Source organism: Marinobacter halodurans, from assembly GCF_004327985.1.
GTDB classification, from domain to species: domain Bacteria; phylum Pseudomonadota; class Gammaproteobacteria; order Pseudomonadales; family Oleiphilaceae; genus Marinobacter_A; species Marinobacter_A halodurans.
Genome location: NZ_SJDL01000025.1, coordinates 1 through 57671 on the forward strand (window position 1 = coordinate 1; position 57671 = coordinate 57671).

At 59.8% G+C, this 57671-nt stretch carries 50 protein-coding genes; 26 read left to right on the plus strand and 24 right to left on the minus strand.

Annotated elements, in window-relative coordinates; all coding sequences use genetic code 11:
- A partial coding sequence (locus EZI54_RS24835; protein WP_207389231.1) for a hypothetical protein occupies positions 1-272 on the plus strand: 272 nt, incomplete at its 5' end.
- Here the strand turns inward: EZI54_RS24835 and purT are convergent.
- Genes purT through EZI54_RS15055 form a run of 4 tightly spaced genes read right to left on the minus strand, consistent with a single transcriptional unit; the run spans position 269 to position 2811 of the window.
- Positions 269-1450, minus strand: coding sequence for a formate-dependent phosphoribosylglycinamide formyltransferase (gene purT, locus EZI54_RS15040; protein ID WP_131482708.1), 1182 nt, complete (start codon positions 1448-1450; stop codon positions 269-271). The two genes, EZI54_RS24835 and purT, sit on opposite strands and share 4 nt — an antisense overlap.
- A 56-nt stretch (positions 1451-1506) precedes the next feature.
- A complete protein-coding gene (locus EZI54_RS15045) occupies positions 1507-1689 on the minus strand; it encodes a DUF1289 domain-containing protein (RefSeq protein ID WP_131482709.1) in 183 nt (60 codons plus the stop codon).
- 8 nt (positions 1690-1697) lie between these two features.
- The gene (locus EZI54_RS15050; protein WP_131482710.1) at positions 1698-2222 is read right to left on the minus strand and encodes a gamma carbonic anhydrase family protein; all 525 of its coding nucleotides are present in this window, start codon (positions 2220-2222) and stop codon (positions 1698-1700) included.
- A gap of 7 nt (positions 2223-2229) precedes the next feature.
- On the minus strand, positions 2230-2811 hold the full coding sequence (locus EZI54_RS15055; RefSeq protein WP_131482711.1) for a CoA pyrophosphatase: 582 nt from the start codon (positions 2809-2811) through the stop codon (positions 2230-2232).
- Between the two features lie 122 nt (positions 2812-2933).
- Between EZI54_RS15055 and EZI54_RS15060 the strand changes: the two genes are divergently transcribed.
- Positions 2934-3476 carry an NUDIX hydrolase gene (locus tag EZI54_RS15060; RefSeq protein WP_131482712.1) on the plus strand — a complete coding sequence of 181 codons (543 nt, stop codon included), beginning with the start codon at positions 2934-2936 and terminating at the stop codon, positions 3474-3476.
- 3 nt (positions 3477-3479) lie between these two features.
- On the opposite strand, the gene EZI54_RS15065 is transcribed toward EZI54_RS15060, so the two are convergent.
- Both EZI54_RS15065 and purL read right to left on the minus strand, forming a co-directional pair.
- The gene (locus EZI54_RS15065) at positions 3480-3791 is read right to left on the minus strand and encodes a YqfO family protein (RefSeq protein ID WP_131482713.1); all 312 of its coding nucleotides are present in this window, start codon (positions 3789-3791) and stop codon (positions 3480-3482) included.
- Positions 3792-4550: 759 nt separating this feature from the next.
- Positions 4551-8456 (minus strand): phosphoribosylformylglycinamidine synthase, encoded by a 3906-nt coding sequence (purL, locus tag EZI54_RS15070; RefSeq protein WP_131482714.1) that lies wholly within the window; start codon positions 8454-8456, stop codon positions 4551-4553.
- 543 nt (positions 8457-8999) lie between these two features.
- Between purL and mltF the strand changes: the two genes are divergently transcribed.
- On the plus strand, positions 9000-10460 hold the full coding sequence (mltF, locus tag EZI54_RS15075) for a membrane-bound lytic murein transglycosylase MltF (protein WP_131482776.1): 1461 nt from the start codon (positions 9000-9002) through the stop codon (positions 10458-10460).
- A gap of 1 nt (position 10461) precedes the next feature.
- On the opposite strand, the gene EZI54_RS15080 is transcribed toward mltF, so the two are convergent.
- Complete coding sequence (locus EZI54_RS15080) at positions 10462-10950, minus strand: regulatory protein RecX (protein ID WP_131482715.1); 489 nt, start codon at positions 10948-10950, stop codon at positions 10462-10464.
- A 217-nt stretch (positions 10951-11167) separates the two neighbouring features.
- Here EZI54_RS15080 and EZI54_RS15085 point away from each other — a divergent pair, with 217 nt between their 5' ends.
- On the plus strand, positions 11168-13816 hold the full coding sequence (locus tag EZI54_RS15085; protein WP_165495767.1) for a DUF349 domain-containing protein: 2649 nt from the start codon (positions 11168-11170) through the stop codon (positions 13814-13816).
- 42 nt (positions 13817-13858) lie between these two features.
- Here EZI54_RS15085 and EZI54_RS15090 read toward each other — a convergent pair whose 3' ends face one another.
- Positions 13859-14122 carry a late competence development ComFB family protein gene (locus EZI54_RS15090; protein ID WP_131482717.1) on the minus strand — a complete coding sequence of 88 codons (264 nt, stop codon included), beginning with the start codon at positions 14120-14122 and terminating at the stop codon, positions 13859-13861.
- Positions 14123-14350: 228 nt separating this feature from the next.
- On the opposite strand from EZI54_RS15090, the gene EZI54_RS15095 reads away from it, so the two are divergent.
- From EZI54_RS15095 to EZI54_RS15110, 4 genes are all read left to right on the plus strand, one after another.
- On the plus strand, positions 14351-15559 hold the full coding sequence (locus tag EZI54_RS15095) for an acetyl-CoA C-acetyltransferase (RefSeq protein ID WP_131482718.1): 1209 nt from the start codon (positions 14351-14353) through the stop codon (positions 15557-15559).
- A gap of 24 nt (positions 15560-15583) precedes the next feature.
- Positions 15584-17734: a 3-hydroxyacyl-CoA dehydrogenase NAD-binding domain-containing protein gene (locus tag EZI54_RS15100; RefSeq protein WP_131482719.1), complete on the plus strand. Its 2151-nt coding sequence runs from the start codon at positions 15584-15586 to the stop codon at positions 17732-17734.
- Positions 17735-18094: 360 nt separating this feature from the next.
- Positions 18095-20257, plus strand: a complete 2163-nt coding sequence (locus tag EZI54_RS15105) for a carboxy terminal-processing peptidase (RefSeq protein ID WP_131482720.1) — start codon at positions 18095-18097, stop codon at positions 20255-20257.
- 35 nt (positions 20258-20292) lie between these two features.
- Complete coding sequence (locus EZI54_RS15110; RefSeq protein WP_242674483.1) at positions 20293-21114, plus strand: helix-turn-helix domain-containing protein; 822 nt, start codon at positions 20293-20295, stop codon at positions 21112-21114.
- 106 nt (positions 21115-21220) lie between these two features.
- On the opposite strand, the gene EZI54_RS15115 is transcribed toward EZI54_RS15110, so the two are convergent.
- The 4 genes from EZI54_RS15115 to EZI54_RS15130 are packed head-to-tail and all read right to left on the minus strand — an operon-like array spanning position 21221 to position 25249.
- Positions 21221-22294, minus strand: a complete 1074-nt coding sequence (locus EZI54_RS15115; RefSeq protein ID WP_131482721.1) for an AbrB family transcriptional regulator — start codon at positions 22292-22294, stop codon at positions 21221-21223.
- Positions 22295-22300: 6 nt separating this feature from the next.
- A complete protein-coding gene (locus EZI54_RS15120) occupies positions 22301-23806 on the minus strand; it encodes a tripartite tricarboxylate transporter permease (protein WP_131482722.1) in 1506 nt (501 codons plus the stop codon).
- 10 nt (positions 23807-23816) lie between these two features.
- Positions 23817-24266, minus strand: a complete 450-nt coding sequence (locus EZI54_RS15125) for a tripartite tricarboxylate transporter TctB family protein (RefSeq protein ID WP_131482723.1) — start codon at positions 24264-24266, stop codon at positions 23817-23819.
- Positions 24263-25249, minus strand: coding sequence for a Bug family tripartite tricarboxylate transporter substrate binding protein (locus EZI54_RS15130; RefSeq protein ID WP_131482724.1), 987 nt, complete (start codon positions 25247-25249; stop codon positions 24263-24265). The genes EZI54_RS15125 and EZI54_RS15130 overlap by 4 nt, the downstream gene beginning before the upstream one ends.
- A 155-nt stretch (positions 25250-25404) precedes the next feature.
- Between EZI54_RS15130 and EZI54_RS15135 the strand changes: the two genes are divergently transcribed.
- The 3 genes from EZI54_RS15135 to EZI54_RS15145 are packed head-to-tail and all read left to right on the plus strand — an operon-like array spanning position 25405 to position 28495.
- On the plus strand, positions 25405-26073 hold the full coding sequence (locus EZI54_RS15135) for a response regulator (protein ID WP_131482725.1): 669 nt from the start codon (positions 25405-25407) through the stop codon (positions 26071-26073).
- A complete protein-coding gene (locus EZI54_RS15140; protein WP_131482726.1) occupies positions 26070-27470 on the plus strand; it encodes a sensor histidine kinase in 1401 nt (466 codons plus the stop codon). The genes EZI54_RS15135 and EZI54_RS15140 overlap by 4 nt, the downstream gene beginning before the upstream one ends.
- Positions 27467-28495, plus strand: a complete 1029-nt coding sequence (locus tag EZI54_RS15145; protein WP_242674484.1) for an ABC transporter substrate-binding protein — start codon at positions 27467-27469, stop codon at positions 28493-28495. The genes EZI54_RS15140 and EZI54_RS15145 overlap by 4 nt, the downstream gene beginning before the upstream one ends.
- Before the next feature lies 1 nt (position 28496).
- Here EZI54_RS15145 and EZI54_RS15150 read toward each other — a convergent pair whose 3' ends face one another.
- A complete protein-coding gene (locus EZI54_RS15150) occupies positions 28497-29519 on the minus strand; it encodes a nickel/cobalt transporter (RefSeq protein WP_131482727.1) in 1023 nt (340 codons plus the stop codon).
- The gene (locus EZI54_RS15155; RefSeq protein ID WP_131482728.1) at positions 29504-30187 is read right to left on the minus strand and encodes a DUF1007 family protein; all 684 of its coding nucleotides are present in this window, start codon (positions 30185-30187) and stop codon (positions 29504-29506) included. The genes EZI54_RS15150 and EZI54_RS15155 overlap by 16 nt, the downstream gene beginning before the upstream one ends.
- A 246-nt stretch (positions 30188-30433) precedes the next feature.
- On the opposite strand from EZI54_RS15155, the gene EZI54_RS15160 reads away from it, so the two are divergent.
- Positions 30434-30625, plus strand: a complete 192-nt coding sequence (locus EZI54_RS15160) for a hypothetical protein (protein WP_131482729.1) — start codon at positions 30434-30436, stop codon at positions 30623-30625.
- A 55-nt stretch (positions 30626-30680) separates the two neighbouring features.
- Here EZI54_RS15160 and EZI54_RS15165 read toward each other — a convergent pair whose 3' ends face one another.
- The 3 genes from EZI54_RS15165 to EZI54_RS15175 all read right to left on the minus strand — a co-directional run bounded on the left by EZI54_RS15165 (position 30681) and on the right by EZI54_RS15175 (position 32269).
- Positions 30681-31274: an SCO family protein gene (locus EZI54_RS15165; RefSeq protein WP_131482730.1), complete on the minus strand. Its 594-nt coding sequence runs from the start codon at positions 31272-31274 to the stop codon at positions 30681-30683.
- Positions 31275-31310: 36 nt separating this feature from the next.
- Positions 31311-31754, minus strand: a complete 444-nt coding sequence (locus EZI54_RS15170; RefSeq protein ID WP_242674485.1) for a copper chaperone PCu(A)C — start codon at positions 31752-31754, stop codon at positions 31311-31313.
- Positions 31755-31921: 167 nt separating this feature from the next.
- Positions 31922-32269 carry a hypothetical protein gene (locus EZI54_RS15175; RefSeq protein ID WP_131482732.1) on the minus strand — a complete coding sequence of 116 codons (348 nt, stop codon included), beginning with the start codon at positions 32267-32269 and terminating at the stop codon, positions 31922-31924.
- Positions 32270-32539: 270 nt separating this feature from the next.
- Between EZI54_RS15175 and EZI54_RS15180 the strand changes: the two genes are divergently transcribed.
- The 4 genes from EZI54_RS15180 to EZI54_RS15195 all read left to right on the plus strand — a co-directional run bounded on the left by EZI54_RS15180 (position 32540) and on the right by EZI54_RS15195 (position 37530).
- Complete coding sequence (locus EZI54_RS15180) at positions 32540-33064, plus strand: Chromate resistance protein ChrB (protein ID WP_242674486.1); 525 nt, start codon at positions 32540-32542, stop codon at positions 33062-33064.
- The gene (locus tag EZI54_RS15185; protein ID WP_131482734.1) at positions 33064-34284 is read left to right on the plus strand and encodes an MFS transporter; all 1221 of its coding nucleotides are present in this window, start codon (positions 33064-33066) and stop codon (positions 34282-34284) included. The genes EZI54_RS15180 and EZI54_RS15185 overlap by 1 nt, the downstream gene beginning before the upstream one ends.
- 56 nt (positions 34285-34340) lie before the next feature.
- Positions 34341-34892 (plus strand): phosphatase PAP2 family protein, encoded by a 552-nt coding sequence (locus tag EZI54_RS15190; RefSeq protein ID WP_131482735.1) that lies wholly within the window; start codon positions 34341-34343, stop codon positions 34890-34892.
- Between the two features lie 355 nt (positions 34893-35247).
- A complete protein-coding gene (locus EZI54_RS15195) occupies positions 35248-37530 on the plus strand; it encodes a LamG-like jellyroll fold domain-containing protein (protein ID WP_165495768.1) in 2283 nt (760 codons plus the stop codon).
- Between the two features lie 144 nt (positions 37531-37674).
- On the opposite strand, the gene EZI54_RS15200 is transcribed toward EZI54_RS15195, so the two are convergent.
- From EZI54_RS15200 to EZI54_RS15210, 3 genes are read right to left on the minus strand one after another with little or no spacing between them, the layout of a single operon-like run.
- Complete coding sequence (locus EZI54_RS15200; protein WP_131482737.1) at positions 37675-38289, minus strand: DUF4865 family protein; 615 nt, start codon at positions 38287-38289, stop codon at positions 37675-37677.
- Between the two features lie 25 nt (positions 38290-38314).
- A complete protein-coding gene (locus EZI54_RS15205) occupies positions 38315-38689 on the minus strand; it encodes a tautomerase family protein (protein WP_131482738.1) in 375 nt (124 codons plus the stop codon).
- A 5-nt stretch (positions 38690-38694) separates the two neighbouring features.
- On the minus strand, positions 38695-39021 hold the full coding sequence (locus EZI54_RS15210; RefSeq protein WP_131482739.1) for a carboxymuconolactone decarboxylase family protein: 327 nt from the start codon (positions 39019-39021) through the stop codon (positions 38695-38697).
- Positions 39022-39130: 109 nt separating this feature from the next.
- Here EZI54_RS15210 and EZI54_RS15215 point away from each other — a divergent pair, with 109 nt between their 5' ends.
- The 3 genes from EZI54_RS15215 to EZI54_RS15225 all read left to right on the plus strand — a co-directional run bounded on the left by EZI54_RS15215 (position 39131) and on the right by EZI54_RS15225 (position 42257).
- On the plus strand, positions 39131-40072 hold the full coding sequence (locus EZI54_RS15215) for a LysR substrate-binding domain-containing protein (RefSeq protein WP_131482740.1): 942 nt from the start codon (positions 39131-39133) through the stop codon (positions 40070-40072).
- Between the two features lie 266 nt (positions 40073-40338).
- The gene (locus EZI54_RS15220) at positions 40339-41565 is read left to right on the plus strand and encodes a helix-turn-helix domain-containing protein (RefSeq protein ID WP_131482778.1); all 1227 of its coding nucleotides are present in this window, start codon (positions 40339-40341) and stop codon (positions 41563-41565) included.
- A 41-nt stretch (positions 41566-41606) separates the two neighbouring features.
- A complete protein-coding gene (locus EZI54_RS15225; RefSeq protein ID WP_131482741.1) occupies positions 41607-42257 on the plus strand; it encodes a Vgb family protein in 651 nt (216 codons plus the stop codon).
- A 142-nt stretch (positions 42258-42399) separates the two neighbouring features.
- On the opposite strand, the gene EZI54_RS15230 is transcribed toward EZI54_RS15225, so the two are convergent.
- On the minus strand, positions 42400-43278 hold the full coding sequence (locus EZI54_RS15230) for a hypothetical protein (protein ID WP_131482742.1): 879 nt from the start codon (positions 43276-43278) through the stop codon (positions 42400-42402).
- 373 nt (positions 43279-43651) lie between these two features.
- Here EZI54_RS15230 and EZI54_RS15235 point away from each other — a divergent pair, with 373 nt between their 5' ends.
- Complete coding sequence (locus EZI54_RS15235) at positions 43652-45760, plus strand: dehydrogenase (protein WP_131482743.1); 2109 nt, start codon at positions 43652-43654, stop codon at positions 45758-45760.
- Between the two features lie 27 nt (positions 45761-45787).
- Here EZI54_RS15235 and EZI54_RS15240 read toward each other — a convergent pair whose 3' ends face one another.
- The gene (locus tag EZI54_RS15240) at positions 45788-46654 is read right to left on the minus strand and encodes a LysR family transcriptional regulator (RefSeq protein WP_131482744.1); all 867 of its coding nucleotides are present in this window, start codon (positions 46652-46654) and stop codon (positions 45788-45790) included.
- A 5-nt stretch (positions 46655-46659) separates the two neighbouring features.
- Between EZI54_RS15240 and EZI54_RS15245 the strand changes: the two genes are divergently transcribed.
- A complete protein-coding gene (locus EZI54_RS15245; protein ID WP_242674487.1) occupies positions 46660-47418 on the plus strand; it encodes an FMN-dependent NADH-azoreductase in 759 nt (252 codons plus the stop codon).
- A gap of 59 nt (positions 47419-47477) precedes the next feature.
- Here the strand turns inward: EZI54_RS15245 and EZI54_RS15250 are convergent, their stop codons facing one another.
- Positions 47478-48392: a LysR family transcriptional regulator gene (locus EZI54_RS15250; protein WP_131482745.1), complete on the minus strand. Its 915-nt coding sequence runs from the start codon at positions 48390-48392 to the stop codon at positions 47478-47480.
- A gap of 118 nt (positions 48393-48510) precedes the next feature.
- On the opposite strand from EZI54_RS15250, the gene EZI54_RS15255 reads away from it, so the two are divergent.
- The 5 genes from EZI54_RS15255 to EZI54_RS24840 all read left to right on the plus strand — a co-directional run bounded on the left by EZI54_RS15255 (position 48511) and on the right by EZI54_RS24840 (position 56821).
- On the plus strand, positions 48511-49317 hold the full coding sequence (locus EZI54_RS15255) for an NAD(P)H-dependent oxidoreductase (RefSeq protein WP_131482746.1): 807 nt from the start codon (positions 48511-48513) through the stop codon (positions 49315-49317).
- 447 nt (positions 49318-49764) lie between these two features.
- Positions 49765-51576, plus strand: a complete 1812-nt coding sequence (locus EZI54_RS15260) for a putative bifunctional diguanylate cyclase/phosphodiesterase (protein WP_131482747.1) — start codon at positions 49765-49767, stop codon at positions 51574-51576.
- 389 nt (positions 51577-51965) lie between these two features.
- Positions 51966-52925 carry an ABC transporter substrate-binding protein gene (locus tag EZI54_RS15265; RefSeq protein ID WP_131482748.1) on the plus strand — a complete coding sequence of 320 codons (960 nt, stop codon included), beginning with the start codon at positions 51966-51968 and terminating at the stop codon, positions 52923-52925.
- Between the two features lie 9 nt (positions 52926-52934).
- On the plus strand, positions 52935-53891 hold the full coding sequence (locus tag EZI54_RS15270; protein WP_131482749.1) for an ABC transporter substrate-binding protein: 957 nt from the start codon (positions 52935-52937) through the stop codon (positions 53889-53891).
- Positions 53892-53989: 98 nt separating this feature from the next.
- Positions 53990-56821 (plus strand): ATP-binding protein, encoded by a 2832-nt coding sequence (locus tag EZI54_RS24840; protein ID WP_207389232.1) that lies wholly within the window; start codon positions 53990-53992, stop codon positions 56819-56821.
- A 48-nt stretch (positions 56822-56869) separates the two neighbouring features.
- On the opposite strand, the gene EZI54_RS15280 is transcribed toward EZI54_RS24840, so the two are convergent.
- A complete protein-coding gene (locus EZI54_RS15280) occupies positions 56870-57484 on the minus strand; it encodes a LysE family translocator (protein ID WP_131482751.1) in 615 nt (204 codons plus the stop codon).
- Between the last annotated feature and the right edge of the window lie 187 nt (positions 57485-57671).

The window sequence follows — 57671 nt, forward strand, 5'->3', positions numbered from 1 at the left end:
GTCAACCGTTATTTTTCAGCGCTTTCCGCTACTTCCGAAAACCGCCGAACCGGGCCGGCTGCCCGTTCAAGGTGGCGCGCATTCTACACGGCTTTGCCACCCTGTCAACCGTTGCCCTGAAGAATCCTGAAACTCGAAATCCCAAACCAAAACAATCGGTTGCCTTTCGATTTCGGCCCCGCCTCTGTGGCGTGCCCCTCGAAAGAGATGCGCATTTTACCGACCTCCTCAGAGGTGTCAACGCGTTTTTCCGAAAAACCCAAATTTTCTAGAACTCAACCTTTACAGCAGCTGCCGCTTCCCGCGCCAATGCACGTGCATGCTCCACATCCTCACCCTTCGCCAGAGCAACCCCCATGCGCCGGCGCCCCGCAATTTCAGGCTTGCCAAAAAGACGCAACTGGGTATCGGGGACTTTCAACGCCTCTTCTATATGAGTGAACGTCGGCTGACGAGACTCGCCCGTCGGCAGGATAACGGCGGACGCACTTGGCCCCAGTTGGCGGATCGCCGGTATCGGCAACCCGAGAATAGCCCGGGCATGCAGCGCGAACTCGGAAAGATCCTGGGAAATGAGCGTGACCAGCCCCGTGTCATGAGGGCGCGGCGACACTTCAGAGAAGTAGACGTCGTCGCCCTTAACAAACAGCTCAACACCAAAGATGCCGTATCCGCCCAGGTCCCCGGTTACCTTGTCCGCAATCTCCTGGGCCCGATCCAACGCCTTCCGGCTCATCGGATGCGGCTGCCACGATTCCCGATAATCGCCATCCTCCTGAATATGCCCCACCGGCTCACAGAAGGACACGCCGCCCGCATGCCGCACGGTCAACAGCGTTATCTCGTAATCAAAATCCACGAACCCTTCGACGATCACACGCCCCTGGCCGGCACGACCGCCCTGCTGGGAATAGTCCCAGGCAGCATCAATATCGGAATCACTCCGGACTGTACTCTGCCCTTTACCACTGGAACTCATCACCGGCTTCACCACGCATGGCATGCCGATCTCCGCCACGGCCTTACGGTAGTTCTCCAGCGAATCCGCAAACCGATACGGCGATGTTGGCAGGGACAGGGTTTCGGCGGCAAGGCGGCGAATACCCTCACGGTTCATGGTCAGGTTCACCGCCCGGGCCGTCGGAATAACCCGCACCCCTTCCTCTTCCAACTTAACCAGCTCGGGCGTGGCGATCGCCTCAATTTCCGGCACGACCAGATCCGGCTTCTCCAGCTCAATCACTCGACGCAGCTCGATGGGATCCAGCATGTTGATGACATGGCTGCGATGAGCCACCTGCATCGCGGGCGCATGGGCGTAACGGTCAACAGCAATGACTTCGACGCCGAGACGCTGAAGCTCGATGACGACCTCCTTCCCCAACTCACCGGATCCACAAAAAAGCACCCGGAAAGCCGTCCCCGTCAACGGCGTACCAATGCTGACCATGCCTTTATCCTCTCTTTATACTTTGTACAGAAGCCTTTCAATACCAAGCGCCGAAATCACAGGGCGACCTTTTCTTCCCGTTCCGCCACCAACTTCATAACGGCACGTCGCTCGGCGTCGGTCATCAGGCTCCAACGGGCAATCTCATCAGCGGACCGCTGGCAGCCCACGCAAATGTCGTTTTCATCCAGCGCGCAGATACTGACGCAAGGAGAGCGCACGGGTCCTGAATTATCCATCACCGCTATCAATCCACTGCCTTGAACGAGTCCACGTAGCGCTGGGCGTTCTGAACGTAGTGGGCGGCGCTCAGCTCCAGCATCTTGCGCTGATCCTCGCTTAACTCTCGCTTGACCTTGCCGGGAGAGCCCACGACCAGCGAACCGTCCGGCACTTCCATGCCTTCCGGAACCAGCGTATTGGCACCGATCAGGCAATGCTTGCCGATCCTGGCACCATTGAGTACCACAGCATTAATACCGACCAGCGAGTAATCGCCAATCTCGCAACCATGCAGCATGGCCTTGTGGCCGACCGTGACACCGCGTCCCAACGTCAGCGGAATGCCGGCGTCAGTATGCATCACCGTCCCGTCCTGGACATTGGATTCCGGGCCGATGGTAATCAGGTCATTGTCACCGCGAATCACGACGTTGAACCACACACTGGCCTTGTCCTGAAGAAGAACGTTACCAATGACCGTGGCATTCCGGGCAATAAAGTGCCCGCTACCTTCGAGTTTCGGGCGCCACTCGCCCAATGCGTATTTCATAGACACCTCATTCCGGCGCTTCAAGCAAATCGATGCCCGCATCGTACACGGCATTCAGGAAGTCAACCAGCACGACAGCCGACAGCCCCCAGATGTGGTAATCCTCCCACTGGTAACACGGCACGTAGAGTGTGTGCCCCTGAAAACCCAGGGCATCCGTCCGTATACGACGGTCCTCGAGGAAGAAGGATACCGGAACCCGGAAAATCGCATCGATTTCATCCGGACTGGGCGTCAGCGACACGCCATGCGGCACAATACCAACATAAGGGGTGACAAGAATACGATGCCGGGAAACCACTTGGCTCAGCCGCCCAACCAATTGGACCTGCGCAGGCGGCAGACCGATCTCCTCATGGGCTTCCCGAAGGGCCGTGTGCTCCAACGAGTGATCGCTCAGGTCGCGCTTACCACCGGGGAAAGCAACCTGACCACGATGGGTCTTGAGGTGGGCCGCCCGCTGGGTGAGGATCAGCTCGGGATCCGATACCCTGTCCGTGACCGGCACCAGCACGCCCGCTTCCGGATAATCCAGGGCGATCTGCTGCGGCGTATGGCGATCCAGGCGTTCCTTGAAATGATCGAACAACTTATTTTCCTGTTTGGGTTGTGCTCTGGCGACACTTGCCGGCCTTGAAAGAATCTGGCCAACATGGGTCGACGATGACGAAAGCCACAGTATACTGGGATGATACAGAATTGAGGTGGCGAATGAATTACTGCAGTCATTGTGGAAACCCGGTGACCCATCGCATCCCTGAAGGCGACAACCGTCATCGATATGTGTGCGACCATTGCAACAGCATCCACTACGAAAACCCGCGCATCGTGGCAGGGACCGTGCCGGTCTGGAATGGCCAGGTGCTGTTATGCCGTCGCGCTATCGAGCCCCGCCACGGCTACTGGACGCTGCCGGCCGGCTTCATGGAGAACACCGAAACCACTGTCGAAGCCGCCATACGCGAAACCCGGGAAGAAGCCCTGGCGGAAGTCGAGGTGGACGGCCTCTACACGATGCTGCACGTTCCCCATATCGACCAGGTCCACATGTTCTTCCGCGCACGGCTCAAGGACGGCACCTTTGGCGTTGGCGAGGAATCCCTGGACGCACAGCTCTTCCCGCTCGCGGACATTCCCTGGCAAGAGCTGGCTTTCCCGACCATCCGCGAAACGCTCGAACGCTTTGTGCGCGACACCGAGACAGGCGAGTTCCCTCTCCATATCGGCGATATCCGCTACCGTATGGGGAAATAGCCCTTAGAGAACCTCCATCCGGAAAACCTCATACGCCGGTTCCTCATAGGGATGGGCGGATTTGAGTGCCTGGATGGCGTCCCCGATCAGGTCATCCTCACAAACCAGCTCCACCTTGTACTCATCCACCTTTTCAACCTTCCCAGTCTGGCCCAGGAAGGGCTGACTGCCGTCCAGCGGACGAAACTGCCCCTGGCCACGACACTGCCAGGCACAGGAATCGTAGTCACCGATACGCCCCGCCCCCACTTCAAACAGGGCGGTCTTGGTGACGTCCAGATGGGATTCCGGCACGAAGTAGCACAACTTATACATAAGACACTCTCCTTAATTCCTGGCTGGCATCCATCGAATGAAGCTACGAACAAATTCTCGCCCCACGCATCTGACCCGATCAAGCATCGCGGAAGCCGCCCCGGACGAACCGCCAAACCCAGTCCAAAGAATGATCAATTTGATCACTAACCAATCAAAACGAACAAAAAAGCATCCATTCAAATGCTTGCACCACTTACCCACAGAATCTGTGGATAACTCTGGGGAAAGTTTTTGGGAACAGAGCTCCAGGCCCCGTGGTTGCGCCCTTCCCCTCAAATTGGCGACTATTTCGCCTAAGGCATTTTATCCTTTATTTTCAAATAGTTAAAAACATTGACTGGATTGCAGGCAAGGTGACGGAGTTTTATACAGTCGCCAGCGAAGACTATGGAACGGATGTGCATAAACGAGCGAAGTCAAGCCGAAATTTCAGTTATAAATGGCACTGGAAGACATATTTCTGACGAGGTAATTAAAAAATACCGCCAATCATTTGCCCAACCTTAAAAAGCTGTCACCCGTGGGGATAAAACTGTAACGGCACGTAACAAACGCCGTTACCGCCGGAAGCAAACCGAAACGAGACACAGGGGTGTAAAATCCACTGAACACCCGGGATCAACTTGACGGCCTGAGAAGCAAACAGGATGGGAAAGAAAAAGGGTTCGACAGTCATCCGGATGGGAAAACCATCGGTACCGAGGCCACTCCCGGGCAAGAAGGTCCCGGGAGTGGCCTCAGGGCAGGCGTGGCAGTTTACCCGATCACCTTCCGCGCGTTGCGGAACATGCGCAGCCAGGGAGCATCTTCCCCCCAGTTGTCCGGATGCCACGAGTGCTGAACCGTACGGAACACGCGCTCTGGATGCGGCATCATGATGGTCACGCGGCCATCCGCCGAACTCAGCCCGGTAATACCGGCTTGCGAGCCATTCGGGTTGAACGGATAGCGCTCGGTCGCGTGCCCGTCATTACTGATGTAGCGCAGTGAGACGAGCCCTTCGGACTGCAGGGCGGCGGCGGCATCCGTATTGGCAAACTCCACGCGTCCTTCGCCGTGGGCAACGGCGATCGGCAGGCGGGAGCCCTCCATCCCCTGCAGGAACAGCGACGGTGATTTCTGGACTTCCACCATCACCAGGCGCGCCTCGAACTGCTCCGATTCGTTACGCACAAAACGGGGCCAGTGGGTGGTCCCCGGAATCAGCTCATGCAGGTTCGACAGCATCTGGCAACCGTTGCACACGCCCAGGGCCAAGGTGTCGGTCCGGGTAAAGAATCCCGCGAACTGCTCACGGACGCGCTCGTTGAACAGGATGGACTTGGCCCAGCCTTCGCCCGCACCCAGCACGTCCCCGTAAGAGAACCCACCACAGGCCACCAGCGCGCGGAAGCTCTCCAGGGTAATCCGTCCGGACAGCAGGTCACTCATATGCACGTCCACGGCATCGAACCCGGCCCGGTCAAACGCGGCAGCCATCTCCACCTGGCCGTTGACGCCCTGCTCTCTCAGGACGGCCATCTTTGGACGTGCGCCGCTGTTGATATACGGCGCCGCGACATCCTCCTCGGGGTCAAACGTCAACTGGGCGCTCAGACCCGGATCGGCCGGCGACAACAGATTGTCGAACTCCTGCTTGGCGCAATCGGCATTATCTCGCAGGGACTGGATACGATAACTGGTTTCCGACCAGAGACGCTGGTATTCCTCCCGTGAGGTGTCGATCACGGCGTCGTCGCCAAAGGTGAACCGGATCCGGTCACTGTCGTTCAGGGTTCCGACGACGGCCGTGTGCTCGCCCAGCCCGGCACCGGTGAATTGCTGCAGGACAAACGGCGTGTCCTCACGACGCACCTGGATCACCGCACCCAGTTCCTCGTTGAAGAGTTCGCGGGCGAACTGACTCGCTTCCTCGGCCAGTCCGTCCAGCTTGATATCGATACCGGTATGGCCGGCAAAGGCCATCTCCACCAGCGTGGCGAACATGCCGCCGTCGGAGCGGTCATGGTAGGCCAGCAGCTTACCGTCGCCGTTGAGGCCCTGGATCACGGCGAAAAATGCCTTGATGTCCTCAGGATCATCCAGGTCCGGCGCTACGGCGCCCACCTGGTTGTACACCTGCGCCAAAGCCGAGCCACCCAGACGATTCTGGCCGGCCGCGAGGTCGATCAGGATCAGGTCGGTCTCACCGGCATCGGTCCGCAGTTGCGGCGTCAGCGTGTTGCGAACATTGGTCACTGGTGCGAAGCCACTGATGATCAGAGACAGAGGCGCCGTGACACTCTTCTGCTCGCCGTTGTCCTCTTCCCAGACGGTCTTCATGGACATGGAGTCCTTGCCCACCGGGATGGTGACTCCCAGGGCCGGGCACAGCTCCATACCCACGGCACGAACCGTCTCGTACAGGTTTTCATCTTCACCCGGATGACCGGCTGCAGCCATCCAGTTCGCCGACAGACGAATATCGGACAGCTTCGCGATCGACGCCGCCGCCAGGTTGGTGATCACCTCGCCGACGGCCATACGGCCGGAGGCCGGGGCGTCGATCACGGCGACCGGCGTGCGCTCGCCCATGGCCATCGCTTCGCCCACCAGGCTGTCGAAGGAAGACGCCGTGACCGCCACATCGCTGACCGGGACCTGCCAGGGGCCAACCATCTGATCGCGCGCCACCAGCCCGGTGATCGTGCGGTCACCGATGGTGATCAGGAAGCTCTTGCTGCCGACAGACGGCAGGCGCAGGATGCGGCGCGCCGCCTCGTTCACATCAATGTCACGGGAGTTGAAGATCTCCTTGGTGAAGGAAGCGCGCTCGACACTGCGGTGCATCCGCGGCGGCTTGCCGAACAGCACATCCATCGGCAGGTCCACGGGCTTATCGTCGAAATAGGCGTCCGCCACTTCCAGGTGATGTTCTTCGGTCGCTTCGCCAATGACCGCGTAGGGGCAGCGCTCGCGGCGACAGATGGCGTCGAAACGCTCCAGCTCATCAGCCGCCACCGCCAGGACATAACGCTCCTGGGATTCGTTGCACCAGATTTCCAACGGCGACATCCCCGGTTCATCGCTGGGAATATCGCGCAATTCGAAGCGGCCGCCTCGACCGCCGTCTTTCACCAGCTCGGGCATGGCGTTGGACAGACCACCCGCGCCGACATCATGAATGAAGCTGATCGGGTTCTCGTCCCCCAGTTGCCAACAGCGGTCGATGACCTCCTGACAGCGTCGCTCCATTTCCGGATTACCCCGCTGTACCGACGCAAAGTCCAGGTCTTCGTGGCTGCTGCCGGAATCCATGGAAGAGGCCGCACCACCACCCAGCCCAATCAACATCGCCGGCCCGCCAAGAACGATCAGCTTCGCGCCAATCGGAATATCCCCTTTCTCGACGTGATCGGCGCGGATGTTGCCCAGACCACCGGCAATCATGATGGGCTTGTGGTAACCGCGAACTTCATCGCCGGCGGCGCCCGGCGCCCTCTGTTCGAACGTCCGGAAATAGCCGGCCAGGTTGGGCCGACCGAACTCATTGTTGAAAGAGGCCCCACCGATCGGCCCCTCGATCATGATATCCAGCGGCGACGCAATGCGCTCCGGCTTGCCGTACTCCGCCTCCCAGGGCTGAACGTCACCCGGCAGGTTCAGGTTGGAAACGGTGAACCCCGTCAGGCCGGCCTTCGGCTTGGAACCGCGGCCGGTGGCCCCTTCGTCACGGATCTCACCGCCCGCACCGGTCGCCGACCCCGGGTTCGGGGAAATGGCCGTCGGGTGGTTATGGGTTTCCACCTTCATCAGGATGTGGATGTCTTCCTCGTGGTAGCGATACATCCCGGAATCCGCATCCGGGAAGAAACGCCCGGCCCGGGCACCCCGGATGACGGCGGCATTGTCCTTGTATGCCGAGAGCACCCCTTCGCTGTTCATTTCGAAGGTGTTCTTGATCATGGCGAACAGGGATTTGTCCTGCGCCTCGCCGTCGATGTCCCAGGACGCGTTGAAAATCTTGTGACGGCAATGCTCGGAGTTGGCCTGGGCGAACATCATCAGCTCCACATCGGCCGGATCCCGCTCCAGCCGCGTGAACGAATCCACCAGGTAATCGATCTCGTCATCGGCCAGCGCCAGTCCCAGCTCCAGGTTGGCTTCGACCAGTGCCGGACGACCGCCGCTGAGCACCGGAATACGATCCGGCGTGCGGGGCTCTTCGCGATGGAACAGCAGCTCGGCACCGCCCATTTCGTGGAATACCCGCTGGGTCATGCGGTCGTGCAGCAGTGCTGCAATCACCTCGCGCTGCTCCAGCTTCAATTTGCAGCCGGCGTGAATATAGTAGGCCGTGCCCCGCTCAATACGGCGAATCTGGCGCAGACCACAGATACGCGCGATGTCGGTCGCCTTGGTGGACCAGGGTGAAATCGTGCCGGGGCGCGGCACCACGAGGAACAGCACGCCCTCGGCCGCTTGCGGATCGGCGGTCGGCCCGTAGGTCAACAGACGATCGAGCACCTGCTGCTCCTCGTCCGCCAGCGCCTCGGGCACATCGACGAAATGCATGAACTCCGCGTAGATTCGGGAGACTTCCGGAACCACAGCCTGAATCTGGGACAGAAGCTTGTCGGAGCGGAAAGACGAAAGTGCGGGGGCACCGCGGAGTTCCAGCATGGCAAAAAACCTGTATCGTGCTGATCTGGGATAAAACAGGAGCCCTCATTCCGGGAGCCCCGTGCGAGACGGCCGCAATGATACTGGAAAGCGACCGCCGGATACAGATTTGCCGACGCCGGAAATCCCGCAATACGGCAATTACCCAGTCCCTCGCCCCGTGCCGGCCGGTCTGACCATGACCGTCGCCCGACCATTACCGCTGGATTAAAATTTACAGGCTTTTGCAGTCTACGACCGACAGTTGATTGACCCGCTTCCGGCTTTTGGGGATTATCGAATTAATGCTGAACAACAATTGGGTCTCTGCGCCCCGCCAATTTTACATTGTCAGGGACTGTCCAACAGGCACGGACCCCTTTCACGCCAACAGATCCAGGGAACGGGATCGCAACTGTCGCACGTCTCCGGGCAGTCATCCTTGCAGATCAGCGCTGGCTGACCTGCGGACGATCAGGAATGCGCCCGTCGCAGATTCGCAGTAAGGAGAGCAGGGACTTGTCAGTGGTTTCCATCCTGAGAAACAAACGCCGTCCTGTGGGCATGGCCCTGGTACTGGGTCTCGCCGGTGCCCTGACGGCCTGTTCGCGCCCGTCGACTCTCGACGAGCTGCGCCAGGAAGGCGTGCTGCACGTCATCGCCCGCCCCTCTCCTTCGGTGTACTACGATGGCCGCGACGGCCCGACCGGCTATGAGTATGAACTGGCCAAAGAGTTTGCGGACGAGTTGGGCGTGGAACTGCGCGTTCGTGAAGCCGAAGGCAACGGACAGATCCTGTCGGTACTTGAAAAAGGCTATACCCACATCGGCCTGGCCGGACTGGCCAGCACGCTCCCGAGCACCCAGGAGTTCAAGGCGGTGCCGATCAACCTGAGCGTGCAGTCGACCCTGATCTACAACCGGGATGCAGATTCAGCGAGCGACGTCGAGGACATTGGCGGCCGCACCATCCATGCCGTTGCCAACAGCAACCACCTGGCGCCGCTGCGGGCACTGGCCAGGGAACATCCCGACATCCACTGGGAACTGCACACCGATCTGGATACCGCAGGCATCCTGGAGCGGGTCGAGTCCGGTGAATTCCAGGTCGCGGTGGTCGATTCGACCGAGTTGGCCCTCAACCAGGTCTTTTTCCCCAACGTCAAGAAGGGCTTCGACCTGAACCAGCCGCAGCCCATTGCCTGGCTGTTCCCATCCCAGCAGGACGATACGCTGGTCACAGCCGCCCGCAAGTTCCTCAACAAGATGAAAGCGGACGGCCGTCTCGCCCAGCTACGGGAGCGTTTCTACGGTCACCTGGACCGGCTCAACTACGTCGGCGCCCGTACCTTCGTCTATCACGTCCGTCACCGGTTGCCCAACTACGAGCTGGCGTTCCAGGCCGCTGCCGAGAAATACCACATGGACTGGCGCCTGCTGGCTGCGATCGGCTACCAGGAATCGCACTGGCGCCCCAATGCCGTGTCGCCGACCGGTGTCCGCGGGATGATGATGCTGACGCGGAACACGGCCCAGTACGTCGGGATCGACAATCGCCTGGATCCGGACGAGAGCATCGACGGCGGCGCCCGCTACTTCCAGATGGTCCATGACCAGATTCCTGCCGATATCCCCGAGCCGGACCGGTCCTGGTTCGCGCTGGCGTCGTACAACGTCGGATTCGGCCACCTGGAAGACGCCCGTCGACTCGCCGAAGGCGCCGGCAAGGATCCCGACCGCTGGATTGACGTCAAGGAATTCCTGCCGCTGCTGGCGCAGAAAAAGTGGTATTCGAAAACCCGCTATGGGTATGCCCGGGGCCACGAGCCGGTGATCTACGTGCAGAATATCCGGCGCTACTACGATGTACTGGCGTGGATGAAAGACCCCATGAGCCCGGGTGAACAGCTGGCACAGAGCCCCGAGCTCCCCGAACTGGACGCCGCGGCGCCGTCGACCGACGTCCTGCCCGACGGGTCCGAGCGTATTCCCACAGACCTGTCCATCGCGCCGCCAACCCTGTAACTCAGTCCGCAGCATCCTCACGGGCGTCCAGAGCCCGCTCCGCCTGCTCGCCGGTATAGCCGCGCTGGGCAAGGAAGCGGGCCTGGCGCACCTTGTCCGACCACTCCAGCGCAGACGCCGACAGACCGAACCGACGGCGCCTCGCCTCGATGGCCCGCTCCGCCCATTGCTGATCGGTCGTGGCCTGGAGGCAATCCGGTCGCTGGAAGACCCCGCGCTGCTGCAATTCACTTTCGATGCGCAACGGCCCGTACCCCAGATCCATCCGCTGACGGGCATAGACATCGGCAAAACGGGCATCGTCCAGCCAACCTTCCTGTTCGTAGTCGTCCAGCACCGGGTCGATGACATCCGGCGCCAGCTTGCGCTGCATCAGCTTCAGCCGCAGCTCCTGGCGACTGTGCTCGCGTCGGGCCAACAACTTCAGAGCCACGGAACGGGCCTTGTACTCCGGGTCCTGATGTTCGGATTTGCTGTTTTTCGGGGCCATGGATTGTCTTCGGATCCAGCGTGTTCCAAACCACCACACAGCCCTGTGCAGCGGGTCTCCAAAACGATTAGACTAACCCACCATGCAAGCGGGCGTCGACGTCGCCCGATGCTCTGCCGGCGGCCCGGAGGGTCTTTGCCCCCTTCCCTGGCTGCCTGATTCTGGCCGGCATTCCGGATCCGGCCAGCAACTTGCCTTACCGTGTGGGGATTTTGTTATGGCGGCATTTATCAAGAAGTTGTTCAAGAACCGCAAATCCGACAACGCCCAACCGCAAACCGATATCGGCGCGCTGAATCCGGACAAACCGGACGATCTCAACGCCCTGGTCGAGCTGGCCCGCTCGGCGGAGACCAACAGCCAGCGGGGTGTCGCCATCGACCGCATCCCCCACATCAAGCATCTGATCCCGCTGTACGGCGACGCCTCGGCTACCGTGCGTAACCGTCTGGCCGGGCGGATCAGTGCACTGGCCAGCCAGCATCCGGAACAGGTCGAGCAGGCACTCAGCGCATTGACGGATCCCCAGCAACAGACACTGGTGCGCCAGCTTTGCGAGAGCACAGACCTGGATGCCGAACAGGTCTCCGCGGACACGGATCCTCAAAAGCTCGTGACCCTGGCAATCGAGGGCAAGACCGCCGCTGTTCGCCTCGCCGCGGCCGAGCGGATCGAGGGTGAAGAGAATTTGATGGCGGTTCAGCGGGCCGCCAAAGGTCGCGATAAAGGCGTTTTCCAACTGACCAGGAAACGCCTGCAGCAACTGCGCCAGGAAAAGGAACGGGAAAAGGCCGTCCAGAAAGCCATCAATGACCTGATCCATCAGGCCGAAGAGCACGCCAAGACGGATAACCTGCAACTCTACGCGGCCCGCGTGGAGAGCCTGCAGTCCCAGTGGAAGAACCTGTCCTCGGCCGCCTCCAACGAGCAGCACACCGCTTTCCTGACGGCGCTGGAGGTCTGCAACCGCCGGGTCCGCGACGTCGAGGAAGCCTCCGCTCTGGAAGCCGAGTCCCACCAGAAACAGGAAGAGCGCAAGGCGACATTGGATCTGCTGCGTGACACGCTGGACAGCCTGCGCAATGCCATGCCGGAGCGTGGCCCATCCCTGTCGTCACTCGACGCCTTGCAAAAAACCCAGGAAAACCGCTGGATGGAAGCCACCCGCGACAGCGACGTGGCCAAGGCGGAGCAGAAGGACTACCAGGCCCTGATGCTGGAACTGCGCCACTACATCGGCTCGGTCCAGCGCCTGCAACAGCAGCAGGACACCCTGAAATCACTGGTCGACTCGGAGTCACCGGACAGCGCCGAGCTGCGTCAGCTGCTGGAAACCATCGACTGGCCTGCCGGCTACGCCCAGCCGCCGGAACTGGAAGCCGCCGCCCGCAAACTCGGCCATGCACGCGAAGTGCGCAAAACCCAGGCCAGCGACCACAAAACCCAGGCCAAGGCGCTGGACGACCTCCTCGAGAAGCTGGAGCAGGCGCTGGAGCAGGATCAGTACACCGAGTCCCGCCACCTGCACAAACAGGCCCAGCACGCTTTCAATGCACTCGACCACAAGCACGCCAGCCCACGCCAGGCCCGCCTGACCCTGCTGGGTCGCCAATTGCAGGACCTGCAGGACTGGCGGGGCTTTGCCACCCGCCCCAAGCAGGAAGAACTGTGCGAAGCCATGGAATACCTGGCGACCCAGCACATGGAGCCGGAAGCCAAGGCAACGCACATCAAGGAACTGCAACAGGAGTGGCGGGACCTGGGCGGGTCGTCAGACCAGTCCCTGTGGCAGCGCTTCAAGAAGGCGTCGGATATTGCGTATGAACCCTGCCAGGAGTATTTCGCCGCCAAATCCGAGCTGAAGCACGTCAATATCGACAAACGTCAGGCGATCTGCGACCAGTTGGCCGATTTCGTCGAAAACGCCGACTGGCAGAATGCCGACTGGAAAGCCGTGGAACGGATTCACCGGGTCGCCCGCCAGGAATGGCGCGAGGCCTGGCCCGTGGATTTCAAGGCGAACCGGCCCCTGCAGAAACGGTTTGACCAGTTGCTGAAGCAGGTGGAAGCGCCGCTGAACGAAGAGCGACAGAAGAACGAAGCCCGCAAGCAGGCGATCGTTGAACGCGCCCAGGCACTGGTCGACCATGAGCCCCTGAGCGATGCCATGGAGCAGGCCAAGGCCCTGCAGAAGGAATGGCAAGGCATCGGCATCACCCGCCACAAGGAAGACCGCAAGCTCTGGCAGGATTTCCGCGCCGCCTGCGATGCCATTTTCGCCCGTCGCGATGCCAAGCGGGCAGAACAGGCCGCCGAAGACACGGCGGCCCTCGGTACGCTCAAGCAGGCCATTGCCAGCAGCCGCGAACAGCGCGAAGCGGCGGCGGGAGATCTCGCCGCACTGCGGCAGGCACAACGGGCGCTTCGCGACGCACCCACGCCACGCCGTATTCCGGCGGCCGTGTCCGACGAGCTTGCCACGGAAAAGGCGGCCCTGAATCAGGCGATCCAGCAGGTAGAGCGCAGCCAGCAGGTGGCGGACTGGGACGCCCGCCTGACGGCCGGACACGCCCCTCAGGATCATGACAATGAGCTGCCGGAGCCGCTGCCGTCACCCCGGGAAATCGCCATTCGCCTGGAAATCGCCACGGGGATGCCGTCACCGGCCGAGGATCAGGACCTGCGCATGAAGCAGCAGGTGGAGCGCCTGGCCGCCGGTCTGGCCGGCGGCACCGAAAGCAAGGGGTCAACGGAGGACGAAATCAACCGGCTGATCGACTGCTGGTGTGCCCAGTCAATCAATCCGGGCGAAGCCGAAAACCTGATGCCCCGCCTGCGCGGCGCCCTCGAGCACTGGCGGGGATGAATCGCCCGTACCCGGGTGCCGCCCGATCGATCGGGCGGCACCTCATTCCCTCTGGTGCTTGAGCACGAAATTCCTCGATTCCGACACCGCCGCCCGTACCCGCTCCCGCATCTCCTGCATTTCCGGGTCGGCGAGATAGAACCGCATGTCGATGGAATGCCGGTAATAGCGCGTCGGCAGCCGGTTCAACGCCACACACATCACATCCGCCAGGAAATCCTCGTCCTCATCCGGTTTGCGCGTTTCCTCGATGGCCTCTGCCACCAGACCTTCATAAAAGTTATCGATCATATCGAGCAGGGACATAAGAACTACACCTTGTTCGGATTCCAGTGGGTCTGACTGTAGATTAGATGGCTGCCCGCGGATTGCCACCTGAGCACTTTCGCCAATTCAAATGGCATCGCCGGTCATTACCTCTGCGGAAACCGGCCGCTAAGGTGGCTGTCTATCCTGAAAAACGGTGCTATCCGATCGTCCGGCCCGACACCACTGACGAACCACGACTCCGCCCCAGAGCGCAGAGGAACAATAATGACCACAGAAGCCTATATCTTCGATGCGGTACGTACACCGCGAGGCCGCGGCAAGAAAGACGGCTCGCTGCACAGCGTCAAACCCATCACCCTGCTGACGACCATCCTCAAAGCCCTTCAGGCACGCAATGATCTGGACACCCGCCAGGTGGACGACATCGTCATGGGATGCGTCACCGCGGTGGGCGACCAGGGCGCGGACATCGCCAAGACCGCCGCCCTCGCCGCGCAGTGGGATGAAGTCGTTGCCGGCGTCACGCTCAACCGCTTCTGCGCCTCCGGCCTGGAAGCCGTCAACCTCGCGGCCATGAAAGTCCGCTCCGGATGGGAGGATCTGGTCGTGGCAGGCGGTGTGGAAGCCATGTCCCGGGTCCCCATGGGCTCAGACGGCGGCGCCTGGGCCAGCGACCCGGAAACCAACCTGAATACCGGTTTCATGCCCCAGGGGATCGGCGCCGACCTGATTGCCACCATCGAAGGCTTCAGTCGGGAAGACGTGGATCGGTTTGCCGTGAATTCCCAGAAAAAGGCGGCCGCCGCCTGGGAAAATGGCCACTTCAGGAACTCCATCGTCCCGGTCACCGACCAGAACGGCGTGCTGATCCTGGACCGTGACGAGCACGTCCGCGCCGGCACCACGCTGGAATCCCTGAGCCAACTCAAACCCTCGTTCCAGATGATGGGCGAGATGGGCTTTGACGGTGTGGCCCGGGAGAAATACCACGACGTGGAGCGCATCAACCACGTGCACCACGCCGGTAACTCCTCCGGCATCGTCGATGGCGCCACCGCCCTGCTGATCGGCAGCGAAGCCAAGGGTCGTGAGCTGGGCCTGAAACCCCGCGCCCGCATCCTATCCACGGCCGTCACCGGCACCGATCCCACCATCATGCTGACCGGCCCCGCGCCGGCAACCCGCAAGGCCCTCGCCAAGGCGGGACTGACCGCGGACCAGATCGACCTGTTCGAAGTGAACGAGGCGTTTGCATCCGTCGTCATGCGCTTCCAGCGGGAGCTGGACGTGCCCGACGAGAAGGTCAACGTCAACGGCGGTGCGATCGCCATGGGCCACCCGCTGGGCGCCACCGGCGCCATGATCCTCGGCACCCTGCTGGACGAGCTGGAGCGTCGGGAACAGTGCTACGGCCTCGCCACCCTGTGTGTGGGCGGCGGCATGGGCATCGCCACCGTTATTGAACGCTGCTGAGCCGGGACAGAGAAGGACCCAATAATGAATGCAATCCGTTACGACATCGACGACCAGAACACCCTCACCCTGACCATCGACATGCCCGGCCAGTCCGCCAACACCATGAATGCGGCTTTCCGGGAAGCGATGACCGAGACCATCAGCCGCGTCGAGCAGGATCTGGAGACCATCAAGGGCATCATCCTGACCTCCGGCAAGACCACCTTCTTCGCCGGCGGCGACCTGAACGAACTGTTTAAAGTGACCAGGGAACAGGCCGGCGAGTTCGAAGCCATGATCAACGACCTCAAGCGCCAGATGCGGGCGCTGGAGACCTGCGGCAAGCCGGTGGTCGCCGCCATCAACGGCAGCGCCCTGGGCGGCGGGCTCGAGCTGTGCCTGGCCTGCCATCACCGGGTCGTGCTGGACGATGACCGCATCCAGCTCGGCCTGCCGGAAGTCACCCTGGGCCTGCTGCCCGGTGGCGGTGGTACACAGCGCCTGCCCCGCATGCTGGGGCTGGAAGCCTCCTTCCCCTATCTGATGGAAGGCCGGAAATCGAACCCAAAAGCGGCCCTCAAGGCGGGTATCGTCGATGCCCTGGCCACCGATAACGATGACCTGATCGCCCAGGCCCGCGCCTTTATCGGGGCCAATCCGGGCTGCCAGCAGCCGTGGGACAGGAAGGGGTTCAAGATCCCGGGTGGTGCGCCGCAGCATCCGGCCATGGCCCAGAAGCTGGCGATCGCCCCGGCCATGCTGAAGCAGAAGACCAAGGGCTGCTATCCGGCGCCGGAAGCCATCCTGTCCGCCGCCGTGGAAGGCGCCCAGGTGGATTTCGACAACGGCCAGCTCATCGAAACCCGCTACTTTGCGCAACTGGTCTGCGGCCAGGTCGCCAAGAACATGACCGGCACCTTCTGGTTCCAGCTCAATGCCATCAAGGCCGGCGAAAGCCGCCCGCAGGGTATCGAGAAAGCCCGCTTCCAGAAGGTCGGCATCCTGGGTGCCGGAATGATGGGAGCCGGCATCGCCTACTCAACAGCCACCCGCGGGCTGGACGTGGTGCTCAAGGATGTTTCCGTCGAGAACGCCGAGAAAGGCAAGGCGTATTCGCAGAAGCTGCTGGACAGGAAGGTCAGCCGGGGCCGTACGACCGCCGAAGAGCGGGACGCGGTTCTGGCCCGTATCCAGGCCACCGATACCGCCGCCGACCTGGCGGGCTGCGACCTGATCATCGAGGCCGTATTCGAGGACAGCGACCTGAAAGCCAAAGTCACCCGGGAAGCCGAGCAGCAACTGGCAGACGGCGGCATTTTCGCCTCCAATACCTCGACGATTCCCATTACCCAGTTGGCCAAGGCCTCCAGCGATCCCGATAAATTCATCGGCCTGCATTTCTTCTCGCCGGTGGACAAGATGCAACTGGTGGAAATCATCGTCGGCGAAAAGACGTCCGATGACACTCTCGCCCGGGCCTTCGACTACGTGCAGCAGATCGGCAAGATTCCCATCGTGGTCAATGACAGCCGCGGCTTTTTCACCTCACGGGTATTCGGCACGTTCGTCAACGAAGGTGTGGCCATGGTGAAGGAAGGCATCCACCCCGCCAGTATCGAGAATGCGGGCGTGCTCTCCGGCATGCCGGTCGGCCCGCTGGCCATTTGCGACGAGGTCAGCCTCACCCTGATCCAGCATGTGCGCAATCAGAGCCGCAAGGATATGGAGGCCGCCGGCAAGAGCTGGACGCCCCATCCGGCCGAAGCGGTCATTGATGCCATGGTCAACGAGCATGATCGCAAGGGAAAAGCCGCCGGCGCCGGCTTCTACGACTACCCTGCATCCGGCAGGAAACACCTCTGGCCCGGCCTGGCCGAACACTACACCGACCAGGCCAAGGCGTCGGAGGTCGACCTGCAAACGCTGAAGGACCGGCTGCTGTTCATCCAGGCCATCGAAACCGTGCGCTGCCTTGAAGAGAATGTCCTGCGCACCGTGGAAGATGCCAATGTCGGCAGTATTTTCGGCATCGGTTTCGCGCCCTGGTCCGGAGGTGCCATCCAGTTCATCAACCAGTACGGTGTGCGCAGGTTCGCAGAACGGGCAAGAGAGCTGGCCGACGTCTTCGGCGAGCGCTTTACCCCGCCCCGGCTGCTGCTGGAGAAAGCGGAAGGCGATACCCCGTTCGAATAACCCGGGGATCGCACGGGTTCCGGCGGCCTACGCCGGAACCCGATCTGCGCGTCCGCCAACGATACGGGTGCCGCACGGACGGTTGCCCTAACAAATTCCTCCGGACTTGTCCTCAATATGGACAGATTGTCATGACCTCGTAGCACATGGCCGGTAGCAACGGCCCTGCCGCTTGCCTACAATGAGCTGAGGATCCTCTAAATATTCCGGAACGCAATCAATTTTCGGGAGTCATAGTGGAGGCTCCGGCGTCTGCCGGTTATCCGGGGACATTGAGTCCTCACGAAACCCGGCCAGCCTGGAAGCCTGACGGTAGGTTCCGTTCGGCTTACAATCTTCACCTGCAAAGACAGTAATGACATGCCATCAACGATCCGCAAGCTGAGACTACCCCGCCTCCGTTCTTCCGCAGTCGCCCTGGCCTTCGGCCTGGCGATAACCTCCATGGCCGGTTTCGCCGCCCAGGACAAGGACGGTGCCCAGACATTCCAGCCCGTTTCGCCGACCATTGATCAGGCCCGCGCCAACATCCTGATCGCCCGGCAATTGCAGTTCACGCATTTCCTGGATCAGCGGATCGACTCTGACCTGTCCAAGCGGGTTTTCGACGCCTATCTGGACCACCTGGACGGTCAGCATGTCTATTTCCTGCAGAGCGACATCGACCGGTTCTCGCCCTGGCGCACCAAGCTCGATTCGGCCCTGAAGACCGGGCAGCTCGAACCGGCTTTCCAGATCTACAACCTGTTTGAAAAACGCGTCATCGAGCGTCTGGATTACGCACTGAAGCTGATCGACGACGGCGTCGACCAGTTCGATTTCAGCAAGGACGAAGAACTCAAGCTGGATCGCTCCAACAATCCCTGGGCCAAGAGCGAGGACGAGCTGGACGCCATCTGGAAGCGTCGCATCAAGAACGCCGTGCTCGCCCAGCGCCTGAATGGCAAGAGCGACAAGGAAATCACAACGTCCCTGAAGCGCCGCTACGAGAGCCAGCGCTCCCGCACCCTGCAGGTGCGCAGCGAGGATGCGTTCCAAACCTACATGAATGCCTTTACCAGCCTGTGGGATCCGCATACCTCCTACTTTTCACCGCGCACCTCCGAGAACTTCAACATCAATATGAGTCTCTCGCTGGAAGGCATCGGCGCGGTGCTGCAGTCCGACAACGAATACACCAAGGTCGTTCGCCTGGTGCCGGGTGGCCCGGCCTCCAAGCAGGGCCAACTGAAGCCGGCCGACCGCATCGTGGGTGTTGCCCAGGGTAAGGACGGCGAAATGAAGAACGTCGTGGGCTGGCGCCTGGATGAAGTCGTCGACCTGATTCGCGGCCCGCGTTCCTCCGTCGTGCGCCTGGAAGTCATCCCGGCCAGCGCCTCGGATGAAACCATCACCCGCACCATCGACATCACCCGTGACAAGGTGAAGCTGGAAGAGCAGTCCGCCAAGAGCGACATGATCGACCTGAAGCGGGACGGCAAAAACTACAAGGTTGGTGTGATCGATATTCCCACCTTCTATGCCGATTTCCAGGCCATGCAGGCCGGCGATCCAAACTACAAGAGCACCACCCGCGATGTCCGCAAGCTGATCGACAAGCTCAAGGAGCAGGGCATGCAGGGTCTGGTGATTGACCTGCGCAACAACGGTGGGGGCGCCCTCCAGGAAGCCAACGACCTGATCGGCCTGTTCATCGATGAAGGCCCGACGGTCCAGATCCGCAGCGCGGACAACGACGTCAGCGTGCTGACCGACGACGACCCGTCCGTGGCCTACTCCGGCCCTCTGGTGGTCCTGGTCAACCGTATGAGCGCCTCGGCTTCCGAGATCTTCGCCGGTGCCATCCAGGATTACGGCCGCGGCCTGATCGTGGGCTCCCAGACCTTCGGCAAAGGTACCGTGCAGGCGGTTCGCCCGCTCAACCATGGCCAGTTGAAGATCACCCAGTCCAAGTTCTACCGGGTTTCCGGCGGTTCCACCCAGCACAAGGGCGTGATCCCGGACATCAACATCCCCACCCGGATCAACAAGGAAGAGATCGGCGAGGACGCGCTGGACAACGCCCTGCCCTGGGACCAGATCGAAGCGGTGCCCCATGCCCGCTATTTCGATTTCAGCAGCGTGATCGGCAAGCTGCGCGAGCGCCACGAAGCCCGGTTTGCCAAGAACCCGGAATTCCAACTGCTTGAAGAGGAGATCAACCTGCTCAAGAGCCAGCGTAATCGCGAATACGTCAGTCTCAACTACAAAGAGCGTGAAACCTACCAGGACGACCTTGAATCCCGCCAGTTGAAGATCGCCAACGCGCGCCGCCAGCTCAAGGGCAAGGAGCCGTTCAAGAACTGGGAAGCACTGGAAAACTACGAAGAAGAGGAAGCGGCCAAGCCGGAAGATCAGGATGATGACGATTTCATCGTCCGCGAGGGTGGCTACATCATGTCCGACATGATCGAACTGGACTCCCGGATGGCCTCCATCGACCCACCGGAGCGCATCACCGCCCAAGCGGACGAGCATCTGTAAGAGAACGATACGAAGGGCCGGGCAAGGAACGCTGGATGAGTAACGAGAGCGACCGCAAACGCGCCCTGGCCCTGGAAAGCCTGCTCATGGACACGCTGCATGCCATACAGTCCATGCAGCAGGCTGAAAAACTCGGCATCCCGCCCCTCACCGGCCAGCAAATGGCCGGGGGCAAGGAACGGAAACCCGCCGCCGAAGACGAGGATTCCCTGGTCGACCGGCTGGCCGACTTCACCGGCTCCGCCTTCCGTTTTGCCCTGAGAACCACCGACACGTCCATCAAGGCCGGGCGCGCCCTGCTCAACTCGCAGGATAAACTGCGCATGATGCTTGCCGCCGGCGATTCCCTGAAAGATATCCGGGAAGTGGCCGGCCTCACCCTCAGTGAGATGAGCGAGGCCCTGGACCTGCGGGACAAAAGCTTGCTGGAAGCCATCGAGAACGGCACCGCCACCCTCTCCTTCGAGCTGATCCTGCGTCTGGCCGCGCTGGTGGCCCGCAACGACCCGATTCCCTTCATCCTCCGTTTTACCCGCAACTACAATCCGGAGGCCTGGCAGATCCTCACTGACTGGGGCGTCGGCAAATTGCCGCTGCAGTTCGAACGGGAACGGGAGTTTCTCAACATTTTCCGGGGGCACGACGAGGCTCGCGAGCTATCCGACGAGGGCTTCCGCAAGGTGCTGGATTTCACCCGCCAGAGCTTTGAGATGTCGCTGCATTTCGTCGCCGAACAGGAGGCGGAAGTGGCCCGGGTTCGCGCCGAGGTGGAGCATCCAGCCAACGAATCCAGGGCAGACAGCCCCCAACCCTCACCTCCGCGCAGGAAAGCCCGGCCCCGGCGCAACTCTCACTGATTTCCCGTGGAGTGTGTCCTGTGATCAATATCAGGGTCGGGAAGGGAGAAACGGCCATCCGTGAATCCGGCGCGCCGCCAGTCATTGACGCCGGCCGACAGCGTAGTCAACCCTGCGGGAACCGGCGTTTGAGGAAGGAAAGCAGAAGCGGCATAAGCAGGATCAGGACCGTCAGCCGCAGCAGGTGGTGCGAGGTCACAAACGCTGGTTCGATGCCCAGTGACAACGCCACCAGACTGAGTTCAGGCGCTCCGCCCGGCATATAGGCGAGCAGTGCCGCAGCCGGCGAGTAACCGGTGACGGCATGACCCAGCCAGGCAGCGGCCACGGCAATCAGCATCAGCAGTAAGGCCTGTATCACGGAGATCAGCAAACCCACTCCCAGTGACGCCAGGGGGGTGCCCACAAACCGGACCCCGACCGATACCCCGATGACGATCTGTGCGAAGGCCACCACCACCGGCGGAATCGTGGCTTCGCAAATACCGGTCACATGCAGCAGGCCGGAAACCAGCACCGGCCCGAACAGCAATGGGTTGGGCAATCGCTGCAAGCGCCCCAACCAGGCACCGGCAATACCGGCGCCCACCAGCATCAGGGCATCGCCCCAGGCGGGCATGGCCAGCCACTGTGACAGCGTCACGTTGCGCGCCTGCAGATTCACATGACCGATCAGCTGCAACACCGGTGGAATGGCCAGGAGCAGGACCAATACACGGACCGCGTGGGCCAGCCCCACGGCCCGCAGGTCCGCTTCGGAGTCCGCCGCCATCAGCGTCACGGCAGACAAGCCGCCGGGCATGCCGGCGTAGATCGCGGTATCCAGCGAGTTGCCCGCAATCCGGCGGCTCATCCACACCGAAACCACCATCATCACCGCCGTGCTGACCAGCATGATCGCCAGGCTCGCACCCCAGCGGCCGATATCGCCGGCCATATCCGGTGTGAACGCCGCACCCAGCATCACGCCGATGACGGCGAGCACGGCCTTGCGGGACGCGGTCGGGGACGGCAGTCGCACACCGGCCAGGCTGAGTGCGGTGGTGACGATCAACGCTCCCAGCAGCCACGGCAGCGGCATCCGGACCGCATAGGCCAGGCCGCTGCCACACGCGCCAATCAACAATGTGGGCAGCAGTCTGCCACCGTCAGCCACCCGGGCCTTGAGGATATGAATCAACGCTCGTCAGGCCCGGGCCGGGGATTTGCCGGGCAATAGCCTGGGCAGCAACCAGGGCAGGACCAGCAGCAGAACCGCCGCAATCCACAGGCCGATGGAAATACCGGACTGCCAGAGGATACCCATATCACCGCCGCTGATCGACAGCGCCCGCCGCAGGTTGTCTTCCATCAGGCCACCCAGGACGTAGCCCAGGATCACCGGCGCCAGCGAGAAGCCCAGCTTGCGCAACAGGTACCCGAAGATGCCGATAACCAGCATCAGGTAGATGGCCATCAGATCCGAGTGCAGTTGATAGACCCCCACGAAGGCCAGAATCGCGATGGCTGGCACCAGCACCCAGCGCGGGATGGTCAGCACTTTCGCAAAGAACCCGGCCAGCGGCAGGTTGAGTGCCAGCAGCATGATGTTGCCGATATACAGCGACGCAATCAGGCCACCCGCCACTTCGGGACGCTCCGAGAAGAGCATCGGGCCGGGGGTGATGTTATAGAGCATCAGCGCACCCAGCAGGACAGCCGTGGTGCCGGATCCCGGGATGCCCAGCGTCAGCATCGGCACGAACGAGCCCGCCGCCGAGGCGTTGTTGCCGGCCTCCGGTGCCGCCAGACCGCGCATGTCGCCGGTACCGAAGGTGTTTTCCTTATCGGACAGGCGCTTCTCGGTCGTGTAGCTGACGGCCCCCGCCACGGACGCGCCGGTTCCCGGCAATACGCCGACGATGAAACCGATCACGCCGCTTCGCAGCATGGCCCACTTGCAGTACAGCACCTCTTTCAGGCTCACCATCACCCGGCCCACCGGCGGCATGGCATCGCCGGCATCCTGTCGGTTGGCGTGCTCCAGCATCAGCAGGATCTCGCTGATAGCAAACAGGCCGATGATCATCACCACGAAATCGATGCCATCATAGAGCTCCGCCAGGCCAAAGGTGTAACGCATCACCCCGGTGCCGGAATCCACGCCGATCATGGCGATCATCACGCCGAGTACCGCACCAATACCGGTCTTGACCGGATCCTTGCCCATCATCACGGCCATCGACGAGAACGCGAACACCATCAGCGCAAAGAACTCGGCCGGACCGAACATGACCGCCACCCGGGCCAGCAACGGTGCAAACAGCGTAAGCCCGATGATGGCGATGGTCGCGCCGACAAACGAACTGACCGCCGACAGCCCCAGGGCCGGACCGGCGAGCCCTTTCTTCGCCAGCGGATGGCCATCCAGGGTGGACATCACCGCACCGGCATCACCGGGTACGTTGAGCAGGATACTGGACATACGCCCGCCGTATTCGGCACCGGTGTAGACACCCGCCAGCAGTATCAGCGCGGACTCCGCCGGGAGGCCCAGGGTGTAAGCCAGGGGCATCAGGATCGCGATGCCGTTGATCGGGCCAATGCCCGGCAAGGCGCCAAATAGGGTGCCCAGCAACGCACCGAGGAAAGCCAGTCCCAGGTTCAGGGGGGTCAGCGCAACATCAAAACCATGAATCAGAAAATCGAACATGCCAGGCACCTCAGTTGAAGTCGGGCAGCCAGTGGCCGCCTGGCAGTGAAATACCCAGCCCCAGGGTAAAGAGGTAGTTACTGCCCAGGGCCATCAATACGCCCGCCAGCAACGCCTTGGGCCAGCCCGCCCCGAACAGGCGGGCCAGGGACAGCACCGCGAAGAACGTCGTGACCAGGAAGCCCAGCCGGGTAAACAGCAGCGCGTAGACCAGCAGGACGACCAATACGGCCGCCAGCTTCAGGGCCACACGCTTGTCCGGCCAGGCGCCGTCTTCACCAGGGCGGAAGACCAGCACCAGCGACAGGGCCGCCAGCACGACCGACAGCAGTATCGGGAACGCCTTGGGACCGACGGGCTCGTAGCTGAAGGTGACCTGGAACTGGGTGGCCTTGAAGGCGGCGAACGCCGCCAGACCGATCAAGGCAATCCCCAGGATACGGTCGGCGGCGATTCTCATTGCGACAGCCCTACTTCTTTCGCCAGTTGCTTGAACTGCGCAACCTGCTTCTTCACATAGCCGTCGAAGTCATCGCCGAAGCGGGCCATCGGGAACAGGCCACGGGCCTCGCGCATCTTCGCGAACTGCTCGTTGTCGGCCAGCTTCTCCAGACGATCCTCCCAGGCGTTGTAAGCCTTGTCGCTGACATCCGGCCCCATGTAGTAACCGCGCCAGATCGGCCATTCCACGTCGTACCCCTGCTCCGCGGCGGTGGGAATATCCGCATAGGGGCCACCCACACGCTCCTCGGCCAGTGCAGCCAGCACGCGAACCTTGCCGCTTTCCAGGTGCGGGCGCAGTTCGGACAGGTCACCGGTGAACACCTGGATGTGATCGCCCAGCAGTGCGGCCAGCGATTCACCGCCGCCTTCGAAGGCCACATAACGCAGCTTGCGCGGTGAAATGCCCGCGGCCTTGGCGGTCAATGCGGCTTTCATCCAGTCCTGGCTGCCGACGGTACCGCCGGCGCCGAACACGATCCCGCCGGGGCGTTTCTTCAGGTCTTGCATCAGGTCGTCGAGGGTCTGCCAGGGCGCATCCGCCTTGACCACGATCGCGCCGTAGTCCACGCCCAACGCGCCCAGCCAGCGCACTTCGCTGGCGTCGTACTGGCCGAACTTGCCCAGTGCCAGGTTTACGGCGGCGCCGGTGGAAGCGGCCACGATCAGGTTGGGATCATCGTTGCGCACGCCGTTGACGTGGTTGTACGCCACCGCACCGATGCCACCGGGCATGTAGGTGACCATCATCGGCTTGTCGATCAGGCCGGTTTCCTGCAGACCGTTGGCGGCCAGGCGACAGGTCAGGTCGTAACCACCGCCGGGCTTGGCGGGGGCGATGCACTCGGTGCCGTCGGCTTGGGCGTGAGCGGTGCCGGTCATCAGTGCGGCGCCCATAACGAGCGGAGCAGACCAGCGAAGGAATGCGGAGTTGAATTTCATGTTGGACTCCTGTTGTATTTGTTTTCCGCAGGGGCTTGGGCCGGCCCCTGATCCGTTCATCGTGTCGATGACCCGATTCATTCTAGGGACGCAACCTGTCATCAACCTGTCAGGTTCCTGTCGTCGTCATCCCACCGCTGCGAGATCCAGAGTCCATGCGTCTGCTTATCGTTGAAGATGATCCGTTGATCGCCGACTCCCTGACCCAGGGGCTGGGGCCGCTGGGGAACACAGTGGAAGTCTTCACCGTGCTCAGCGAGGCACGGGCGGCACTGGCGCACAGCCATTTCGATCTGGTGGTGCTTGATCTCGGACTGCCGGACGGCAATGGCCTCACGCTGCTGGCCGAAATCCGCAGGCGGGGCGATGCCACGCCGGTGTTGATCCTCACCGCCCGGGATGGCGTCGCGGAGCGGGTCCAGGGACTCGATCTCGGTGCCGACGATTACCTGGCCAAGCCCTTTTCGCTGCCGGAACTCCAGGCGCGGGTCCGCGCCCTGCTCCGACGCAGCCAGCAGCGCACCGACAATCGCCTGCGATTCGGCCCGCTGTGTTTTGATCCGGCCTCCGGCGAGGTCACACTGCATGACGAGCGGCTGGACCTGCCGCCACGGGAGCTCGGGCTGATGGAGGGACTGCTGCTCCACGCCGGGCGCATTGTGCCCCGGGAGCAACTGATCGATCGGCTGTTCGGCTTCGGTGAGGCCGGTCCCAATGCCCTGGACCTATACATCAGCCGCCTGCGCAAGCGCCTGCAGGGAAGCGGCGTGCGAATACGCACATTGCGGGGCCTGGGGTATCGGCTGGAGGACGACCCGACGTGATCGTTGTCGACGGCACCCTCAAGCGACGGCTGGGTGCCTGGCTGCTGGCCGCCGTGGCGGTGTTGGGGACCTTCCTGCTGGTGGAGGCTTACACCAGCGCCCAGCGGGCGGCGGATCGGGCCTTCGACAGCCAGCTCGAAGCCGCCAGCCTGACCATCGCCGAAGCCATCCAGTGGCAGGACGGCCAGCCGGTGGTGGAGATCCCCGCCGCCGCCTTCCAGATCCTGGCCACCGACCAGCAGGAGCGGGTGTTCTACACCATCCTCGACACCGGCGGGCGCGAAGTCACCGGCAATCTCGACGGCGTGATCACCGACGACCTGCGACAGGCAGCTCAGAGCGCAGCGGTCTGGAAGTTTGCCACCTACCACGGCACGCCGATCCGACTCTACGGGCGGGAGTTGAAATCCGCCGGCTGGGAATCCGTGGAGCCGGTACAGATCTGGGTGGGCCATACCCTGTCCGGCCGGGACGCCCTGGCCCGCGACCTGTTTTTCCGCGCCCTCTCCCGTTTTGTGGCCATGGTCATCCTGACCGGTCTGTTGATGTGGCTGGCCATCCGCACCGCCCTGCGCCCGGTGCGCCGGCTGCGCCAGCTCATCCGCCAGCGGGATGCGGACGATGTCAGCCCCCTGAACGCGCAGGTGCCCGGGGAACTCTATGACATGGCCGAAACCCTCAACGCCCTGTTCGAGCGCCAGCGCGAAGGACGCGGCGCCCTGCTGCGCTTTACCGCCGATGCCAGCCACCAGCTCAAGACCCCGCTCACCGGCCTGCAGAGCACCAGCGAGCTGGCGCTGCAAAGCGACCGGCCGGAGGACTGGCGGCGGGCCCTGCAAATCGTCCACGACAGCTCCGCCCGCACCAGCCGCCTGGCCGGGCAACTGCTGAGCCTGGCCCGTCTGCGCCACGCCGATGAAGGCACGCCCGGCCGCATCGACCTGGCCGCCGTCCTGAGGGACACGGTCATGGAATGGGCGGAGCGGGACGCCGCCCAGCACCACGATCTCGGTCTGGCCCCGCTGCCGGACACGCCGCTGTTCGTGCAGGGTGAACCCTGGTCACTGCGGGAAATGATCGGCAACCTGATCGACAATGCCCTGCGCTACACGCCCGCCGGCAGCGTGATCACGCTGGACCTGGAACGGGCGGCGGATACCGTCACGCTGACCATCGAGGACAATGGCCCCGGTGTCAGCCGCGACCTGCTGGATCGCCTGCACCAGCCCTTCGAACGGGCCGGCCGGCAGGACACCGAAGGCTCCGGCCTGGGCCTGGCCATCGTCGACTCCATCGCCCGCCGCCATCAGGCAACGCTGACCGTCCACAGCGAGCCCGGGCACGGCCTGCGGGTGACGGTGCGTTTTCCCCTGTTACCCGAGGAGGACCCGGCATGATGCGCGCCCTGTTGCTGCTTTTGCTGAGCCTGATGCCTTCCGTCCTGTGGGCCCAGGCCCCCACGCCCCTGCATGTGGAAGCCGCCCTGGACCGGCAGGTCGTGGCGCCGTTGCTGGCAAGATTCCAGCAACTGCATCCGGATATCGACCTCCGGTACCACGACAACTCCACCCTCAACGTGGACAAACAGGCGCGGGACGCCGATCCCGCACCGGATGTGGTGATCAGCTCCGCCATGCCCTGGCAGATGGCCCGGGTCAATGAAGGGCTGGCCCAGCGACTGGACAGTGCCGCAGCCCGCAACTGGCCGGACTGGGCCAAGTGGCGCAACGAAGTCTTCGGATTCACCTTCGAACCCATCGTCACCGTCTACCGGCTGGACCTGGCGCGCCACATGATGCCGCCCACCACCCACGCCGACCTGCATACCCTGCTCAAGACCCACCAGGACCTGCTGCGCGGACGGGTGACCACCTACTCCCCCACAGGCAGCGGCGTGGGCTATACCCTGTTCCAGCAGGACGCCCGGTATTCGCCGCGCTTCTGGGATCTGGTGGCCGCGATGGGGGCAGCGCAGGTCAGCCTGGAGAACACCACCCGGAATATGCTGAAAGGGCTGACCGACGGGACCTACTGGGTGGGTTACAACCTGCTGGGTTCCTACGCCATGCACTGGGCCCGCAGCCACCCGGACATCATCGTGCAGATTCCCCAGGACTACGCACTGGTGATGATGCGCATGGCCTTCATCCACCGTGACGCGCCCCACCCCGCCGCCGCCCGGGCCTTTATGGATTTCCTGCTGAGCGAAGCCGGCCAGAAGACGCTCGCCGGCAGCACTCCGCTGTTCAGCGTGCTACCGGATGTCGTCGGCCCCTACACCGCGCAGCGACTGCGGGACCAGGTGGGCGAACGGCTCTACCCGATCCCGATCAACGCGTCGCTGCTGGCCTTCGTCGACCCAATGCGCCGGGATGCCTTCATGAAACGATGGAACCGGGAGATCCGGATTCTCAACCCCTGAGTTACAGGATCGGAGCCGCCGGCGCCGTGGCATTCATCAGCAGCGCCATCCCCAGGACTGCAATCACCAGGCCGCCGCACAGCGCCAGGCCCTGCCCGAGCAACGCCTGCCACTGCGAGGGCGTGCGCCTGGCCAGGCGGCCGGCCTGACGCCGTGCCAGTACCGTAAAGGCCGCCAGGGCCGACGTGGTCAGCGCGGTGCCCAGGGACATGGCGAGTACCGCGGCGACACCAATCCACCAGTGACCCAGCATGACGGCGACGCCCAGGATCATGATTGCACCGCTGCAGGGGCGCATGCCGATGGAGAACACCACGCCGAGACTTTCCCGCCAGTCGTGGCCGACCTGTCCCGGATGTACATGGTGGTCCTGGCCACAATGGCAGTTCGGGCCATGATGATGCCCGCCGGACTCGACCGGGTGACGTTCGAGCAGCGCACCGCTGGAGGCCTGCGGTGCCACGGGCGTCAATGGCTGGATCGGCATGGGAGTCGTTAAGGCTACCGGGGGCTTCAACAGGCGACGCAGGCGCATCAGGGCCCGCAGGCTGAGCCAGCCACCCAGCAAGGCAACCAGTGCATAGCTGACCCGCTCCATGATCACCGTTTCCGCCATGGCGTGACGCGTCAGCATACCCAGCCCGATGACCAGTACACCGACCAGGGCAATCGCCACGATGCCCTGCAGGAACGCCGCGGCCACCGTCAGGCGAATGCCCCGTATCAGCTCCGCCCGATGGACCAGCAGGTAGGTCGAAATCACCGCCTTGCCGTGACCGGGCCCCACGGCGTGAAACACGCCATAGCCCAGACTCAACCCCACCAGCGTCAGCAGGGTACCGGGATCGGTGTGTTGCGAGAACGCCATCATATTCAGCGACAATCCCCGCTGCAGGGTGCGCTGCCATTCCAGCATCTGCCCCAGCAGCCACAGGCCCGCCGACTCCCCACCGGGCGTCAGGGCCACCACCACCAGGACAAGCAAGGGGATGAACGCAATCAGAAGACTTATCGGGCGGGACATTGCAGCTTTCCGGTATCGGCGAACATTTTCCCCATGCCGTCCGGCGCCTGGCCGGTGACATCAATGGCGGCCGCCTTGGCCACCAGCCTGGGATCGGGTTTGAAGTGGACGATGCTGGCCATGCAGCCGGGCGGGGCGTGACTCAGTGTCAGGGGCTCATCGATTTCATTGTCGTACAGGAATTCGATGAAATAGGTGGGATCATAGACCTTCCAGATCAGGTCGTTACCCTCTGGCGCCTGCGGCGTCGCCAGGGGCAGAACGAACATGAACTCAACCCGCTGCCCACTCAGCATCGTGGTGTACTCGGTGACCTTGCCAAAGTCGAGCTCCTTTCCTCCCCGGTACACGTGGGTCAGGTAGTGTTCCCTGGCGATGTTCCTGACGATGTCGCCGCCCAGGGCATCGAGTTGCTGCTGTTGGCTGCCGCCGTCCTTATTGAGGTCTTCCGTCAACGTCAGGCTGTACATCGGGTCCATCTTCCAGCGCTGCTGCAAGGCCGTGACCTGGCTCTGGTCGTTGAACAGCACGCGCACCGTGTAATCCACCCAACCATGCGGATGGGCCTGGGCCGTCGACGCGGCCAGCCACAGGATCAATGACGGCAAAGACAGGATGCCGGGATAGCGCTGGCACCGCCTGCCAATGCGCGATGGGAGTATCGACATAGATGCATGACCGGATTGGATGACTGAACCGCGAGGCGGGCTCATAAGCGACGGGACCACTCCAGCGGACGGCCTCCCGTACGGCGGATGAATTATGCAACATTATAACATTCCCAATCCAGACGCCAGACGCTTCAAATCAACACGGGTCAGCCGGGCAATGGGCACCGCCCCGAAGGATTGGCATGCCTTCGCGATGCGCACTAACCTTTAAGTAGCGTTCAACCAACAAGGGGGGACGGACCGATGAACTCAGCGATGAATGGACACTTCAAGAGCCCGGACCAGGCCAAGAATGTCTGGGATGACCTGATCGCTACGGGCATCCCGCGGGACAATATCTACATCGACGAAGACCAGCAGGTGATCAAGGTGATGATTCCCGAGGAGGAACGCCGGGAAATCCAGGAAATCTTCGATCGCCACAGACTGTCCTGATCTCCCGTCGGAACCGGTGGCCGGGGGCCCGTGCCACCGGACCCAGTGGGGTTGGTTACCCCTGTCCCTTCTCGATCAGGCGGGTCAGGTCCCCTTTCAGGGCCACATCCGGATCGCTCTGGAGCACCATGAAAGCCGGCTTGCCCTGGCTGTCGAAGGCCAACACGGCGGAGGAATGGGTTACGGTGTAATTGCCGTCCTTGTCCGGCTCATCATAGCTGTAGGCAATGCGGTAGCGGTTGGTGATCTCGTCCAGTTCGGCCTTGTCACCGGTCATGCCGATAAACTCGGGACCAAAGGCCGACGTATAGGTCGCCATGGCTTCCGGCGTGTCCCGGGCCGGATCGACGGACACGAAAAGCACCTGCAGCTTGTCGCGGAGGTCCTTGTCCAGCGCATTGGTCACCTTTGCCAATCGCGCCAGCGTCGTCGGGCAAACGTCCGGGCAATGGGTGTAGCCGAAGAACAGGAGCGTGGCCTTGCCGTCCTTTTCGTAATCCTCTTCGGTGACCGTCCTGCCGTCCTCGTTGACCAGCTTGAAGTCCAGCGGCGGCATGATCGTGGAGATATCCGTTGTCCGCCAGTTCTCCCCCGAACAGCCCGCCAGGAAGATCGTGATTAACAGCGGAAGAACAACACGCGTGAGCATAACGATTCCGATAGATCCGATGAATGGAGACAGGGCTTACATGGCCGCCGGCGAGACGACCTTGAAGTTCACGGGCACGTCCTTTCGGTCGGCAAACTTCAGGATCACCGTCACCTTGTCGCCGTACTGCAGGAGCGCGGAGCGCTTCATGAACATCAGGTGATAGCCGGACGGCGCAAACTCGAAGTCCTCACCCGGAGCAATATCAACCTCGGGAACGGCGTGCATTTCCGCCATGCCATCCTTTTCCATGCTCAGGTGCATCATGACTTTCCTGTAGGCTCCGGTATGGGCACCGATCAGCTTGATCGCCTCGTCGGTGCCGTTGTGCAGCCTGAAGTAACCGGCAGCCGGTACGTCTCCTGGCAGCAATCTCAGGCGCGCATCGGAGACATCGACTTTCCCTTCGGCAAAAGCAAGGCCCGCTGAAAGCACGAAGGCGGAGAGACCCATTACCACAGAACTGACAAGATTGCGCACGGAAGACTCCTCGAGTCGACAATAATGATGGAAGGACATGCCGGAAGCGGCCTGAACCGGACACTAGCGCCCCGGGCGCCCAAAGCAAAGACCGTGCGACATTTTGTCCGGGTCGCATGCGGGGACAGGAGACCACGGAAAGCTCCCGCGAGGAACGGGACGAACGGTCAGATCGTGTCGCAGAGGGTTGCGAGTCCGCAGTTGGACTCGAATTTCCGGGACTGCACGTCCAGAACGACTTTCTTGTTGATCGCGTCGTAGTAGAACGATGAGTAGCCCTTGTCGCCGTCGGCCACGCGATAGATGCCGCACACGCCAAACCCGTTCTGGACCCGCTCCAGATTGGCCAACTCCACCGCCCCCCTGGCGTGAACCGCCTTGGCGACCGTGTTTTGGATGGCCTTGTTTTCCTGCTTTTCGGAATAGGCCTGGTAGCCAAAGATCACGGCACCCAGCCCCCCGAAGACCACCAGCGGGAGCAGAAAGACAAGAAAAAATGCGCACTTTGATTTCATGGCCGACAGTCTATTGCGCGCCCGCGTGAGGGGCAATAAGGGTGAGTCATTATGACGCGACCAGCATGACCTGGGGCACCCGATTGGCAGTCAACGCATCACGATCGACAGGGTCGCGGTTAAAACCCGGGCCGCCAAGCCGGCCAGAAGCGCACCTACGAACCACAGCGGCGACTCCGCCAAACCGCTCACTTCGCCCACGTCATACGGATACATTTACAATGAAACGATCGTTACATTAAATTTGATTCCATGACGACAGAAAAATGGTTGACACTAATCTACAAAATCCCGCCGGAGCCCTCCTCCAAGCGGGTCGCCCTGTGGCGCAAGCTGAAGGGCCTGGGTGCGATCTACCTTCAGAACGGCGTCTGCCTGCTGCCCCGGACGGACCGTCTGATCCGGCAGGCCAAGCTGATCGAGAACGACATCATCGGTATGCAGGGCGAGATCGTGGTGCTGGATTCCGTCGGCCTGGACCAGGCACAGGAAGAACGGGTGCTGGCCCGCTTCAACGACGAACGCAACGACCAGTACCGGGAATTTATCGGCCAGTGCGAAGCCTATGAGGCGGAAATCGCCAAGGAGTTCGCGAAAAACAAATTCACCTACGCCGAACTCGAGGAAGAAGAGGCCGAACTCCAGAAACTCCAGCGCTGGCTGGACAAGATACGCGCCCTCGATTTCTACACCGCGCCGCTTGCAGAGGAAGCCGGTGCCTGGCTCTCTCGCTGCGAAGCGCTCCTCGACGGCTACGCCCACCGTGTTTTTGCAGAACAGAACCCCGACAGCTGATGGCCCACTCTCCCTTTCCGGATCCACCGCCCGACTCATCCCGCCGTATCCCGCGAAGCATCTGGGCACTGGGCCTGGTCAGCCTGTTCATGGACGTCTCGTCGGAGATGATTCACGCCCTGTTGCCGGTTTACCTGGTGACGGTGCTGGGAGCCTCGGCGCTCACGGTTGGCATTCTTGAAGGCATCGCGGAAGCGACCGCCTCGGTCACCAAGGTCTTCTCCGGAGCGCTGAGCGACTGGCTGGGCCGTCGCAAGCTTCTTGCGATCGTCGGCTATGGCCTGGCGGCCCTGGTCAAGCCGTTGTTCCCACTGGCGACCTCCGTGAGCTGGGTGTTCGCGGCCCGCTTCATCGACCGGATCGGCAAGGGCATCCGGGGCGCCCCCCGGGATGCCCTGATTGCCGATCTGGCCCCGGCGGACATGCGCGGCGCCAGCTATGGGCTGCGACAATCCCTGGATACGGTCGGTGCCTTCCTCGGGCCCTTGCTGGCCATCGGCCTGATGTGGCTCACCGCCGACCATTTCAGGGCCGTCTTCTGGATAGCGGTCATTCCGGCCGTTGTCTCCGTTCTGGTGCTGCTGGTGATGGTGAAGGAACCCCGCCACGACACCCGTCACCGGGAGCCCCGCATGCCGTTGCGGCGGCGTGAGTTGCGCAAGCTGGGATCGAACTACTGGTGGATCGTGGTCATCGCCACGGTGTTCACGCTGGCGCGCTTCAGCGAGGCGTTCCTGGTCCTGAGGGCGCAGGATGCGGGCCTGGCGGTCATGTTTATTCCGCTGGTCCTGGTCATCATGAGTTTCACTTTCTCCCTGTCTGCCTACCCGGTGGGCATTCTCGCGGATCGTACCGATCGGCCGACGTTGCTGGCCATCGGCCTCATACTGCTGGTCGTGGCCGACCTGGTGCTGGCTCACGCTACAACCGTTGTGGGCGTGGGCATCGGGGTCGCTCTCTGGGGGCTCCATATGGGGTTCACCCAGGGCCTGCTGGCGACGCTCGTCTCCGACACCGCACCGCCGGAATTGCGCGGAACGGCGTTCGGGCTGTTCAACCTGGTCATCGGGCTCGCCCTGCTCGCTGCCAGCACGGTTGCCGGTGCACTGTGGGACATCACCGGGCCACAGAACACCTTCCTTGCAGGCGCCCTTTTCGCAACGATTGCACTCGCCTTTGTGGTGGGCCAGCGCCGAAGGCTGCGTGAGCGCCACTACTAGCCCCCCGTTCCCGAAACGACTCCCTGCTCCCCCTTGCGAAAGAGGATGATCAATCGATGTATGGCCTGGACGATCTGGCAACCCGCACACTGAACCACCTCAGCGGCCACAGTCCAATAATGGATGGGTTCATGATCCTGCTGTCCGAGGTGGGCATACCGCTGATGGTAGCGCTAGTGGTGGCCCAGTGGTGGGTCAGGACATCCCGTGAACACACCCGCCACGTCCTGGTATCGAGCGGACTGACTTTTCTGCTGGGTCTGGCGCTGAACCAGGTCATTCTCCTGTTCGTGCATCGCATGCGGCCCTACGATGCCGGGCTGACACACCTGCTGGTCGCCCCCAATCCGGACTATTCGTTCCCGTCGGATCACGCCACCGCCAGCTTTGCCATCGCCGCCGCCTTCCTGGTACACCGTTTCTATCGGCGCGGTCTCGCGTTCCTGATCGTGGCGTTCCTGATCGCCTTTTCGCGGGTTTACATCGGTATCCATTACCTGACGGACGTCATCGGCGGGGCCACCACCGGCCTACTGGCGGCATACCTGGTTCGCAAGTTCTATCGGGAAGGCAATTGGCTGGATCAGCGGCTGACGCGTATCGGGTAATCGGCGGGCGCCTTGTCACGACGCCGACACATCCTATCGCTATGCAGCCAGCGCCACGACTGAACCAGTTTGTCCGGCAGTTGCCTGGAATGCGACATCGGCATGCCGTCACTGATCAGTTCATTCCCGGGACGGCATCACGGCGACCCATGGCAGTGGCTGCAGGTGACTCAATGCGGGTGAAGCCGTTAGCCAAACAATTGATACAAAAAGTCACATTTATTTTACATTATTTGTCCTTTGGTACGGGTACCTTACAAAACAATGCCGAGCGGGAGGCTAGGATTGACGAGCCGCCACCGTGCCCCCCAGACAACAATCAATCCAGGGACACAGGATGACCCACTCTAACCCCTTGCCTGAAGTCGACTCCGATCCGTTCCGGTTGAATCGCCGCCAGTTCATGAATCACACGCTGGCATTCCTGTCGATGGCGCTGACCGGCTGCGTTGACATCGAAGACTCTGATTCACAGGCGTCTGCTTCAGGCGCATCGGCCCTCGCCTCATCGACGCCGGAGTGCAGACTCGCTGATACCGCATCAGACGAGATTGCCCCCCGCACCCGGTTTGCCCATCCCGGCCTGCTCAATACCAGCGCCGATTTCGAGCGTATGCGTACCAAGGTCGCAAACGCGGTGGAACCCTGGATAAGCGGCTGGAAGGCGTTGACGTCGAGCTATGCCTACTCACTGGATGAACCACTACGTCCCACGGTGGAAATTGAGCGACCCGGCAACTACGGGAATATGATCATCGACATGCAGCAGGCCTATGCCCTGGCGCTGGTCTGGCAGGTATCCGGGGACACCCGCTACGCCGATCGAGCGGTCGAGTACCTTGACGCATGGTCTTCTACGGTAACCTCGGTGACCGGCAGCCAGGACCGCTTCCTCGCATCCGGACTCGCCGGGTACCAGTGGGCCTGTACCGGCGAAATCATGCGGACATACGAAGGCTGGACGACCGAAGGCCTGGCCCGCTTCCAAAGCATGTTGAGTGACTACTTCCTGCCACTGTGCCGCCAGTTCCTGACCGAGCATAATGGCCTTGAGTGGACCAAAATCACCAACTACTGGGCCAACTGGGATCTCTGCAACATGTGCGGGATGCTAGCCATTGGCGTTTTCTGCGACGATCCCGATACCTATAACGAAGCCATCCAATACTTCAAGCATGGACGGGGCAACGGAGCGATCGGCCACGCCGTCCAACACGTTCATCCAGGCCATCTCGGTCAGTGGCAGGAAAGCTCTCGCGACCAGGGACACTCCACACTGGGGATCGCGCTCATCGGTAGTTTCTGCGAAATGGCCTGGAACCAGGGGGATGATCTCTACGGCTACCGTAATAACCGCGTGTTGGCAGGGGCGGAATATGTGGCGGCCAGTAACCATGTGCTTCCCTCCGGCGATTTTGTCGAGTTGCCATTTACCAGGTTCCGCAACATTCACGGCTTGCAGACCGGTATCTCCAACAAAGCTCGCCCCCATAGCCGGGCGTTCTGGGAAATCATCTATAACCACTACGTTAACCGTCGCGGGCTGTCGGCCCCCTGGGTATCCCGCATGGTGGAAAAGTTTCGCCCTGAGGGGATCGCTCGCGGTTACGGCGATCAGCCCGCGTTTGGAACCCTGACCTTCGCCCAGGAAGCGACGCCTGTCACGACGCCATCAAGTGGCGTCACTGTCCGGATCGTCGATGGTGCCGCACGGCTCGACTGGTGGGGCTGCGCCAATGCCCAGCACTACGAGGTCCAGCGTTCCCTGTCAGCTTGCGAAGGCTACCGGACCATCGCCACGATAGGCGCAGACAAGACTCGCACCTATACCGACAACCCGGGCGATGGCACCTGGTACTACCGGATCAATGCCCAAACGCCCCAGGGTATGCTGGTGAGTAATGAACCCGTCATGGTGAGTATGCCAGGTGAACTCATTTTCCACCTTCGACTGGATGAAGGGAGCGGCACACACGCTTCGGACGCCACCGGACGCACAGAAGGGGGCATCCTCCAGGGCGATGCAAGCTGGAGTGCCGGCCATAATGGGCTGCCATGCGTGGAGCTTTCGGGAGCCAGTGGCAGCTGTGTTGAATTGCCGCCGAACCTGCTGAAAGATGTTGCTGACTGTACCATCGCCGTGTGGGCTTGGGTTCCGGAAAATCCGCCCCGTGACTGCTGGATTTTTTCCTTCGGCCACAATGATGTCAGCTATTTTGGTTGCCGGGCCCGTTTCCAATACAACCCCTGGTCGGACCGTATGCGTTGCGAAATCACGAAGAACAGCAGCGGCAACCACAACGCGGTCGATCTCATCCATTCCCTGAATTTTCACCCACAGAACTGGCTGGGTAATCCCGACGGCAGCTTCGACCCCGATGCCGCCAAAATCCGACAGTGGGTGCACATTGCAATGACCCTCAAGGGTCAGACGGGGGTGCTCTACATCGATGGCGAGCCGATGAATTCCGGCGAAACGTTCTTAATGGCCCCATTCCAGTTGGACGACACACCGCAGAACTGGCTGGGACGAGCCACCAACACCTGGAATCCCATGTTTGCGGGGCGCTTGCAGGATTTTCGAATCTATAACCGGGCACTGAGCATCACCGAGATTCAAGCGCTGGCATCCAGTTGAACCAGGTTCGGCTGCTCGTGCAGCCGGCCTCGACTCCGGCTTTTCACACCGGGAACTCGCGGGACGGAGTGGCGTCCCGCCCCGCGATTCAAACGCCGTTCATGGCCGGAAACACGGATACCGGCGCCGGGCCTTTGGGCTCACTTATTCCGGACCGGGTCGATCCAATGCCAACGGCGCCCTTTCCAGCCCATCAACCCCGGGCCGGGACACATGCCCCACCCGATATCTACGCCGACCGGCAGCCGGCTCCGGCCCCTCATCCTCCCACAGTCGAAACCGAACGACGGACCAGGCGGTCGGATCGTAGGCGGCCACAGCGGCGAGCGCGCCTGCCCGCGACAGATCCCTCCCGGCTCTCTCGATTTCCGCCGACCGCAGCGCGGACAAATCACTGAACGGCTCGACCGCAAGCGTCTCCCGCGTTGCCGTCACTGCATTGGCCACATCCCCGGACCCCAGGGCCTGCCAGACCGACCATGTCTGCACTGACGGCCACCCGAATGACCGGGTGAGTCCGACAAAGCCGGCCGAAGCGAGGAAGGCGTTCATGCCATCACTATTGCGCCACACGTAGAACGGCGCGTAGAGATTCTCGAAACCAGCGGTGACGCGGTCTGCCCGGTCAGCGTAAAGGTAGGCCTTGAACACCAGATTGGGGAACGTATCCAGCAGATGGCCCTTGCTGGCAATGCGATGGCGGATGAGGCCCATGTCGTAATCCGCCGGCAGCGTGAAGCTGTATTGCATGGCGATCATGACGCAGCCTCCTGTGCGGCGTCCATCATCGACATACGCCCCCACCGAACGACCAGTCCTCGCTCCCGGTGGTGCTGATCACCACCATCACATCCTCAGGATTGATTCCCGGCGCATCGGCGAGCAACGCGGTCAACCGACGGTAGAGTGCCTGCCTGGTCGCCCGACTCCGCGGCTTGCCGGCCGTGACATGAATCAGCACGAAATCGTTGGAGCGCGGACCACCGAGATAGTCCCGGTTATAGATCAACTCACCGGGCTCAAGCTGGTGGATAATCTGGAAGCGGTCATCCCGCGGCACCACGAAAGCCTCCACCAGGGCCCGATGGACATTGTCGGCCAGGATCGCGAGGTCGTCCGGAGACCGTCCCCGAAGCAGGGATATACGAACGAACGGCATAGGACCTACTCCCCTTTCCCGGATTGCAGGTTGCGCAGAGCGCCCACGGCGGAGGCCGCCACCGGCCAGCCGCCGTAGAACGCCAGGTGGGTCACCAGTTCAGCCAGCTCACTGTGGCTGACACCGTTCTCCAGCGCCCGCGCCAGGTGAAACGACAACTGCTCCGAACGGTTGAGCACGATCAGAGCGGACACCGTGGCGATGCTGCGTTCACGCTTGCCGAGAGCATCGCGATACCAGATATCCGCGAACAGCAGATCGTCGGTGATCTCCGCCAGCTTGGGGGCCACGTCGCCGAAGGCTTGTCGGGCAATACCGGGTGAGTTGCTCATAACCAGTCTCCGTGTATGAATGCTTGACCTCACCCAAGTTAGCGGCGCACATTAATACAGTAAACTTGAAAGTTATGGACGGATTGTCCAATTTTTCGGGATGGTTTCCATGCGCCGCGTGACCTTCGATCTGGATGTGCTGAGAACCTACGTGCTGGGCGTCGAGCTGGGCAGCTTCGCCCGTGCCGCCGACCGGCTTGGTCGCTCCACCTCGGCGGTCAGTGCCCAATTGAAGAAATTGGAGGATCAGGCGGGCACGCCGTTACTGCACAAAGCCGGCCGGGGCCTGGCGATGACCGACGCCGGCGAGACCCTGCTCGGTTACGCCCGTCGGATGCTGGAACTGAACGACGAAGCCGCCACGGCTATCCGCGGTGCCGACCTGGAAGGCTGGGTGCGACTGGGTCTGCAGGAGGACTTTGGCGAGGGGTTGCTGCAGGAAGTCCTGGGACAGTTTGCCCGTGCCCACCCAAAGGTTCGGGTCGAAGTGCGCATCGCCCGCAACCCGGAGTTGCTGGAACGGGTCACATCGGGGCGACTGGATCTGGCGCTGGCCTGGGCAGGCAACCAGGGAACCCCGCACGCCGAGCGCCTGGGCGAAGTGCCCATGTGCTGGATCGGTGCCGAGCACCGGGATCCGCCCTTGCCCACTGGCGAGCCTTTGCCACTGATCGCCCTGGAAGCCCCATGCCTCTTGCGTACAGCCGCCACCAACGCCCTGGATGGCGCCGGTATCCCCTGGCGGGTGGCGATCACCAGCCCGAGCCTGGCGGGTATCTGGGCCGGTGTCTCGGCTGGTCTCGGCGTCACCGTTCGCACGCCCATCGGCCTGCCGCCCGGTTTGCGGGTACTGGATGCCGATTCATCGAGTCTGCCGCCGCTGCCCTCACTGGCCCTGATGCTGCATCGATCCGACGAAGCACTGTCCAGCGTAGCAGCAAGGCTGGCAGAAATACTTCGGGGGCAAGTGGGTGCCCTGATTGATGCCGGCAGCCTACCACATGGGCAGAATAGAATGCATAAGGGTACAACCGTCCGCGAGCCGGCATGATCCTCATCCCGTGACATGCCAGATTGATCGGGATTGAAGCGGCATGGCGGCGTACCCACTCCATTTCGCGATCTATTGTATGAATACGGTCAGTGCAACCCATCGACGGGCGCGGGTAACAGGTCGGTCACGGATGAAAGCGTGACGGAGCGCAGCAGTCGGCATGGCTGGTCAGGCGGACCTTCACTGCACGTACCCGGCAGCCCACGATTCATAATGAACTCGTTGCCTGCGAATTTAAGAGTGATAACGGCGGATCAATCATGGTGGATGTTTTAATTGCCGAGGCGGCACAAGCACTTGCGCGGGGTGATTCCCTTGAGGCACTGAAGCGCGTCGCGCTGCGCCATGATCCGCCCGCGCTGGCATTGCGCGGCATAGCCATGGCGCGAATTGGCGACCTGAAAAGGGCCGAAGAGCTCCTGCAGGATGCGGCACGAGCCTTCGGCCCGGAGGAGGTTGTCGCCCGTGCGAGGTGCGTGGTCGCGGGAGCGGAGATCGCTCTGGTCTCGCGCGATCTGAACCGGGCCGAAAAGGCACTCGATGCGGCACGGATAACCCTCGATACCTGCGGTGATCACATCAATGCCGCCTATGCCCGACACCTGGAAATACGGCTCCTGGTGCTGACAGGACAGATCGACGAAGCCGAGCGCCTGCTGGAGGACATTGATCCTGCTCCCCTGCCACCATTGTTGCAGGCCGCCTACCAACTGGTCGCAGCGGGAGTCGCGACACGGGGGTTGAAGACATCAACGGCGCGCGCAGCCATAGCCAGGGCAAAGTCCATCGCCCATGACAACAACCTTCCTGTACTGTTGGCGGAGATCGAGCAGGCGTCAGCCATCCTCGATAAGCCCGCAGCGCTGCTCATCGCCGGAGGGGAAAGGCGGCAACTGGTCCTGGAGGAAATCGAAGCGCTGTTGGCGTCGGGTGTACTGGTTATCGACGCCTGCCGATATACCCTGTACTGCGGGGAAACGGTTGTTCCCCTGGCAACGCGCCCGGTGCTCTTTACCCTCGCCCGTGCCCTGGCCGAGGTTTGGCCGCATGATGTGTCCCGGGAAAAACTCCTGCTGAAGGCGTTTCGGGCCAGGGCCAGGGACATCGACGAGTCGCATCGGGCCCGGCTGCGCGTCGAAATCGGACGCCTCCGCAGGTTGCTTGGCCCCCTGGCCACCATAGGGGCAACGAAGCGCGGCTTTGCGCTGAAACCTCTTCGCGCGGAAAACGTCGTCGTGCTGGCCCCTCCCGTGGACGATGAACATGGCGCCGTGCTTGCCCTGCTTGCCGACGGCGAACTCTGGTCCAGCTCAGCCCTTGCGCTGGCTCTCGGTGTCAGCGCACGAACGGTCCAGAGGGCTCTCGAACAACTGGCGGCCCGGGACAAGGTGCAGGCGTTCGGGCGCGGACGCGCCCGCCGCTGGACAACACCGCCACCTCCCGGTTTCACGACAACCTTGTTACTCCCAGGTCCGCTGCCAGGTCGCTAAATTAATGTGAACAGCCCCAACACACGAGCGAGGATAGAACCATGGAAAAACGGACGGCTGAAATTCTTCACGAGTTTGGCCCCTACCCCGAGGTCGAGTGCGTTCACGGAGTAACCTATGACGGCAGCCATGTCTGGCTGGCCGCAGGAAAGGCGATGCATGCCATCGCACCTTCAAGCGGGGAAGTCACCCGCACCGTCGATGTGTCCGCAGACGCCGGCACTGCCTTCGACGGCCGTTACCTCTACCAGATTGCCGAAGGGCGTATCCATAAGATTGATCCGGCCTCGGGGCATGTCGTCGAGACCATTCCGGCTCCGGGCGAAGGCGATGATTCGGGGCTCGCCTGGTCCGAGGGAAGCCTGTGGGTCGGCCAGCACCACAGCCGTAAGATCCATCAGGTCGATCCTGAGACAGGAGCAATACTGCAAACCCTCGAATCCGACCGAATGGTTACCGGGGTCACCTGGGTTGATGGCGAGTTCTGGCATGGAACCTGGGAGAACGATAAAAGCGATGTGCGACAGATCGATCCACGGACGGGCCAGGTTCTGATGCAGATCGAAATGCCCGAGGGCTCGGGTGTGTCAGGGCTTGAGTCCAACGGCAGCGATCAGTTCTATTGCGGAGGAGGACGCAGCGGTACCATTCGCGTCATCCGTCGGCCGCGGCTTGCCCCTGACAGTCGCTGAAACAACATGAAAGCCGGAACGAATGCCGGCTCCGGGCCAGGCGGCCGAAACGGCCTTTCCGGTTTCCTGTAATCTGCTATAAGCCATGAAGCCGCCCGTTTACCGGGCGGCTTCATGGCCGTTCTTCACGGAACCTGACGGTTCACTCGGCCGTAGCGGCCTGTTGCGCTGAAGCCGGCAGGAGGACGTCCCTGAAGGATAGGTAGTATGCGCCGTTGATCACCAGCCCGAACAACCACGAGGCGAGACCCATCACGACACCAAAAACAATCAGTGAAGTGCTGAGCGCACCGCCGATCATCGGGACAATCATCACCAGGAAATAGATGGCGGCCATGTTCATTCCGAAGATGCACAGCACAAACAGATTCTTGAAGCTGGCCCGAAAGCTGTTGCTCATGGCCGAGATAACGCCTTCATCCGCTATGATGATGAGCGGCATCGCATAGCAAAAGAGCGCCATCACCACGGCCGTCCCCAGAAGTACGAAGCCAAGGACCAGACTGCTGCCGCCCATCAGCGCACCCATCGTATAGCCATAGCTCTCCCGTGGGCTGAAGAGTCCCGACATGGCGTCGCCGGCTCCGAAGAGACGAACCAGGAGGTAGGTCACCAGGCCAAAGGCCAGCGCCACCAGGATCATGGCGACGAGCAGCAGAATCATGCTCAGCACACTTCTTCCCCGAAAGCCCCTGAACACGTCCTGGATACGCGGCTGCTTTTCAGCAGCACCGTGAAAGACCGCCGCCATACCGGCTTGCAGCACAATGGCCACAAACACGCCGACCAGCACCAGCACGAACAACCCGAAACCGGGCCGTTGCGCTCCCAGTGATGCGATACCAACCTGAATCAGGACGGATGCCACCGTCACGATCAGGTACGCGAGCAGGATCGTCTTCCAGTGACGGCGAATCAACCTGAAAGAATCGACGACCCAGCTCAGCGGCGGGCCCGCCTTGATCTTGCGTACTTCAACGGAAGTCGACGTATCGGAAAAAGCCTCTGACTGCGTATTCATCCTTGAAATTCCTTGGGTTTCTGGACAGTGGTCATAAACAGCGCGGAAACAGGCCACGCCGTTGGATCAGGCACGCAACCCTAACAGAAAGTTAACCTTCGGGAATACGCCATCGCCGCCTATCCGTGTAGGAAATGGCTTACCAGAGAAACACACAACCTCATGGTGGAACGGTTTCCAGACTTGCAGGAACCGGGACCCGTTAGATCTGATGCGGGCGCGGGCAAAGCACTCATGTGCTGGATCAGCCCCTCCCCCGCCAGTGCCCCCCTTGGAGGTGGGCACGATGATGTAGCCGGTTCCATACCCCGAGCCAAGGCCCTAACATTAGCTTATTCTTAAGAAGGCAACCTGCGCCGGATTGAGGACCGTCATGAAATCCATCGCCAGCATCAGCCTCGGATCGTCCGAAGACGACTACACCCTCGAGACCCACTTTCTCGGCGAGCCTGTCAAAGTGATGCGCCTCGGAGCCAACGGGGATCTGGAGAATGCCGGGCGGTTGCTGGAAAGCGTTCGGTTCCAGGTGGATGCCATCGGCCTCAGTTTTCCGGACACCGCCAGCGGCACGCTTCCCGCCAGCAAAGCAGCCAAGGTCGCCTACCTGAAACAACGGGCGCCGGATGCCTGCATTGGCACCGGAGAAGGCCTGCGGGGCCTGTTGCAGGAATGGGCGGTTCGTCACGTACAGACCACGCTGGGGCACTTCTTCGATAACGCCCGGGTGCTCATCCTGGATGGCCGCAGTCATTACCCCATCGCCCGGGCGCTTAAAGAACACACCGACAACCTGGCCTTCGCCAACCCGTCCCTGGATTTTGGGATTCCCCGCCTGCTGACATCGCTCGACCAGATGGACACCTATTCCACAATGGCCGACAAGCTTCTCGAACGCCCCGCTACCCGGTGGCTGCGCCGCACGATCTCGCACAATCCGATCTGGAAACTCGGTAAACCGCTGTCTGACGGTGCCATACGTCATGCGGTGGCGGAATCCCACATCATCGTTGTCAGCCCGGATCAACTCCCTTTGCTGGGAAAAACGGATCTGGACGGCAAAACCCTCATGACATCCCGGGTCACCGGGGACACGCTGGCCTGGATGAAAGCGCACAAGGTCGCCATGGTGGTGGACGACAGCCCCTGGCTGGCTGGCCACCCGGTCGGTGTGAACGTCCTGGAGGCACTGATCTGCGCGACACACTCCCGCACCCCGGAACAGCTGAGCGCCGACGACTTTCTCCAGGCCATCCACGCCACGGGCATCGAACCACGGATCCTGTACCCGGACGGCTATCGACGGGTGAACCGGTTCGCCTTCGTGATCCACCCGCTGTCCCAGCAATACCTCACCAGGGCGCATCCGCTGGACTGGATCTCGGAAGTCTCCCCCAAGCCAATCATGAATCTGGTGGAGAAGGCCGTGGCTTATACCCCACCCTTCGTCTATTCCAAAGTGTCCGGCATTCACTCGCCCACCGGGGACGAAGCCGAGGGCTGGCTGATCACCGTGGGCGGTACACCGCATGAAATCATGGCCCACCGACCGGAGTTCACCTACGAACGCCTGCTGGCCGCCGCCAGGCTGGCGAAAAAACTCGGGGCACAAATCATGGGGCTGGGCGCGTTCACCAAGGTAGTGGGCGATGCCGGCGTCACCGTGGCCCGACAGGCCCCCTTACCCATCACCACCGGCAACAGCTATAGCGCCTCCGGCGCCCTTTGGGCCGCGCACGAAGCGGCCCGCCGCATCGGCCGGGTGCGTGTCGGCGAGAGCGGCAAGCTCGCCGGCAATGCCATGGTGGTCGGGGCCACCGGGGCCATCGGCTCGGTATGCGCCCGGTTACTGGCGAAAGCCGTGGAGACCATCTATCTCGCCTCGCCGGAGCCGGCCAAGCTGCTGGCCCTCAAGGAAAGCATCGAACAGGAAACCCCGGGCGCCCGGGTACATGTGGCCGCGACAGCGGACAAGGACGTGGCGGACATGGACATGATCGTCACTGCCACTTCCGGCGCCGGCAAGCGTATTCTCGACATCATGAAGGTGAAGCCGGGTTGCGTGATCACGGATGTGGCGCGTCCGCTGGACATCTCTGCCGAAGACGTGGCCAGGCGACCGGATGTCCTCGTCATCGAATCCGGCGAGATCGAACTGCCCGGCAACGTCCAGATGAAAGACATTGGCCTGCCTCCCGGCATCGTCTACGCCTGCCTCGCCGAAACCATCGTGCTCGCGCTGGAAGGCCGCTTCGAGAATTACACACTGGGGCGGCACATCGAGTGGGGGAAGGTGCAGGAAATCTACAAGCTGGGGCTGAAACACGGCATGAAGCTGGCGGCGATTTCCGGCGTGAACGGTGCGTTTACGGATGAGGACTTTGAACGCGTGCGACAGCTTTCCGTCCCGGAACAGTTGCTGGATGATCCAGCAACACAGTCGCACGACGTATCTGCCGAGGTCCCCTGCAATCGAAAGCCTTGAGCGCTACTGCGGCCGTCATTCGACTTTCTACGCAATGGCAGACTTAATCCACTCGATAAACCGGATGGCCGCCAAACCTTTATTATCGGCCCCTTCGTTTAAATAAAACCCAAGTCTTGAATCGACAGGTAAGAAACGGGACTCGACCAGGAGACCATCGCGCACCAAATGATCGCACAACGTTTTCGAAGCGAACACCAGTCCCCTACCGGCAATCGCCTGTTGAACCCCAAAAAGCTCCTGGTCGAATTCGGATTCCTTAATGAGCTCGTCGCTCAGGGCGTTCGTTTCCCTGAATGCTTCTATCGGCACCCTGGGTAAACCGGGGTTCTTCCACTTACTGACAAATACCGCCAATCCTTTTGAAACGTCAACGTTCGACTCAATATAAGCCGGTGAACCGTATAAGTTATATTGCTCCCGAGTGAGAACCAGGTCCGGATCTATATTGGTGATATCGCCAAACCGGATACTGAGTTCATTGATTCTTTCCCGGGATCGGATCTCTGCCACTTCTCCGGAAACAATTTCCAATTCCGTTGAGCGAACGTTTTCATGAAACACTTCCAAACGGGGAAGAAGCCACAATGAAGCAAAGGACGACGTGGTCCTGATCGTCAGGACACTCCGATCCTGTCTGATCCTTGCAACAACCTCGCTCAATTCACGCATGGCCCTGCTTGCCACGCCATACAGTTCCTGCCCATCCGGCGTGAGGGTGACGCCGGAAACCTCACGATGAAAAAGATCCACCCCCAACCACTCTTCAAGCTTGCGGATCTGGTGGGAAACTGCCGTCGGGCCGACATTCAGTTCCTCCGCAGCGACCTTGAAACTCTGCCGTCTTGCCGAGGCCTCAAAAAACCGAACGGCGTTCAAGGAAGGTAGCTTCATAAGCGATGATTTTTTCTCACCTTGAGTTTCAGGATTCTGGTTTGTTCGGTGCGCGCAAGCGACTTGATAATAAAAAAGAAATCAAGGCAACGCCAGGAGATGACTTAATGAATATATTGAGAATTGATGCCAGCGCTCGCGCAGCGGATCAGGCGAATGAATCATACCGTTCCATTTCACGGTTAATGGCTGATCATTTCTTTGGAAAACTGGATGCAAAAGGAATTGAGTACACACTTATCCATAGAGACGTTGGAAAACATCCCCCTTCCATGCTCAGCGAGTTCTGGATCGAGTCATGCTTTACAAAAGAAGATAAACGTGGCTATTCCCATAAACAGGCACTTCTGGAATCCGATCTTCTTATCGACGAAGTGGACAAAGCCAATCTCATCGTACTCTCGACCCCAATGTATAACTACGGTATGCCGGCAACACTCAAGGCCTGGTTCGACCAGGTCATTCGAGTAAACAAGACCTTTGATTTCGACCCTGCTCGCGGTGAGTCACCACTCAGCCCCCTGCTGGGCGGAAAGTCCCTGATCATTCTCTGGTCCTGCGGCGAATACGGATTCAGGGAAGGTGAGAATAAAGCCCATATGAACCATCTCACACCCCATATACGGACCGCATCAAAGTATCTGGGAGTTGAGGAAATCTTCGAGATCCAGGTGGAAGGTCAGGAGTTTGGTGACGAGAGGCACCGGCAGTCCAGGTCTGAAGCCATCGAGAAAATTGAGAGCCTGATTCCGCTCCTTTTCTGACCCGACATATCGACTTGCCGGTACCATCCAGGGCCCGGCAAGCCCGAACACGCGGAGGTTCAGTCCAGTCCAACGGGAACGTCCTGTAGTGCTTGACCGATCGTCTCCCGCACCCACCTCTGGGCCGGGTGAGCATGATTACGCTCGTTCCACACCATCCCCACGGAAAATCCGGCCGACTCAATCGGTGAGGCAACGACCTTGAGATCCCTGCGATCCCTGACCAACCGCTGCGGCACCAGCGCTACGAGGTCCGACTGGGTCACGATCCCGGGAATCAGCAGGAAGGATGCTGCCGAAAGCACGACGTTGCGCGAGTACCCCAGCACTTTCAGGGCCTGATCAACGGGCGTTGAAAAATGGCCCCCACTGAGCGAGACGATGACATGCTCCAACTGGACGTAGTCGCCAATGGTCATGCCATCGAAAAGACGCGGGTGATCCGGGCGCCCCACCAACACATAGGTCTCGTTATACAGGTGTCGGTGCCTCAACGTGGGAGGGGCTTCTTCCGGAGTCATAAACGCCAGATCCACCTCGCCGCGGACCATCTGGGCCTCCAACCGGGCCGGTTCCAGATGGCGCAGTCCGATCCTTATCCCCGGCGCCTGACGCCTCAACGTGTTGATGACCGGCAAACCGACAGCCGCCTGGACATAGTCGGTACAGGCCAGCGTTATCGTCAGGCTGGTCTGTCCAGGATCGAAATGCTGATGGGTCGTCAGCGTGTCCCTCACCTGATCCAGCGCAAGGCGCAACGGAGACCGCAATTCCAGGGCTTTGGCGGTCGGGATCATGCCGCGATGGGCGGGAATCAGTAAAGGATCGTCGAACAGGTCCCGCAAGCGACTCAATTGGGCGCTGACCGCGGGCTGGCTCATGTGCAGGCGTGCCGCTGCCCGGGTGACATTCTGCTCGTCGAGCAAGGCCTCCAGTGTCGCCAGCAAATTGAGATCCAGCCTCTTGGTATCCATAATTCATATAGCTGCACAAAAAACCAATGATTTCATCAATAGCTCATTCTATTGCACGCTGACTCCGGCATCTATAGAAACCGGCTTCCCCGGCAAATCCTCGATAAGGAGCAGAGCAATGAACAAGACTGCCCTGGTTGTCTACGCCCATCCAGAACCCACCTCCCTGACCCGCCGTTTCGTGATGGAAACGGTTGGAACGCTCGAGCAGTTGGGTCACACCGTCATGCAATCCGACCTCTATGGCATGAACTGGAAAGCCACCTTTGACGAGGCGGACTTTCCCTGCCGCATCAACAAGGATCGGCTCGCCTTCATCCAGGAGTCCGGGCACGCCTACGCGACCCGACAGCAGACACAGGACGTCGCGGAAGAACAGAGAAAACTGCTGGCCGCCGACGCGGTCATCTTTCACTTTCCGCTTTGGTGGTTTGGCATGCCGGCGATCCTGAAAGGCTGGATTGACCGGGTTTACGCCTACGGCTTTGCCTATGGCTACAAAGGGGAAGGCAACCGCTACCGCTATGGCGACGGCATTCTCAAGGGCAAACGGGCCCTGCTCTCCGTCATGGTGGGCGGCCCTGCCAAGGACTATTCGCCCCGGGGCATCAACGGCCCCCTGGAAGAGCTGCTCTTCCCCATCACACACGGCGCCCTCTTCTTCCCGGGCATGGATGTGTTATCGACCCACGCCGTCTATGGCACGGGCAAACTGGAACCATCGGTTGCGGAAGCGGAAATAAGCGCCTGGCGTTCACGTCTCGAACATCTCTTCGACGAGGCTCCCATCCCGTTCCGGCACCAAAATGGCGGTGACTATGAGGGGCACGTACTTGCGGGGCACATCTCTTCAGGGAGAACGGGTCTGGCGATCCATGTCGACGAGGGGCGCGCTGATCAAGGCATTGATCAATGCCAGACCTGACATCTGTCAGCAACGGTGCTAAAAGCCCGTAAATTGTCGGAATAGATTGTCCTCCCGACCCCGCATGGCCTTTTCTTGAAGGTGCCGGTGCCGCAATGAAGTAGGAGCTTCTTCCGGGGTCCTAAGCGCCAGATCCACTTCACCGCACGCCCATTAACGGATCTGAGGCACGAAACGGCGAAACCGGGAGAGAACCATTTCCTACAGATCCACAGCCGATCAAATAAATCAGTCAGTTAAATAAACCTGCCCGGCTTTCTTTGTGATTATACCTTTCAGAGAGACCGCCAATAAGTGAGCAAATACCCCAAAAGGGCACTGGCATTATCGACCTGTTCCATATAACTTGAAGATAACGGCCATTCATTGACGATATTGTATGGTAGTCGTTGGTAGAAAAAAGCATAGAGAACGCTCATATCCAACGATTTTGAGATAAAAATTGAGATGAAACGCAAAACGGTTCTATTAGTCGATGACAATCCCGGTAACCTCAAGCTGCTGGTTGATTCCCTTGAAGGGGAAAATCTAAACGTTGCCGTCGCCCAGCAGGGAGAGGAAGCGCTGCAACGCCTTCAACGTACTCATCTAAAAAAACCAGACCTTATACTCCTGGATGTCATGATGCCCGGCATCGGTGGCTACGAAACATGTCGAAGAATAAAATCGGAGCCAGATCTTGCTGATATTCCCATCATATTTCTAAGCGCCCTGACAGATACTGATGAAAAGATCGCCGGATTCGCTATGGGAGCAGTAGATTACATAACAAAACCCATAAACTGTGCTGAATTAATAGCCCGGGTCAATACGCATCTCGAACTATCCGATTTACGTAAAAGACTCGATCAGCGAATTAAAATGCGAACGCAGGAACTGGTGGATGCCAACAATTCACTACGCCATGAAATAGAAGAACGACTGCGAGCAGAGAAGCAAATCAGGTATATCGCTACGCATGACCTATTAACAGATTTACCCAATCGTGTATTGTTTGAGGATCGTCTTAACCAGTTATTTGTCCAAGCAAAACGGCGAAATGAAAAAGTCGTCCTAATGTTTCTTGACCTTGATCAATTCAAGATTATAAATGACTCCTTGGGACATCAAATAGGAGACAAGCTAATACTTGAAGTCTCCAAGAGACTAAAAGGCGCTATACGGGCCGAAGACTCCATCGCACGGTTTGGCGGTGATGAGTTTGCGCTTTGCTTCCCGACCCGAGACTGCCAGCAAGAAATCGAGCTCATCGTCAAAAACATTACTGACTCATTCAGGAAGCCATTTATAATAAATGATCTCACCATTCACGCGAGTGCAAGTATTGGAATCGCCATCTATCCAGACGACGGAACCGATGCAGATACTCTCATGCGTAATGCGGATACGGCAATGCACCATGCCAAGCAATCTGGCAGAGCGGAGGCAAGGCAGTATACCGCCGAACTGAACAGGCATTTGCAGGACCACCTTAATTTATCGAATCTGTTGAGAGACGCCATCGAAAATCACGAACTGTTTTTAGAGTATCAGCCGCAGGTTGATCTCAACACAGGAAAAATCATAGGTGCAGAAGCCCTTATGCGATGGTCTCAAGGTGATGGTAGATTGGTTTCACCAGCAGAATTCATTCCTGTTGCAGAAGCGACGGGCTTGATTAAGGATCTTGGCGAGCTGGGGCTGCGTCTAAGTTGCCGGGAACTAAAGCGATGGATTGAGTCCGGGTATGATGATCTAAGCATGTCAGTTAATATCTCGGTCCCGCAACTGCACGCAACGGGCTTTGTAGAAACCATCGAGCATCTTGTCAACGAATTTAGAATACCGCCATCGCTCCTTAAACTGGAGATCACAGAAAGCCTGCTGATGGAGCATAGCGAAGCAATTCTGAATATATTAAAGCGCTTGAGTGATTTTGGAATCCAACTTTCCGTGGACGATTTCGGAACGGGTTATTCGAGCCTTGCCTATTTACAGGATTTCCCGGTCAACGACCTTAAGATCGACATTACTTTCATCAGGAATATTGGCACAGAGCATGGAAATGCGATTCCTTCAGCCATTATTGCCATGGCACACAGTCTCCACCTGAAAGTGGTGGCTGAGGGGATTGAGCATAATCGCCAGAGAGAGTTCCTGAGGTCACGGGGATGCGATTATGCGCAAGGCTTCCTTTATAGCCGACCGGTATCGGGAGAGGAGTTCCTGGAAAAATGCAGTGAAGTGAACAGAGGTATCACGAGCGTCTCGCTTGGTTAATTCGCGGATCCATTGGCGAATTAACCAAGCGAGATAACAGCATCAGGAGGCCTGGATACGAAAACCTGGAATATTTTCTATAGTTATGCCATTTAGCCCCGGCTAGCCATCCAGGCCGAGAAGGAAGGCTTTATGAATGCCTGCTCATTTTCACCCAACACTTCGGAACGAGCCGCTGTCGTTCCATTCCACATGGCTCTCTTCATGGCCGTGTTTTGCAGTCCAAATACCCGCATCCCAATACCGACGCTCCCGCTGTCACTGATCATTCAAGGGTTACCTCCAACGGGTCATCCTTCAACCCGCTCAATCCGAGCGCACCGGTCTAACCCGAAGCGCGCCCTCTCTATTAACAAGTGGGAAATGAATCATCAGATAAGGGCACAGCCATGGCCAGAAAAACAATTCTTTTAGTCGTTGCTCTTCTCGCCGCCCTGGTTTCCATTCCGGCAAGCGCCGATGCAGCCTATACTGGGAAGAAGATCCTTTACGTAGGCTCCTACCACGCCGGTTACCCCTGGAGTGACGGCATTGTAAAAGGTATAGAGAGTGTCCTTAAAGACACCGGGGTCGAGCTGAAACGGGTTGAGATGGACACGAAGCGGAATACCTCCGAAGCGTTCAAGAAGTCCGCTGCCCTGAACGTTAAGGCCGAAATAGAGAACTTCAAGCCGGATGTCGTGATCGCCTGCGACGACAATGCCGCCAAGTATCTGATCATGCCCTATTATAAGAATGCCGATCTTCCCTTCATCTTCTGTGGCCTTAACTGGAACACATCGGTATATGGCTTTCCCTACGACAACGTAACGGGCATGGTTGAGGTCTCAATGATGCCTCAAGTCATAAAACAGCTGAGAAAGTATGCACGCGGAAACAGGATAGGATTTATTGGCGATGACACGCTAACCAGCCGAAAGAACATTCAATACCATGCCGATATATTGAATATAAAGTATGACCAAATATACCTGGCGAAAAGTTTCTCTGAATGGAAAACCATGTACATGGAACTCCAAAGCCAGGTGGACATGGCCATAATCATAAATAATGCTGGCATATCCGATTGGGACGACGAAAAGGCCGTTGAGTTTGTAAGGCACAACACGAGCATTCCAACCGGTACAAACAACACCTGGATGATGGCATTCTCACTTCTTGGCATTATAAAAATGCCGGAGGAGCAGGGGCAGTGGTCGGCCCAGGCAGCTCTTAAAATCCTTGATGGTACGCCACCAAGTAAAATCCCCATCACTCATAACAAACAGGGAAAGCTGTATTTCAATATGAAACTGGGTAACATTTTCGGCATAGATACCGCTCCGGCTGGATCTATTGTCATAGAGTAGGAACAGGTCATGAAAAGCCTCCTGCGAATATCAGTCATTCCATTTCTATTGCTTTTCGCTGTCGCTGTGATGGCGGACGCGAACTATTCCGGAAAGAAAATACTTTTTATTGACTCCTATCACGCCGGCTTTGAATGGAGTGATGGAATCATTCAGGGCGCTAAGGATGTATTGAAAGGCACAGGGGTGGAGCTAAAGGTGGTCCACATGGACACAAAGCGCAACACATCCGAGACATTTATCAAAGCCAAAGCCCTGGAGGTAAAATCGACTATTGAACAATTCAAGCCGGATGTACTGATAGCCAGTGATGATAATGCATCAAAGTATGTCATTGTTCCCTATTATCGGGATACCGATCTACCCGTTATATTCTGTGCAGTGAACTGGGATGCATCCACATATGGTTTTCCGACCAAAAATGTTACCGGCATGGTGGAGGTGACGCTGGTTCCCGAGATCGTCAGGCACTTAAAGTATTATGCGGATGGTGATGACATCGGATTCATTGGTGCAAACACTTTGACGGCACGAAAGGAATATGACAACCATCGAGACCTTCTGGGGATAGACTATAAAAAAGCATACTTTGCACGCAACTTCCATGAATGGAAAGAGATGTTTATCAAGCTCCAGAGCGAAGTCGACATGGCTATCATGCTTAATCAGGTTGGTATCAGCGGATGGAACGATGCAGAAGCCATCCGGTTTGTGGAAGACAATACCAGGATACCTGTTGGATCATGGAATAGATGGGTTATGCCTTATTCATTGCTGGGTGTTACCAACATTCCGGCTGAACAGGGTTCCTGGGCAGCCCAGGCAGCGCTCAAGGTCCTGGAAGGCGTCCCCCCCAGCAAAATACCGCTGACGCACAACAAAGAAGGCAAATTGTTCTTCAATCCAAGAATCGGCAAGCGACTGGGCATCCAGACCCCGCCCCCCTTTGCAACAATATCGGATTAAGCGGCATAGAACGGCGGCCCTGACAAAGCGAGGCGAGCATGACAGACAGCTCGTACTATAAAAAGTCCCTTACCAGAGGGAGTCTGATAAAGATCTGCATGGGGATATCCGTCGCTGTTTTTTTTATTACCCTTATCACCTATATCTATGTTTTCTCAAGCCTGAAAAGCAGGGCGCTTGAAGATTTGGAAGAGTACATCACCCAGAGAGGCATAAGGGAAAGCATACCCTTCACCCTGGCAATGGATAATCAAAAGGCGTTCGCCACTGATTTTATAGCTCGCCTTGGACGCCGAAAGATAGCCAATATTGACCAGCGATTGGAGGCACTGTTTTACCGGCACAGCGATGGCACCTTGCGCATAGACAGCCGTTTCTTTGAGCAAGACGGAATAACGGGGGTCATCAGCACGTTGGGAAGCAACTACGCCAAAAGCACTGACGGCAGTACGGACTTCCCGCTGTCGTTCAGGCGTTCAATGATCGTTGGTTACGATATGTTGGCGCAATATGGCCCCGCATGGCATAACCGATTTGCAAACCTGTACGTCTCATTTCCCGGAGATGGAATATTCATGTATTGGCCGAAGATCCCCTGGGGATTGAAGACGGGACTATGGGAGATAAATTCCAAGATTAACCTGAGCAATCCAAATAACGAGGATGTTGTCGTTATTGACGAAGGTTCGAAAGTGGACGCAGACCCAAGCTGGAGTAACCTGTATTATGACTTTGCCGCGGACAACTGGATGGTATCCTCCACGACCCCCATTATTTTGAACGGAAAACATATCCTCTCGGTAAGCAACGACATTCTACTGCATGAACTGTTTAACCGTACCATTACCCAGCATCTTGACGGCACCTACAATCTTATATTCGACGCCAGCGGTAAATTAATTGTACATCCCGAATTCATGGATGCGATTCAATCCCAGGGAGGCAACTTTTCAATTCTGGAGGCCAATGACCAGAACCTGAGAAACATATACGAGCTCACCATCAGTCATCAGGAAGGGGTCATCGATAATGTTCTAGACGATGAATACCTGGGCATAACGAGGCTGGATGGGCCTGGCTGGTATTTTGTGACCGTTTTCCCAAAATCCATTATTTCCCAGGGTGCTTTCAAGACCGCCAGAGTCATATTGATTATCGGTTTGGTTTCATTGCTGTTGGAGATATTCATTCTCTACTTTTTCCTGAAAAGGCAAGTAGCCATACCGTTGAAGCAGTTAATGGACGCAACCAATCGCATAGCATCCGGCGATTTCTCGGTGGAGCTTGATGTGAAACGACAGGATGAAATCGGCCACCTGGCTCATCAGTTCAATACCATGTCCAGGAAGATCGATGCTCGGGAGAAGGCGCTGAAAGATGCACGACTGGAACTGAAGAAGATGAACGAAGGGCTTGAGGAGAGCGTGCAGCAACGCACGCAAGAACTGCAGAAGGCCCTGAAAGAAGTGGAAGACACCCAGGAGACACTGAAGCAATACGCGGATAGCTTGAAAGCCGCCATGACAGAGGCGGAAAGCGCCAACAAAGCCAAGAGCGAGTTTTTGGCCAATATGAGCCATGAGTTACGCACCCCCTTGAACGCGATCCTCGGCTTTTCCAGCCTGATGTCACGCGACCCTTCCCTTTCGGAGAGCTTGCGCAGGAATAACGAGATCATCAGCCGTAGCGGCTATCACCTGCTGAGCCTGATCAACGATGTGCTGGATATGGCCAAGATCGAGGCCGGGCAGGTAGAACTGGAAAATGCCCCATTCGACCTCGGCGCCATGGTGCTCGAGGTCAACGACATGATGCAACTGCGTGCGCAGGACAAGGGGCTTAAGCTGCAGTTCGACCAGACATCGCTTTTCCCACGTTATATCGTTGGCGACGAGTCACGACTGCGCCAGATATTGGTCAACCTGGTTGGCAACGCACTCAAGTTCACCCACGAGGGCGGCGTGACCATTCGCCTCGGTACCAGGAAAAATTCCAGGACCCATCTGGTGATCGAGGTCGAGGACAGCGGTATCGGTATAGCCCCCGAAGACCAGCAGTGCATATTCGAACCCTTTTTACAGCTTGGCGAACAGGCTATCAGCAAGGGTTCGGGGCTGGGGCTGTCCATCACCCGCCAGATGGTCCAGTTAATGGGGGGGCATATAACGCTTGAAAGTACGCCGGACAAAGGCTCGGTGTTCAAGGTAGACCTTCCATTGCAGGAAGCCCGGAAAAGTGACTTCCCCAAACCGAAACAGGCGGAGGACGGCGAAGTCGTCCACCTCGCCCCGGGGCAACCCAGATACCGAATCCTGATCGTTGAAGACCAAGTCGACAATCAAACATTACTGGCAAAACTGCTTGAATCGGTTGGCTTTTTGACGAAGGTTGCGGACAACGGAGAGGAAGCCATACGTATTTTCCAGAGTTGGCACCCCCACTTCATCTGGATGGACAGACGCATGCCCGTGATGGATGGAATGGAAGCAACTCGACGGATTCGTGAATTGCCCGGAGGTAAGGAGGTAAAAATTGTCGCTGTCACCGCTTCGGCATTTACCGAAGAGCGCAGGCAACTACTCGCGGGTGGCATGGACGACTACATACGCAAACCGTATAAGGCGCTCGAAATCTATGACTGCCTATCGAAGCATCTGGGAGTGGAATACATATACGAGGCGCCACCCGAACCGAAGACGCAACGCCCAAAGCTGACACCCGAGATGGTCGAAGGGTTGCCAGACCCATTGCGTGAGGAGCTCATTGAAGCCCTGGAAAGTCTGGAGATTGACCGTATTGATTCTGCGATAAAACGAGTTTCAGCGCACGATCAGCAGCTACAAACCACACTGAACCATCTCGCCCGCAACTTCGACTACCTGACGCTGATGAAAGCGCTGCAACAGAAGGATAACGAGTCCCCAACATAGTGGACGCGCCCTACCACTGCCCCTTCCTCGTGACCGGGCTATCAGGCTTTACCGATCCGTCAGGGCAAGCTGAACGCCCAGGCCTGCGAACGCTGCCGCGAAGCTCCGGCGCAGCCATCCCTGAACCCTGGGAGACTCAATGACGACGGTCCGAAAGGCATGGGCAAGCTGCCCGTAGAGAGCGAAAACAACAAAGGTCATCGCCATGAACACCGCACTCAGGCCCAATAACTGACCCAGTGGCGACATGGAATCCGCCGCAACGAACTGGGGCAGGAAGGCCAGGAAAAAGATCGTCAGCTTGGGGTTGAGGATGTTCAGCAGGAACGCCCTGAGCACCAGAGATGCCACACCACCCTTGCGCCGCACGTCTTGAACGGAGAAAGCGCTTCGATCGCGCCACGTCGCAACAGCGAGGTACAGAAGATAGACAACCCCGGCATACTTGAGCATCTGAAACGCGACCGCGCTGGTATGCATGACGGCCGCCAAGCCCAGAATAGTGGCCAGCAAATGCGGGACAATGCCAAGGGTGCATCCGAGAGATGCAAACAGGCTTGCACGACGCCCATGCATCAAGCCAGAGGAAACGGTGAAAATGACACCGGTACCTGGAATCAGAACGACAACCAGAGAGGTCAGCAGGAATTCAGCAGAGAACATGAGCGATAGCTCCTCTATCAGGCTTGAACTCAGATAACCCGCTATAAAGGGACTGCGTGGGTATGGGGGGCGACACGTCTGCCCGCACATGCAATGCCCGCCATAGCGCGATCCGCACGGCGGTGTTATCCGGCTTTGCAACCCCATCGCCCCGCATACGCGTCTCTCCCTCTGTCCTGGTACCCCG

Bases quoted from the DNA above. Each gene is read 5' to 3' on its own strand.
- purT (WP_131482708.1), bottom strand. From the start codon at position 1,450: ATGGTCAGCATTGGTACGCCGTTGACGGGGACGGCTTTCCGGGTGCTT.
- EZI54_RS15045 (WP_131482709.1), bottom strand. From the start codon at position 1,689: ATGGATAATTCAGGACCCGTGCGCTCTCCTTGCGTCAGTATCTGCGCG.
- EZI54_RS15050 (WP_131482710.1), bottom strand. From the start codon at position 2,222: ATGAAATACGCATTGGGCGAGTGGCGCCCGAAACTCGAAGGTAGCGGG.
- EZI54_RS15060 (WP_131482712.1), top strand. From the start codon at position 2,934: ATGAATTACTGCAGTCATTGTGGAAACCCGGTGACCCATCGCATCCCT.
- EZI54_RS15065 (WP_131482713.1), bottom strand. From the start codon at position 3,791: ATGTATAAGTTGTGCTACTTCGTGCCGGAATCCCATCTGGACGTCACC.
- purL (WP_131482714.1), bottom strand. From the start codon at position 8,456: ATGCTGGAACTCCGCGGTGCCCCCGCACTTTCGTCTTTCCGCTCCGAC.
- mltF (WP_131482776.1), top strand. From the start codon at position 9,000: ATGGCCCTGGTACTGGGTCTCGCCGGTGCCCTGACGGCCTGTTCGCGC.
- EZI54_RS15080 (WP_131482715.1), bottom strand. From the start codon at position 10,950: ATGGCCCCGAAAAACAGCAAATCCGAACATCAGGACCCGGAGTACAAG.
- EZI54_RS15085 (WP_165495767.1), top strand. From the start codon at position 11,168: ATGGCGGCATTTATCAAGAAGTTGTTCAAGAACCGCAAATCCGACAAC.
- EZI54_RS15090 (WP_131482717.1), bottom strand. From the start codon at position 14,122: ATGTCCCTGCTCGATATGATCGATAACTTTTATGAAGGTCTGGTGGCA.
- EZI54_RS15095 (WP_131482718.1), top strand. From the start codon at position 14,351: ATGACCACAGAAGCCTATATCTTCGATGCGGTACGTACACCGCGAGGC.
- EZI54_RS15100 (WP_131482719.1), top strand. From the start codon at position 15,584: ATGAATGCAATCCGTTACGACATCGACGACCAGAACACCCTCACCCTG.
- EZI54_RS15105 (WP_131482720.1), top strand. From the start codon at position 18,095: ATGCCATCAACGATCCGCAAGCTGAGACTACCCCGCCTCCGTTCTTCC.
- EZI54_RS15110 (WP_242674483.1), top strand. From the start codon at position 20,293: ATGAGTAACGAGAGCGACCGCAAACGCGCCCTGGCCCTGGAAAGCCTG.
- EZI54_RS15120 (WP_131482722.1), bottom strand. From the start codon at position 23,806: ATGTTCGATTTTCTGATTCATGGTTTTGATGTTGCGCTGACCCCCCTG.
- EZI54_RS15125 (WP_131482723.1), bottom strand. From the start codon at position 24,266: ATGAGAATCGCCGCCGACCGTATCCTGGGGATTGCCTTGATCGGTCTG.
- EZI54_RS15130 (WP_131482724.1), bottom strand. From the start codon at position 25,249: ATGAAATTCAACTCCGCATTCCTTCGCTGGTCTGCTCCGCTCGTTATG.
- EZI54_RS15135 (WP_131482725.1), top strand. From the start codon at position 25,405: ATGCGTCTGCTTATCGTTGAAGATGATCCGTTGATCGCCGACTCCCTG.
- EZI54_RS15145 (WP_242674484.1), top strand. From the start codon at position 27,467: ATGATGCGCGCCCTGTTGCTGCTTTTGCTGAGCCTGATGCCTTCCGTC.
- EZI54_RS15150 (WP_131482727.1), bottom strand. From the start codon at position 29,519: ATGTCCCGCCCGATAAGTCTTCTGATTGCGTTCATCCCCTTGCTTGTC.
- EZI54_RS15155 (WP_131482728.1), bottom strand. From the start codon at position 30,187: ATGTCGATACTCCCATCGCGCATTGGCAGGCGGTGCCAGCGCTATCCC.
- EZI54_RS15160 (WP_131482729.1), top strand. From the start codon at position 30,434: ATGAACTCAGCGATGAATGGACACTTCAAGAGCCCGGACCAGGCCAAG.
- EZI54_RS15165 (WP_131482730.1), bottom strand. From the start codon at position 31,274: ATGCTCACGCGTGTTGTTCTTCCGCTGTTAATCACGATCTTCCTGGCG.
- EZI54_RS15175 (WP_131482732.1), bottom strand. From the start codon at position 32,269: ATGAAATCAAAGTGCGCATTTTTTCTTGTCTTTCTGCTCCCGCTGGTG.
- EZI54_RS15185 (WP_131482734.1), top strand. From the start codon at position 33,064: ATGGCCCACTCTCCCTTTCCGGATCCACCGCCCGACTCATCCCGCCGT.
- EZI54_RS15190 (WP_131482735.1), top strand. From the start codon at position 34,341: ATGTATGGCCTGGACGATCTGGCAACCCGCACACTGAACCACCTCAGC.
- EZI54_RS15200 (WP_131482737.1), bottom strand. From the start codon at position 38,289: ATGATCGCCATGCAATACAGCTTCACGCTGCCGGCGGATTACGACATG.
- EZI54_RS15205 (WP_131482738.1), bottom strand. From the start codon at position 38,689: ATGCCGTTCGTTCGTATATCCCTGCTTCGGGGACGGTCTCCGGACGAC.
- EZI54_RS15210 (WP_131482739.1), bottom strand. From the start codon at position 39,021: ATGAGCAACTCACCCGGTATTGCCCGACAAGCCTTCGGCGACGTGGCC.
- EZI54_RS15215 (WP_131482740.1), top strand. From the start codon at position 39,131: ATGCGCCGCGTGACCTTCGATCTGGATGTGCTGAGAACCTACGTGCTG.
- EZI54_RS15225 (WP_131482741.1), top strand. From the start codon at position 41,607: ATGGAAAAACGGACGGCTGAAATTCTTCACGAGTTTGGCCCCTACCCC.
- EZI54_RS15230 (WP_131482742.1), bottom strand. From the start codon at position 43,278: ATGAATACGCAGTCAGAGGCTTTTTCCGATACGTCGACTTCCGTTGAA.
- EZI54_RS15235 (WP_131482743.1), top strand. From the start codon at position 43,652: ATGAAATCCATCGCCAGCATCAGCCTCGGATCGTCCGAAGACGACTAC.
- EZI54_RS15240 (WP_131482744.1), bottom strand. From the start codon at position 46,654: ATGAAGCTACCTTCCTTGAACGCCGTTCGGTTTTTTGAGGCCTCGGCA.
- EZI54_RS15245 (WP_242674487.1), top strand. From the start codon at position 46,660: ATGATTTTTTCTCACCTTGAGTTTCAGGATTCTGGTTTGTTCGGTGCG.
- EZI54_RS15250 (WP_131482745.1), bottom strand. From the start codon at position 48,392: ATGGATACCAAGAGGCTGGATCTCAATTTGCTGGCGACACTGGAGGCC.
- EZI54_RS15255 (WP_131482746.1), top strand. From the start codon at position 48,511: ATGAACAAGACTGCCCTGGTTGTCTACGCCCATCCAGAACCCACCTCC.
- EZI54_RS15260 (WP_131482747.1), top strand. From the start codon at position 49,765: ATGAAACGCAAAACGGTTCTATTAGTCGATGACAATCCCGGTAACCTC.
- EZI54_RS15265 (WP_131482748.1), top strand. From the start codon at position 51,966: ATGGCCAGAAAAACAATTCTTTTAGTCGTTGCTCTTCTCGCCGCCCTG.
- EZI54_RS15270 (WP_131482749.1), top strand. From the start codon at position 52,935: ATGAAAAGCCTCCTGCGAATATCAGTCATTCCATTTCTATTGCTTTTC.
- EZI54_RS24840 (WP_207389232.1), top strand. From the start codon at position 53,990: ATGGGGATATCCGTCGCTGTTTTTTTTATTACCCTTATCACCTATATC.
- EZI54_RS15280 (WP_131482751.1), bottom strand. From the start codon at position 57,484: ATGTTCTCTGCTGAATTCCTGCTGACCTCTCTGGTTGTCGTTCTGATT.